General features: G+C 70.8%; 51 protein-coding genes and 6 pseudogenes. 38 read left to right on the forward strand and 19 right to left on the reverse strand.

Translation table 11 applies throughout. The annotated features are described in order from the left end of the window. The 9 genes and pseudogenes from ACIBVL_RS41665 to ACIBVL_RS41705 form a co-directional block, all read left to right on the forward strand. On the forward strand, positions 1–288 hold a 288-nt coding region (locus ACIBVL_RS41665), incomplete at its 5' end, for an aldehyde dehydrogenase family protein (protein ID WP_399106222.1). A gap of 87 nt (positions 289–375) precedes the next feature. After that, positions 376–474: pseudogene (locus ACIBVL_RS41670) on the forward strand (IS5/IS1182 family transposase); the annotation flags it as partial. A 68-nt stretch (positions 475–542) separates the two neighbouring features. Continuing rightward, a pseudogene (locus tag ACIBVL_RS41675) lies at positions 543–709 on the forward strand (transposase); the annotation flags it as partial. A gap of 113 nt (positions 710–822) precedes the next feature. Beyond that, positions 823–1,776 (forward strand): annotated as a pseudogene (locus tag ACIBVL_RS41680) (IS3 family transposase); the annotation flags it as partial. Positions 1,777–2,089: 313 nt separating this feature from the next. Then, positions 2,090–2,650: an RNA polymerase sigma factor gene (locus tag ACIBVL_RS41685; RefSeq protein WP_399106224.1), complete on the forward strand. Its 561-nt coding sequence runs from the start codon at positions 2,090–2,092 to the stop codon at positions 2,648–2,650. Then, complete coding sequence (locus tag ACIBVL_RS41690; protein ID WP_399106226.1) at positions 2,647–3,480, forward strand: zf-HC2 domain-containing protein; 834 nt, start codon at positions 2,647–2,649, stop codon at positions 3,478–3,480. The genes ACIBVL_RS41685 and ACIBVL_RS41690 overlap by 4 nt, the downstream gene beginning before the upstream one ends. A 181-nt stretch (positions 3,481–3,661) precedes the next feature. Then, a complete protein-coding gene (locus ACIBVL_RS41695) occupies positions 3,662–4,468 on the forward strand; it encodes an ABC transporter ATP-binding protein (protein WP_399106227.1) in 807 nt (268 codons plus the stop codon). Continuing rightward, positions 4,465–5,862 carry a hypothetical protein gene (locus ACIBVL_RS41700; RefSeq protein WP_399106229.1) on the forward strand — a complete coding sequence of 466 codons (1,398 nt, stop codon included), beginning with the start codon at positions 4,465–4,467 and terminating at the stop codon, positions 5,860–5,862. The genes ACIBVL_RS41695 and ACIBVL_RS41700 overlap by 4 nt, the downstream gene beginning before the upstream one ends. Then, entirely contained in the window at positions 5,859–6,446 is a 588-nt protein-coding gene (locus tag ACIBVL_RS41705; RefSeq protein ID WP_399106231.1) for a hypothetical protein, read from the forward strand. Before ACIBVL_RS41700 ends, ACIBVL_RS41705 begins: the two co-directional genes overlap by 4 nt. 113 nt (positions 6,447–6,559) lie before the next feature. Here ACIBVL_RS41705 and ACIBVL_RS41710 read toward each other — a convergent pair. Both ACIBVL_RS41710 and ACIBVL_RS41715 read right to left on the reverse strand, forming a co-directional pair. After that, a pseudogene (locus ACIBVL_RS41710) lies at positions 6,560–7,089 on the reverse strand (hypothetical protein). Positions 7,090–7,555: 466 nt separating this feature from the next. Beyond that, positions 7,556–8,179, reverse strand: coding sequence for a TetR family transcriptional regulator (locus ACIBVL_RS41715; RefSeq protein WP_399106233.1), 624 nt, complete (start codon positions 8,177–8,179; stop codon positions 7,556–7,558). Positions 8,180–8,401: 222 nt separating this feature from the next. Here ACIBVL_RS41715 and ACIBVL_RS41720 point away from each other — a divergent pair, with 222 nt between their 5' ends. From ACIBVL_RS41720 to ACIBVL_RS41760, 9 genes and pseudogenes are all read left to right on the forward strand, one after another. Continuing rightward, positions 8,402–9,490 carry an alkene reductase gene (locus ACIBVL_RS41720; protein ID WP_399106235.1) on the forward strand — a complete coding sequence of 363 codons (1,089 nt, stop codon included), beginning with the start codon at positions 8,402–8,404 and terminating at the stop codon, positions 9,488–9,490. 156 nt (positions 9,491–9,646) lie between these two features. After that, complete coding sequence (locus ACIBVL_RS41725) at positions 9,647–10,126, forward strand: 2Fe-2S iron-sulfur cluster-binding protein (protein WP_399106315.1); 480 nt, start codon at positions 9,647–9,649, stop codon at positions 10,124–10,126. Beyond that, positions 10,123–10,581, forward strand: coding sequence for an FAD binding domain-containing protein (locus tag ACIBVL_RS41730; protein ID WP_399106237.1), 459 nt, complete (start codon positions 10,123–10,125; stop codon positions 10,579–10,581). Before ACIBVL_RS41725 ends, ACIBVL_RS41730 begins: the two co-directional genes overlap by 4 nt. Continuing rightward, positions 10,578–10,841, forward strand: a complete 264-nt coding sequence (locus ACIBVL_RS41735) for a hypothetical protein (RefSeq protein ID WP_399106238.1) — start codon at positions 10,578–10,580, stop codon at positions 10,839–10,841. Before ACIBVL_RS41730 ends, ACIBVL_RS41735 begins: the two co-directional genes overlap by 4 nt. Before the next feature lie 160 nt (positions 10,842–11,001). After that, positions 11,002–11,233, forward strand: a pseudogene (locus ACIBVL_RS41740) (aldehyde dehydrogenase family protein); the annotation flags it as partial. Further along, the gene (locus ACIBVL_RS41745; RefSeq protein WP_399106240.1) at positions 11,126–11,692 is read left to right on the forward strand and encodes an aldehyde dehydrogenase family protein; all 567 of its coding nucleotides are present in this window, start codon (positions 11,126–11,128) and stop codon (positions 11,690–11,692) included. The pseudogene ACIBVL_RS41740 and the gene ACIBVL_RS41745, both read left to right, overlap by 108 nt. 43 nt (positions 11,693–11,735) lie before the next feature. Further along, positions 11,736–12,332, forward strand: a complete 597-nt coding sequence (locus ACIBVL_RS41750; RefSeq protein ID WP_399106242.1) for a nuclear transport factor 2 family protein — start codon at positions 11,736–11,738, stop codon at positions 12,330–12,332. Then, complete coding sequence (locus ACIBVL_RS41755; protein ID WP_399106244.1) at positions 12,332–13,387, forward strand: maleylacetate reductase; 1,056 nt, start codon at positions 12,332–12,334, stop codon at positions 13,385–13,387. The genes ACIBVL_RS41750 and ACIBVL_RS41755 overlap by 1 nt, the downstream gene beginning before the upstream one ends. Before the next feature lie 11 nt (positions 13,388–13,398). Further along, positions 13,399–14,337: a dioxygenase gene (locus ACIBVL_RS41760; RefSeq protein WP_399106246.1), complete on the forward strand. Its 939-nt coding sequence runs from the start codon at positions 13,399–13,401 to the stop codon at positions 14,335–14,337. Between the two features lie 450 nt (positions 14,338–14,787). On the opposite strand, the gene ACIBVL_RS41765 is transcribed toward ACIBVL_RS41760, so the two are convergent. Continuing rightward, complete coding sequence (locus ACIBVL_RS41765; protein ID WP_399106248.1) at positions 14,788–15,987, reverse strand: FAD-dependent monooxygenase; 1,200 nt, start codon at positions 15,985–15,987, stop codon at positions 14,788–14,790. Between the two features lie 147 nt (positions 15,988–16,134). Between ACIBVL_RS41765 and ACIBVL_RS41770 the strand changes: the two genes are divergently transcribed. Beyond that, positions 16,135–16,914 carry an IclR family transcriptional regulator gene (locus ACIBVL_RS41770; RefSeq protein ID WP_399106250.1) on the forward strand — a complete coding sequence of 260 codons (780 nt, stop codon included), beginning with the start codon at positions 16,135–16,137 and terminating at the stop codon, positions 16,912–16,914. 176 nt (positions 16,915–17,090) lie between these two features. Here ACIBVL_RS41770 and ACIBVL_RS41775 read toward each other — a convergent pair whose 3' ends face one another. Further along, complete coding sequence (locus ACIBVL_RS41775) at positions 17,091–18,311, reverse strand: MerR family transcriptional regulator (RefSeq protein ID WP_399106252.1); 1,221 nt, start codon at positions 18,309–18,311, stop codon at positions 17,091–17,093. A 161-nt stretch (positions 18,312–18,472) separates the two neighbouring features. Here ACIBVL_RS41775 and ACIBVL_RS41780 point away from each other — a divergent pair, with 161 nt between their 5' ends. The 4 genes from ACIBVL_RS41780 (at position 18,473) to ACIBVL_RS41795 (ending at position 21,099) form a co-directional block, all read left to right on the forward strand. After that, positions 18,473–19,078, forward strand: coding sequence for an RNA polymerase sigma factor (locus ACIBVL_RS41780; protein WP_399106254.1), 606 nt, complete (start codon positions 18,473–18,475; stop codon positions 19,076–19,078). A 107-nt stretch (positions 19,079–19,185) separates the two neighbouring features. Next, the gene (locus ACIBVL_RS41785; protein ID WP_399106256.1) at positions 19,186–20,013 is read left to right on the forward strand and encodes a DUF4397 domain-containing protein; all 828 of its coding nucleotides are present in this window, start codon (positions 19,186–19,188) and stop codon (positions 20,011–20,013) included. Positions 20,014–20,239: 226 nt separating this feature from the next. Next, positions 20,240–20,674 carry a class F sortase gene (locus ACIBVL_RS41790; RefSeq protein WP_399106257.1) on the forward strand — a complete coding sequence of 145 codons (435 nt, stop codon included), beginning with the start codon at positions 20,240–20,242 and terminating at the stop codon, positions 20,672–20,674. Next, the gene (locus ACIBVL_RS41795) at positions 20,674–21,099 is read left to right on the forward strand and encodes a hypothetical protein (protein ID WP_399106259.1); all 426 of its coding nucleotides are present in this window, start codon (positions 20,674–20,676) and stop codon (positions 21,097–21,099) included. The genes ACIBVL_RS41790 and ACIBVL_RS41795 overlap by 1 nt, the downstream gene beginning before the upstream one ends. Before the next feature lie 673 nt (positions 21,100–21,772). Here ACIBVL_RS41795 and ACIBVL_RS41800 read toward each other — a convergent pair. From ACIBVL_RS41800 to ACIBVL_RS41810, 3 genes are read right to left on the reverse strand one after another with little or no spacing between them, the layout of a single operon-like run. After that, the gene (locus ACIBVL_RS41800; protein WP_399106261.1) at positions 21,773–24,826 is read right to left on the reverse strand and encodes a hypothetical protein; all 3,054 of its coding nucleotides are present in this window, start codon (positions 24,824–24,826) and stop codon (positions 21,773–21,775) included. Next, on the reverse strand, positions 24,726–26,177 hold the full coding sequence (locus tag ACIBVL_RS41805; protein ID WP_399106263.1) for a trypsin-like serine protease: 1,452 nt from the start codon (positions 26,175–26,177) through the stop codon (positions 24,726–24,728). The genes ACIBVL_RS41800 and ACIBVL_RS41805 overlap by 101 nt, the downstream gene beginning before the upstream one ends. A 1-nt stretch (position 26,178) precedes the next feature. Next, positions 26,179–26,595: a trypco2 family protein gene (locus tag ACIBVL_RS41810; protein WP_399106265.1), complete on the reverse strand. Its 417-nt coding sequence runs from the start codon at positions 26,593–26,595 to the stop codon at positions 26,179–26,181. 972 nt (positions 26,596–27,567) lie between these two features. Between ACIBVL_RS41810 and ACIBVL_RS41815 the strand changes: the two genes are divergently transcribed. Together ACIBVL_RS41815 and ACIBVL_RS41820 are read left to right on the forward strand one after the other, a co-directional pair. Next, positions 27,568–28,308: an SDR family NAD(P)-dependent oxidoreductase gene (locus ACIBVL_RS41815; RefSeq protein ID WP_399106267.1), complete on the forward strand. Its 741-nt coding sequence runs from the start codon at positions 27,568–27,570 to the stop codon at positions 28,306–28,308. A 95-nt stretch (positions 28,309–28,403) separates the two neighbouring features. Next, a complete protein-coding gene (locus tag ACIBVL_RS41820; RefSeq protein ID WP_399106269.1) occupies positions 28,404–28,859 on the forward strand; it encodes a creatininase family protein in 456 nt (151 codons plus the stop codon). A 16-nt stretch (positions 28,860–28,875) separates the two neighbouring features. Here ACIBVL_RS41820 and ACIBVL_RS41825 read toward each other — a convergent pair whose 3' ends face one another. The 4 genes and pseudogenes from ACIBVL_RS41825 to ACIBVL_RS41840 form a co-directional block, all read right to left on the reverse strand. After that, positions 28,876–29,304: a VOC family protein gene (locus tag ACIBVL_RS41825; RefSeq protein WP_399106271.1), complete on the reverse strand. Its 429-nt coding sequence runs from the start codon at positions 29,302–29,304 to the stop codon at positions 28,876–28,878. Positions 29,305–29,493: 189 nt separating this feature from the next. After that, positions 29,494–30,063, reverse strand: a complete 570-nt coding sequence (locus ACIBVL_RS41830) for a hypothetical protein (RefSeq protein WP_399106273.1) — start codon at positions 30,061–30,063, stop codon at positions 29,494–29,496. A gap of 95 nt (positions 30,064–30,158) precedes the next feature. Beyond that, positions 30,159–30,350 (reverse strand): annotated as a pseudogene (locus ACIBVL_RS41835) (XRE family transcriptional regulator); the annotation flags it as partial. A 78-nt stretch (positions 30,351–30,428) separates the two neighbouring features. Next, complete coding sequence (locus ACIBVL_RS41840; protein ID WP_399106275.1) at positions 30,429–30,557, reverse strand: hypothetical protein; 129 nt, start codon at positions 30,555–30,557, stop codon at positions 30,429–30,431. 98 nt (positions 30,558–30,655) lie between these two features. Here ACIBVL_RS41840 and ACIBVL_RS41845 point away from each other — a divergent pair, with 98 nt between their 5' ends. After that, complete coding sequence (locus ACIBVL_RS41845) at positions 30,656–30,970, forward strand: putative quinol monooxygenase (RefSeq protein ID WP_399106276.1); 315 nt, start codon at positions 30,656–30,658, stop codon at positions 30,968–30,970. 106 nt (positions 30,971–31,076) lie between these two features. Here ACIBVL_RS41845 and ACIBVL_RS41850 read toward each other — a convergent pair whose 3' ends face one another. From ACIBVL_RS41850 to ACIBVL_RS41860, 3 genes are all read right to left on the reverse strand, one after another. After that, positions 31,077–31,940: a 3-hydroxybutyryl-CoA dehydrogenase gene (locus tag ACIBVL_RS41850; protein ID WP_399106278.1), complete on the reverse strand. Its 864-nt coding sequence runs from the start codon at positions 31,938–31,940 to the stop codon at positions 31,077–31,079. A 61-nt stretch (positions 31,941–32,001) separates the two neighbouring features. Then, positions 32,002–35,247 (reverse strand): fused isobutyryl-CoA mutase/GTPase IcmF, encoded by a 3,246-nt coding sequence (gene icmF, locus ACIBVL_RS41855; protein ID WP_399106280.1) that lies wholly within the window; start codon positions 35,245–35,247, stop codon positions 32,002–32,004. 198 nt (positions 35,248–35,445) lie between these two features. Next, a complete protein-coding gene (locus ACIBVL_RS41860) occupies positions 35,446–36,666 on the reverse strand; it encodes an acyl-CoA dehydrogenase family protein (protein WP_399106317.1) in 1,221 nt (406 codons plus the stop codon). A 240-nt stretch (positions 36,667–36,906) separates the two neighbouring features. Here ACIBVL_RS41860 and ACIBVL_RS41865 point away from each other — a divergent pair, with 240 nt between their 5' ends. From ACIBVL_RS41865 to ACIBVL_RS41895, 7 genes are all read left to right on the forward strand, one after another. Then, positions 36,907–37,731, forward strand: a complete 825-nt coding sequence (locus ACIBVL_RS41865; protein WP_399106282.1) for an enoyl-CoA hydratase/isomerase family protein — start codon at positions 36,907–36,909, stop codon at positions 37,729–37,731. 149 nt (positions 37,732–37,880) lie between these two features. Beyond that, complete coding sequence (locus ACIBVL_RS41870; protein WP_399106284.1) at positions 37,881–38,513, forward strand: hypothetical protein; 633 nt, start codon at positions 37,881–37,883, stop codon at positions 38,511–38,513. Then, the gene (locus ACIBVL_RS41875; protein ID WP_399106286.1) at positions 38,510–41,092 is read left to right on the forward strand and encodes a putative PEP-binding protein; all 2,583 of its coding nucleotides are present in this window, start codon (positions 38,510–38,512) and stop codon (positions 41,090–41,092) included. The genes ACIBVL_RS41870 and ACIBVL_RS41875 overlap by 4 nt, the downstream gene beginning before the upstream one ends. After that, positions 41,089–42,234: an acyl-CoA dehydrogenase family protein gene (locus ACIBVL_RS41880; protein ID WP_399106288.1), complete on the forward strand. Its 1,146-nt coding sequence runs from the start codon at positions 41,089–41,091 to the stop codon at positions 42,232–42,234. Before ACIBVL_RS41875 ends, ACIBVL_RS41880 begins: the two co-directional genes overlap by 4 nt. 54 nt (positions 42,235–42,288) lie before the next feature. Next, positions 42,289–42,708: a Zn-ribbon domain-containing OB-fold protein gene (locus tag ACIBVL_RS41885; RefSeq protein ID WP_399106290.1), complete on the forward strand. Its 420-nt coding sequence runs from the start codon at positions 42,289–42,291 to the stop codon at positions 42,706–42,708. Further along, the gene (locus ACIBVL_RS41890; RefSeq protein ID WP_399106292.1) at positions 42,705–43,859 is read left to right on the forward strand and encodes a thiolase family protein; all 1,155 of its coding nucleotides are present in this window, start codon (positions 42,705–42,707) and stop codon (positions 43,857–43,859) included. The genes ACIBVL_RS41885 and ACIBVL_RS41890 overlap by 4 nt, the downstream gene beginning before the upstream one ends. A gap of 11 nt (positions 43,860–43,870) precedes the next feature. Further along, on the forward strand, positions 43,871–44,575 hold the full coding sequence (locus tag ACIBVL_RS41895) for an SDR family NAD(P)-dependent oxidoreductase (RefSeq protein ID WP_399106294.1): 705 nt from the start codon (positions 43,871–43,873) through the stop codon (positions 44,573–44,575). A gap of 95 nt (positions 44,576–44,670) precedes the next feature. Here ACIBVL_RS41895 and ACIBVL_RS41900 read toward each other — a convergent pair whose 3' ends face one another. After that, positions 44,671–45,321 carry a TetR/AcrR family transcriptional regulator gene (locus ACIBVL_RS41900; protein WP_399106296.1) on the reverse strand — a complete coding sequence of 217 codons (651 nt, stop codon included), beginning with the start codon at positions 45,319–45,321 and terminating at the stop codon, positions 44,671–44,673. 142 nt (positions 45,322–45,463) lie between these two features. Between ACIBVL_RS41900 and ACIBVL_RS41905 the strand changes: the two genes are divergently transcribed. Next, a complete protein-coding gene (locus ACIBVL_RS41905) occupies positions 45,464–46,072 on the forward strand; it encodes a TetR/AcrR family transcriptional regulator (RefSeq protein WP_399106298.1) in 609 nt (202 codons plus the stop codon). A 33-nt stretch (positions 46,073–46,105) separates the two neighbouring features. Here ACIBVL_RS41905 and ACIBVL_RS41910 read toward each other — a convergent pair whose 3' ends face one another. The 4 genes from ACIBVL_RS41910 to ACIBVL_RS41925 all read right to left on the reverse strand — a co-directional run bounded on the left by ACIBVL_RS41910 (position 46,106) and on the right by ACIBVL_RS41925 (position 50,189). Next, positions 46,106–47,578, reverse strand: coding sequence for a dihydrolipoamide acetyltransferase family protein (locus tag ACIBVL_RS41910; RefSeq protein WP_399106300.1), 1,473 nt, complete (start codon positions 47,576–47,578; stop codon positions 46,106–46,108). Between the two features lie 4 nt (positions 47,579–47,582). Beyond that, a complete protein-coding gene (locus ACIBVL_RS41915; protein WP_399106302.1) occupies positions 47,583–48,608 on the reverse strand; it encodes an alpha-ketoacid dehydrogenase subunit beta in 1,026 nt (341 codons plus the stop codon). 5 nt (positions 48,609–48,613) lie between these two features. Beyond that, complete coding sequence (locus ACIBVL_RS41920; RefSeq protein ID WP_399106304.1) at positions 48,614–49,624, reverse strand: thiamine pyrophosphate-dependent dehydrogenase E1 component subunit alpha; 1,011 nt, start codon at positions 49,622–49,624, stop codon at positions 48,614–48,616. Positions 49,625–49,742: 118 nt separating this feature from the next. Continuing rightward, positions 49,743–50,189 carry a VOC family protein gene (locus ACIBVL_RS41925; protein ID WP_399106306.1) on the reverse strand — a complete coding sequence of 149 codons (447 nt, stop codon included), beginning with the start codon at positions 50,187–50,189 and terminating at the stop codon, positions 49,743–49,745. Between the two features lie 304 nt (positions 50,190–50,493). Between ACIBVL_RS41925 and ACIBVL_RS41930 the strand changes: the two genes are divergently transcribed. The 4 genes from ACIBVL_RS41930 to ACIBVL_RS41945 all read left to right on the forward strand — a co-directional run bounded on the left by ACIBVL_RS41930 (position 50,494) and on the right by ACIBVL_RS41945 (position 54,741). Next, positions 50,494–51,762, forward strand: a complete 1,269-nt coding sequence (locus tag ACIBVL_RS41930; RefSeq protein WP_399106308.1) for an aromatic ring-hydroxylating dioxygenase subunit alpha — start codon at positions 50,494–50,496, stop codon at positions 51,760–51,762. Continuing rightward, on the forward strand, positions 51,759–52,583 hold the full coding sequence (locus tag ACIBVL_RS41935) for an SDR family NAD(P)-dependent oxidoreductase (RefSeq protein ID WP_399106310.1): 825 nt from the start codon (positions 51,759–51,761) through the stop codon (positions 52,581–52,583). Before ACIBVL_RS41930 ends, ACIBVL_RS41935 begins: the two co-directional genes overlap by 4 nt. 32 nt (positions 52,584–52,615) lie before the next feature. Then, complete coding sequence (locus ACIBVL_RS41940) at positions 52,616–54,352, forward strand: PEP-utilizing enzyme (protein WP_399106311.1); 1,737 nt, start codon at positions 52,616–52,618, stop codon at positions 54,350–54,352. A gap of 74 nt (positions 54,353–54,426) precedes the next feature. Further along, positions 54,427–54,741 (forward strand): putative quinol monooxygenase, encoded by a 315-nt coding sequence (locus ACIBVL_RS41945; protein ID WP_399106313.1) that lies wholly within the window; start codon positions 54,427–54,429, stop codon positions 54,739–54,741. Positions 54,742–54,846 lie beyond the last annotated feature (105 nt).

The raw sequence follows: 54,846 nt of genomic DNA on the forward strand, positions 1-54,846 counted from the left end.
CTCGCCGTCGTCGAAGTCGAAGACCTCGATGCCGCCATCGCCTTCATCAACGAACGCGACAAGCCCCTCGCGCTCTACGCCTTCACCGAGTCCGAAGCCGTCAAGTCGCGCCTGGTGAACGAGACGTCCTCCGGCGGCGTCGCCTGGGGCCAGCCGGCGATGCAACTGCTCATGCCCGGCCTGCCTTTCGGCGGCGTCGGCGAAAGCGGCATGGGCCGCTACCACGGCCGGTACTCCCTCGAGACGTTCAGCCACCTCAAGGCTGTCGCGGACGTCCCGCTCAGCTAGGCCGTTCCGTTCGAATCATCTGATGGTTGGTCCGGGTGTGCCGTTGACTGATGCCGGGGCTCCCGGCCGACCTTCGCTTCCCATTAGGCCTACTCCTCGCGTGCCAACCGCCAGCACCTGCGCAGGCGCGGAATCCGTGCGGTCATCCCCGTCCCGGCCGACCAGCAGGCGCACCGCCTTCGACGGGACCTGTCCCTGAGTGGTGGACACCTCTGAGCCTGGCCCCGGCAGGGGCCGAGTAGGAGGGATCTCTTATGGTGATGAAGGTCTACTCGCCCGAGTTCAAGGCGGACGCTGTCGCGCTGTACCTGTCGGACCCGAGCTACACCTTCGAGGGCATCGGCAAAGATCTGGGAATCAGCCGGGAGACGCTGCGTAACTGGGTCCGGGCCGAGCGGGCCCGCCACGGCGGGGGGCACGACGAGCACGAGCACGGAGACGAACACGGTGGATTCCCCTCCGACGGCCGAGGAGCTTCAGGCCGAGAACGAGGCCCTGCGCCGGGAGCTGGCAGCGGTGCGCAAAGAGATGCAGAAACTGGCCACCGAGCGCGACATCCTGCGCAAGGCGACGAAGTTTTTCGCACAAGAGATGACCTGGTGAACCGCTTCCAGTTCATTGAGGACCACCACCGCGCCCTGGGGCGTGAAGCGGTTGTGTGCCGTGTTGGAGGTGGCCCGCTCCAGCTTCTACAAGTGGCGGGCCGGCAGTGAGGCCCGCGCCGCGCGCGAGCGGGCCGATGCCGCGCTTGCCGAGCGGATCCGAGCCGTGCATGCGGAGTGGGACGGCACCTACGGCCGCCCTCGGATCACCGCCGAGCTGCGCGAGGAGGGCGAGCGCGTGAACCACAAGCGCGTCGGGCGGGTGATGCGGAAGTTCGATATCGCCGGGCTGCGGCTGCGCAAGCGTCAGGTCACCACCGTGCCCGAACCGTCCGCCATCCCGGTGCCGGACCTGTTCCGGCGCGACTTCACCGCGAGCGCGCCGAACAGCAAGTACGTCGGCGACATCACCTACCTGCCGGTGGGCGACGGCGAGTTCCTGTATCTGGCGACGGTGATCGACTGCTTCTCCCGCCGCCTGGTGGGCTGGTCGATCGCCGACCACATGCGCACCTCGCTGGTCGCCGACGCGCTCATGGCTGCCGCTGCGACCCGCGGCAACCTGGCCGGAGCCGTATTCCACAGCGATCACGGAGCCCAGTACACCTCTCGCGAATCCGCCGGAATCTGCGCCGAGTTGGGGGTGCGGCAGTCCATGGGCGCGGTCGGCACGAGCGCGGACAATGCACTCGCCGAGTCGTTCAACGCCGCCCTCAAACGCGAGACGCTGCGTGGTGCCCGCCGTTACGACGGGGTTCGTGCCTGCCGCCTGGCGGTCTTCCGCTGGACCACGCGCTACAACACCCGCCGCAGGCACTCGGCGAACGGACAGCAGGCACCGATCGCCTACGAACAGCAGTCAGCCACCCTGACCCTTGCCGCATAACGACACGAACAGGTGTCCACCTCTCGCGTCGGCCACCTCCTCGGGGCTCGCGGCTCTGGCCGCGGGCGCCAGCCGGTGTCGTAGGGCCAGCCGGGCCCGGCGCTCCGCGGCGCCGACGTACCGCTCCCCGTCACCCATACCGACCTCCGGCCTCCACCCGCACGTCTTCCTCCTCGCATCCTGCCCCACCGCACCGACAACGCCGTCCGGCCGCGAGGAGAAGGTGAACCCACGTCGCCTGACGGCCTTTGGGGGTGTGACGCGGATCACGCCCGGGGGAAAACCTGTGGCGCGGTCCGGGCGTCTAGCCGGTGTGAGATCAGTCAGGACAGGGCCGCACGGGCTGGACGAGGAGCATCTCGTCCGGCAGGTGGCGAGGGGCGACCGCGCGGCGTTCGAGGAGCTGTACCGCCGTACGTCGCCGTGGATGGCGGTGCGGCTGCGCCGCCGCTGCGCCGACGAGCAGATCGTCGCCGAGGTCATGCAGGAGACGTATCTGGCGGTGTGGCGCGCGGCGGGCGCGTTCACCGGGGCCGCGGCCGGGGGGACGGCCGTCGGCTGGTTGTGGACGATCGCCGCCCGCCGCCTGGTCGACGCGTTCCGGCGCCGGGCCCACCACGCGGAGCCGCCCCCCGAGGCCGCCCCGCGATCGGTGGCGCCCGCCGCCGAGGAGGAGGCGCTCGCGGCCACCGTCGGCGGTGACGTCGGCGACGCGCTGCGGCGCCTCGCGCCCGAGCTCAGACAGGTGCTGGAGGCCATGGTGCTCGACGGGTTGTCCGTGCGGGAGACCGCCGTCCTGCTCGGGCTGCCCGAGGGCACGGTCAAGACCCGTGCCCGCCGGGCCCGGACCGCGATGCGGGAGGCGCTGACATGAGCGGGGAACACGCGTCGATGCGGATCATCGACGGTTACGCGCGCGGCGACACGGGCCTCGCCGCCGACGAGGTGTGGGCCCTGGAGGCCCACCTGGAGACGTGCGCGGTGTGCCGCGACCGCCTGTCGGCCGCCGTCGGCACCGGGGCCCCCGCCGTGGCGGCACTGGTCGACACCGTGTGGGCCGGCCTCGAACCCCGGTTGGCGACGGCCGTCACGATGCCGCGCCGACGGCGCTGGTCGTCCGCGCTGTCGCGGCTGTTCCGATGGACGACGCCGGTGATGGTGCCGTGGCTGGCCATGATCGTCGGCGTGACGCTGGTCGCGCTGCTGCTGGACCTGGCCGGCGGCAGACCGGGCTCGGGCGAGGTGTCGCCGGTGCTGCTGCTCGCCCCGGTGCTGCCCGTGCTCGGGGTCGCGGCGTCCTGGTCGCGCGGTCTGGACCCGGCGTACGAACTGACGGCCTCCGTACCGCGGGCGGGCCTGTACCTGGTGCTGCGGCGTACCGCGTCCGTGCTCGCGGTGGTCGTCCCGGCACTGCTGCTGTGCGGATGGGTGACAGGGGTGACGGCCGCCCAGTGGCTGCTGCCCTGTCTGGCCCTCACCGTCACGACCCTGGCGCTCGGCGGTCTCGTCGGCGTGACCCGCGCCGCCCTCGCACTGGCGACCCTGTGGGTCGCCCTGGTCGTGGCGCCCAGCCTCGCCGACGGCCAGACGTCCCTCGCCCTGCGGACGGTCGCCCTGCCCGCGTGGGCGCTGATCCTCGCGCTCGGCACCGCTGTCGTGATCGCCCGCAGGGGTGCCTACGCCGTGCTGGGAGCCCATCGATGACGCCAGGGCCTCTCGTTCGGACCATGCCGGGCGCGCGGGGCCCGGTGCCGCGCCTCGCCGCGTTGTCGTCGGTCACCAGGGCTCCGCCCTGACCCCGTCCTCCGTCTCGCGGTGCACGACACCGGGCCCGATCCCTGATCCGGCCCGACCCGAACGAAAGACCCTAGGAAAGGAACACCACATGACGCCCGCGGTGAGCGTGGCCGACCTCGCACCGACGCCCTACGCCTGGGAGATCCGGGCCACCGGGCTGAAAGTCAGGGTCGGCAGGAACCGGATGGCCGTCGACGGTCTCGACCTCTCGTTGGGCACCGGCGTACACGGCCTGCTCGGCCCCAACGGGGCGGGCAAGACCACCCTCATCCGGGCCCTGGCCACCGTGCTGCGCCCCACCGAGGGCACCCTGGAACTGCTTGGCGAGTCCGCCGGCGGCCTGGGCGAACACCGTGCGCTGCGGCGCCGGATCGGCTATCTGCCGCAGGAGTTCGGCTACTACAAGCGCTTCACGGTGCGCGAGTTCGTCGAGTACATGGCCTGGCTCAAGGAGGTGCCCAAGGCGGACATCCCCGCGGCGGTGCAGCGCGCCGTCGAGCGGGTGGGCCTGGCCGACCGCGCCGACAAGCGGATGAAGACCCTCTCCGGCGGCATGGTGCGGCGGGTGGGCATCGCCCAGGCCATCGTCAACGACCCCTCGGTCCTGCTGCTGGACGAGCCGACGGTCGGCCTGGACCCGGCGCAGCGGCTGCGGTTCCGCGAGCTGCTGCAGGAACTGGGCACGGACACCTGCGTGGTGGTGTCGACCCACCTCGTGGAGGACGTGGCCGCCGCCTGCACCGACGTGGTGCTCTTTGCCGAGGGCCGGCTGGTATTCCAGGGCACCCCGGACGAACTGGCGGCCGCGGGCGGCCCCGATGACGTGGGCGACAGCCCGCTGGAGCGCGGCTACTCGGCTCTGCTGAGCCCCGAGCAGGGAAGGGGCGCCTGGTGAACACACGTGTCCTGCGCATCGAGCTGAGGCGCTCCGTCGCTCCCTGGGCCGGCGCCCTGGTCCTCGCCGGCGCGCTGACGGTCATGGAGCTGCTGGACGGCGGATGGGGGACGGGGACCACGGCGTGGACGGCCCAGTGGACGCCCCTCGCCCTGTGGACCCGCGGCCTGCTGTTCTACCTGTGGCCCCTCGCCGTGGGGCTGGGCGCGCTGCAGGGCCTGCGCGACCACCGCTCGAAGATGTCCGAGCTGCTGGCGACCACCTCACGTCCCGCCTGGCACCGCGCCGCCACCCTGGCCGGCACCGTGTCGGTCACCCTGGCCTCGGCCTTCGCGATCCTCGTCCTCGTGGGCGGGGTCCAGGTGCTCGCCCACACCGAGTACACGCATCTCGGCTGGCTGCCGATCTCGCTGGTGGGGGCGTTCTCGCTCGTCGCGGGAGCGGTGCTGGGCATGGGGGTCGGGCGCACCCTGCCGTCCCCGCTCACCCCGCCGCTGCTGACCATGGTCGCCTTCGCGTTCACGGCGCTCATGCACGGGCCCCTCGGCCAGACCCAGACGACCACGGCGGACGGTTTCCCGGTCGCCGAGCCGACGCAGATCTCGCTGCTGTCACCCGTGGTGGCCGACGTGAGCGACGCGCTCGTCACGCTCTCCGCCTCCGTGCACGTCGGGCAGACGGCCTGGCTGCTCGGCCTGGCCGTGACCGGCTTCGCGCTGCTGGTCGCCGCGACCCCGCGTATCCGGCTGCTCGCCCTGACGCCCGTCCTGGCCGGTGCGGCGATCGCCCTGCTCGTCCTGCCCTCCGACCCGCGCCGGATGTTCGTCCTCGACGAGGCCGCCGCGAAGCCGGTGTGCGACGGCCCGGTGTGCGTGACCACGACGCACCAGGACCGACTCGCCGGCCTGGCGGCTCCCGGCAAGGAGGCGCTGCGCCTGCTGCACGGTGCCCTGGGCGGCGAGGCGCCGGTCTCGGTCCGGGAGAACACCGCCGTCCAGCCGAAGGGCAGCACGCCGCGGTGGTCCCGCGACACCGTGCTCTTCGACTTCGACGACGACATCATCGCCGCCGCGCGGGGCGAGGACCTGACCAAGGCCCTCGTCGCCAAGGGCTTGGTGCCGGGGTGCACCCCCGTCGGCTGGTTCAGCTACGGGGAGGAGGACGTCGCGCAGATCGTCGCGGCGGGCTGGGTCCTCGGGGACCTCGGGTCACTGCCCAGCGGCCAGTCGGCGGGTCTGCGCCACGAGATCGACGCCCAGGCACGCGCGGTGTGGAAGGGCTTCAGGGCGCTGCCGCGGGCCGAGCAGCTCAAGCGGATCCACGCGATGCGCGCCGCCGCGCTCTCCTGCGAGGGCAGCACCCTCGACGCGCTGAAGGGCGGTGCGTCGCGGTGAGATGGCTGACGCTGTACGCGCGCTCGCGTCAGGTTCCCGCGTCGCTCGCCGCGGTGCTGATCAGCGCGATGGCGATGGGGGAACTCACCCGGGACGGGAGCGGAGGATCCGGTGACGCGCGGATGCCGGTACTCGTGCTCGCCACGGGGGTGATGGCGGCCTCGGTCGGGCTCGGCGGGCAGGACCTGGGGCTGGACCGGACGGCGGCGGTCCGCTGGGTGCCGCGCAGAGCTGCGCACGTGCTGCTGGCCGGCGCGGTCGTCGCCGCGGCCGTGCTGACCGCGCGGGCCGTGAACGGAGGGATGGGCGAGGGGATCGCAACCACCGCGTTCGTCGTCCGGGACAGCGCGGGTCTGATGGGATTGGCCGCCCTCGGCGCGGCGCTCGCGGGCGGCCAGTACGCGTGGACGCTGCCGTTCGCCTGGCTCTCGTTCGCGCTCTTCGCGCCGCCCCCGACGAGTGCGCCGATGCGGGTGGCGACCTGGATGATGCTGCCCTCCGGCACGGCGGCGGGAACCTGGACGGCCCTCGTCCTCACGGCCGCCGGCACGGCGGCGTACGCCGCCGCGGGACCGAGACGCTGACATTCGCTGGGCGCCGGTTCGGCCGGGGCCTGACGGGCGTCGCGCCGGGCGGGACCACTTCCCGCTTCACGGGCCCGCCGCGTGAAGCGGGGATCCGACGTCCGGGGCCGCGTTCAGGACGTCAGGCCGGGTGCGTCCCACAGGGGGAACCAGCGGGCCTTGTCCGGTTCCAGGCGGAGGTCGTCGGAGAGAGCGGCGGCCACCTGGAGTTCCAGGGCGTTGTCGCGGCGCTGGATCCCGTCGGGAAGTGGGGCGAACGGGTAGAACGTGCCGCGTTTGTAGAGGTACACGAGGGCGAGCGGCCGGCCGCCGGGGTCGGTGAAGTCGGCCAGGGAGCACAGCAGCTGGGGCCGAAGCCGTTGACCTCCATCGCGCTGTTCACCGCGTGCAGATCGTTGACGAGGGCCGACAGCCCCTCGGGCGCGCGGTCCGAGAGCAGCCACGAGTAACCGAAGGTGTTCCGCAACAGCCGTACCGGCGGCCCCGTGCGCTCGGTGTCCGCGTCGAGCAGGGCCTGGACCTCGCGATGCGTCTGCTCGAAGGCCGCGCCCTCGACGGTCGCGAAACAGACCGCGCCCTGACCGGTCGGGGTGAAACCGGCCGCCGCCTCCAGCGTCACCGCCGCCGACGGCAGCGCGAACAGCTGATCGAGATCGGGGACGGAGCATCAACCGCCTGAGGCAGTGGCGCGGCATCGCAACCCGCGACGAGAAGACTGCGGCCATCTACCTGGCCGGACTTCACATCGCCGGCATCATCCTCTGGTCCGCCCGGTGATCCCGACGCGTTGCTCAGCTCACCATTGCGGCATCGAAGCGGATGTGCGCCGCCGGCGTGACCGTGATTGAACGACCGGCGTACTGGATGGTCGAGAAGGTCGTGTTGTGGTGGACGACGACCTGAGCGGCCGACGGCGCAGCACCAGGCGGGCGTTCAGGCGTGGTGTGTCCGTCTGCAACCAGCTGATCGGGGTCTTGTCCGGGTGCAGTTGCCCGGCGCCCCTCCCCCACGGCCCCGCCCACAGGCGCCGTGCCACTCGGCTCGGAACAGGGCGTGGCTCGCCTTCCCGGTCGGCGAGCAAGTGCCGGTCGCAGGCCTCGGGCGGGCGGTTACTCCGTCAGCGCGCCCATTGCCCGATCGAGCAGGACAGCGAGGGGAACAGCACCCTCGCAGGCCACCCACCCTCTCGCGGCCGCGTCCAGGCAGGCGAGGGCGGCTGCGACCAGCGCGGTCGGCCTGGGATCCTCCGGCCGGCCAGGACTGACTTCCAGTCGCCTGGCGATCTCCGGCACCATCTGTTCCCGCCACTTCAACTGCTTCTCGAAGTGCCGGGCGCGCAGTGACGGCGTCTCCTGCAGCATGCGCAGAAAGCTGAGCGTCTGCTCGGGTGCTTCCTCGTTCACCTGCACCAGCACGTCGAAGGCCCGGCGCAGCGCCGCCCAGGGCCGCTCCTCGTCGGGACGGGCGGCGAGCGCTTCCGCGACGTGCTGGCCATTGCCCTCCAGGCCGCCCAGCACGATGTCCTCCTTTGTCCCGAAGTACCGGAACAGGCTGGCGCGCGACAGTCCCGCTTCGGCCGCGATCTGGTCGACCGTCGTCCGGTCGAAGCCCTGAACGGTGAAGAGCCGGAGCGCTACTTCGGTCACTTCCGCGCGAACCGTTGCCCGCATGCGTTCACGCAGACCGGGCGGCTTCGGCGGGGTGTGGTTGGCGGTGCTGACGGAGTCGGTCATACGAGAAATATACAGCGACGACTCAACTTGAGACCCAGTCTCAAGAGCTGCGCCCCGCTTGCAACTGCCGCAACCGGATGCAGGCTCATCTTGAGACTTAGTCTCAGAAGGATATAGAGTCTCTCAACGGAGGCCTCAGTTCGAACGGAGTGTTGCGAGCCGATACCCCGCCGGGCTGCCACCTGTCTCGTTGCCCCGACCCGTTCCTCGAAGGAAGCTGCTATGACTACCGCGTTCGACCCGATCGACCTGAGCGGCAAGACACTCGCCAACCGCATCGCCATGGCACCGATGACCCGCAGCCGCGCCGACGCTCCCGCAGCCACGGCGACGGAGCTGATGGCCACCTACTACGCCCAGCGCGCGAGCGCCGGCCTGATCATCACCGAGGGCATCCAGCCGTCGGCCGGCGGCCAGGGCTACACCAACACCCCCGGCCTGCACTCCGCCCAGCAGGTCGACGCCTGGCGGAAGGTGACCGACGCCGTCCACGCCCAGGGCGGCACGATCTTCGCGCAGCTCATGCACACCGGCCGGATCAGCCACCCAAGCCTGCTGCCCGACCAACTCACCCCCGTCGCCCCCTCTCCCGTCGCGGCGGCGGGCCAGGTGTTCACCTACCAAGGCCCCCAGGACTACGTCACGCCGAAGGAACTGGACCCCGACGGCATCACCCGGACGATCGCCGACTACGCCGACGCCGCGCGCAACGCGATCGCCGCCGGTTTCGACGGCGTGGAGATCCACGGGGCGAACGGCTACCTGATCCACCAGTTCCTCGCCCCCAACACCAATCTGCGCACCGACAGTTGGGGAGGCGGCGCCGCGAACCGGGCCCGCTTCGGTATCGAGGTCGCCACGGCCGTCGCGGAGGCGATCGGCAGCCACCGGACCGGCTTCCGCATCTCCCCCGGCAACCCCTACAACGACATCGCCGAGACCGACCCGGCGGACGTGCTGGAGACCTACACCACCCTGATCGCCGGTCTCGGCCGGCTGGACCTCGCCTACCTGCACCTGATCGAGAACCCGGACCGCGACCTGACCGCCCGGCTGCGCAAGGACTGGCCGACGGCGTTCATCCTCAACCCCTTCACCCACCCCGAGACCACCGGCCCCGGCGCTCTCGCCCACATCGAGGACGGCACCGCGGACCTCATCGCCTTCGGCGCGCTCTTCTTGGCCAACCCGGACCTGCCCGCCCGCCTCGCAGCCGGAGGCCCCTACAACACCCCCGATCCGGCCACCTTCTACGGCGGCGACCACACCGGCTACACCGACTACCCGACGCTGCCCGCCGACAGCGCGTGACCTGAAAAGACGTCACCGCCCGCGAGTGCGGCAAGGCAAGACGCGGCGTTTCGGGCCGCAGGCCACCGGAATCCCTCTGATCCTGACCCATGTGCCTGATGGCGCCCCCTCAAGAGAACGAGTCCACGGGCGAACCGGAGGAATGACACGGCGGAGATCGGGCTGCGGATCAACGGATCCACCCAACGGCGGGACGTCTCACCACAGGTGAGCCTGCTCGAAGCGCTGCACGAGCACCTGGGCCTGACCGGCACCAAGAAGGGCTGCGACCAGGGCGCGTGCGGCGCCTGCACGGTGCTCGCCGACGGCCGGCGGATCAACGCCTGCCTCACACTGGCGGTGCAGTACCAGGGCCGTGAGATCACGACCATCGAGGGGGTCGACCATCCGTTGCAGGCGGCGTTCGTCCGCACGGACGGATTCCAGTGTGGCTACTGCACGCCGGGCCAGATCTGCTCGGCGATCGGCATGCTCGCCGAGTACAGGGAAGGCGCGCCCAGCGCGGCGACCGAGCACCTCGCCGCCACCGGCCTGGAGTTGGACGAGGCGGAGATCCGGGAGCGGATGAGCGGCAACCTGTGCCGCTGCGGCGCCTACAACGGCATCGTCTCGGCGATCAAGGAGGTCGCGAAGTGAAGTCGTTCTCCTATCTCAGCGCACCGGACGTGGGCACGGCGCTGCGCACGATCGCGGACAGCGATGACGTGAAGTTCCTCGCGGGCGGGACGAACCTCGTCGACCTCATGCGGGAGGGCATCGAACACCCGGCGACGGTCGTGGACATCACCCGCCTGCCGCTGACCGGGATCGAGGAACTGCCGGAGGGCGGGATCCGTGTCGGGGCGCTGCTGAGCAACAACCGGCTCGCGGCGGACCCCCTCATCCGCACTCGCTACCCCGTGCTGGCGCAGGCGATCCTGCACGGGGCGTCCGCCCAGCTGCGGAACATGGCGACCGTGGGAGGCAACCTGCTGCAGCGCACCCGCTGCATGTTCTCAGTAGCCGTGATCGAACGCAGCTCGATCTCGCAGAAAGGCAGGATCACGAGAAGGTCGATGCCGGTAGCCATTCGCCGGGGTGCGTCCGCGTGACGATGGAGAACGACGTCGTCCTGGTCACCGACGCGGGCTCGGGTATCGGGCGGGGGGGGGAGGCCCAAGCCTTCCACGAGGGCATCACGGTGCACGGCACAACCGCGATCACCACATGGCCCCAGGAGATGCACATCGTCTTCGACGAGGACCTCCCGCCGTTCCCGGTCCAGGAGGCGGTGACGCGGGTGTGGGAGGAGACCGCGGAAGGCCGGCGCCTGGCGCACCTGCACGAGGCCGAGCGCATGCCGCCGGCCTGAGACACGAGAAGCCCGAGGCCCAGGAGGGCCGACCGCCCTGAACCCTCATGCGGCTGTTCGATGAACGGACATGAGGGTTCAGGGCATGCCGCCGTGGGCGGAGAGTTCGACCCGCAGGGTTCGTGCGGCGATCGCCGCTGCTGTGGAGATGAGGCAACACATGTCAGCCACTGAGACCGAGGCTCCCCCGTCCGGCGCGGTCCTGACCAGCGACCTCCTCATCGCGGGCGAGCACGTCGCGGCCAGGGACGGCCGCCACTTCCATACGACCGAGGCCCTCACCGGTGAGCCGATCGCGCGGGTCGCGGCGGCCTCCGTCGAGGACGTCGACCTCGCGGTGGACGCGGCGGCCGCCTTTCCGGAGTGGTCGAGCCTCCCGCCGGCCGCGCGCCGGTCGGTTCTGGGCCAAACTCGTCGTCGGACCCCCGAGCGACCCCGCCTCACAGGTCGGTCCACTCCACGGCGCCGCCCGCGACCACGTGGTCGAGTTGATCGAGGACGCCCGCGCCAAGGGCGCGCAGGTCATGGCGGGCGGCACGGCCGAAGGCCTGTTCGTACACCCCACCGTGCTGCGCGGGGTCACGCCTGGCATGCGCATCTACACCGACCGAGCTGCGCTGGATCACCATCCAGTCGGGAGCCCGCCCCTACCCCATCTGACGATGCGGCGAGGCCGTACGGCGCACGTGACACGGCGTGCGCCGCGCCCCTGGCCCGTGCTCCCATGGCTGTGGGGCCTTGCTGCGGCCTTCAGCCCGGCGGTGGGAGCGGCATGGCTGGCGGACGCCCGAGAAACAGAGGCCTCTCAGCGGCTCGACCGAGAGCTGGAGGAGTTCTTCCGGTCCGTCTGACGAGCCGCTGTACCAGCATCTCCACCCCTCCGAGGAGTCAACAATGTCGCAGGCCGACAACGACCGCCACGAGATACGGCGGCTCATCGAGAACTGGGCGCTGTGGCGCGACGCCGGGGACTGGGGCCGCTTCGCCACGGTCTGGCATCCGCGTGACGGCTGGATGAGCGCCACCTGGTTCCAGGGCAGCGCCACCGACTTCATCAAGGCCAGCCGCGAGGGCTTCGAGAACGGCGTCAGCATCCTGCACTTCCTGGGCGGCCACACTGCGGACGTCGTCGGCGACCGAGCCGTCGCCCAGACGAAGATGACGATCAATCAGCGCGCGAGCGTCGACGGTGTCGAGGTCGATGTCGTGTGCACCGGCCGCTTCTACGACTTCCTCTCCCGCCACGAGGGTCACTGGACCCTGGTGCGCAGGCAGCCGATCTACGAGAAGGACCGGCTCGACGTCGTGGACCCCGCCGCCTCGCTCACGTTGGACCCGGAACTCCTGGACCGGTTCCCGACCGGCTACCGGCACTTGGCCTACCTGCAGACCAAGGCGGGTTTCACGGTGAAGGACGGGCTTCCCGGCCTCACCGGCCCAGCCGTCGAGCAGCTCTACGGCGAAGGCAAGCGATGGCTGGTGGAGGCCTGATGAAGTTCACCCACGTGACCCTTCCCCAGCGGGTGGTCTTCGCGGCCGGGGAGTCACCCGCCGCGGTGGCGGCGGAGGTCGAGGCACTCGGTGGGTCCAAGGTCATGCTGATCGCGTCGGACCGCGAGAAGGGGCTGGCCGAGCCGATCGCCAAGGAGATCCCGGTCGTCCTGCGTCACGGGGAGATCGTGATGCACGTACCGGTCGAGGTCGCGCGAAGGGCCCGTCGGGCGGCGGCCGACACGGGCGCGGACATCCTCGTCAGCGTCGGCGGCGGCTCGACCACGGGTCTGGCCAAGGCGGTGGCGTTGACCACCGGCCTGCCGATCGTCGCGGTGCCCACCACCTACGCGGGCTCCGAGGCGACCAACGTATGGGGCCTGACCGAAGGCGAGACCAAGACCACCGGCGTGGACGACAAGGTGCTGCCCGCCTCGGTCGTCTACGACGCCGGTCTGCTCACCTCCCTGCCTGGCGAGATGACCGTCGCCAGCGGCCTGAACGCGATGGCGCACTGCGTGGACTCGATGTGGGGACCGCGTGCCGACCCGATCGACCGGGCGCTGGCGCAGGAGGGCATCCGCGCACTGGCGACCGGCCTGCCGGCGGTGGCCGACGCCTCCACCGGCGTCGAGGGCATCGAGCAGACGCTGTACGGCGCCTACCTCGCCGCCGTCGCGTTCGCCTCGGCCGGCTCCGGGATGCATCACAAGATCTGCCATGTCCTCGGCGGCATGTTCAACCTCCCGCACGCGCAGACCCACGCGGTCGTGCTGCCCTACGTGCTGGCCTTCAACGCCCCGCACGCTCCCGAGGCGGAGTCCCGTATCGCCCAGGCGTTCGGCTCCCAGAAGGCCGGCGCCGGCCTGGCCGCCCTGCGCAGTGCCCTCGACGCGCCGAGGGCACTGCGCGACTGCGGAATGCCCGGGGACGGCATCGCCAAGGCGCTGGGACCGATCATGAAGGCGATCCCCGACAACAACCCGGCCCCCGTCACCGACGAGAACCTGACCGCGCTGCTGAAGGCGGCGTGGGCCGGCGACCAGATCAACTGAAGGAGGCCGTCATGGCTACCCACGTCAACCCCGGCTCGGCCCAGGCCGGTGCCCACGGCACCGTCTACCCCGCGGTGTCGCCGGAGCAGCAGGCGGTCGAGCAGCAACTCGTCGACACCGTCGTGGCCTCCTTCGACGCCTGCCCGGACCCGCGGCTGCAGGAACTGATGACCTCCCTGGTCAAGCACCTGCACTCCTTCATCCGCGAGGTCCGGCTGACCGAGGAGGAGTGGGGGGCGGCGATCGACTTCCTCACCAAGGCCGGCCACATCACCGACGAGGTCCGGCAGGAGTTCATCCTGCTGTCCGACACCCTCGGCGCGAGCATGCAGACCATCAACGTCAACAACCAGGCCTACCAGGGCGCGACCGAGGCCACCGTCTTCGGGCCGTTCTTCGTCGAGGACTCCCCCGCCATCGAGCTCGGCGGTGACCTGGCCTTCGGTGCCCCCGGCGAGCCCTGCTGGGTCGAGGGCACCGTCACCGACACCGACGGCACCCCGCTCGCCGGAGCGCGGATCGAGGTCTGGGAGGCCGACGAGGACGGGCTGTACGACGTGCAGTACGAGGCCGGCAAGCGCGCCGGCCGGGCGCACCTGTTCTCCGCGGCCGACGGCAGCTACCGCTTCTGGGGCCTCACCCCGACGCCGTACCCCATCCCCGACGACGGACCCGTCGGCAAGATGCTCGAAGCGGTCGGCCGCTCACCGCTGCGCGCCGGCCACCTGCACTTCATGGTGTCCCACGAAGGGACACGCACGCTGGTGACCCACATCTTCCCCGAGGGCGACCCGATCGGCCGCAAGGACACCGTCTTCGGCGTGAAGGACTCACTGGTCAAGCGGTTCGAGCAGCAGCCCGCCGGTACGCCGACGCCCGACGGCCGCGTCCTCGACGGCACCTGGAGCCGGGTGCGCTTCGACATCGTCCTTGCCCCCAAGGGCGTGTGACCCGCCCGCCGTTCCCACCGTGGAGGCGGTTCCCGTCACTGGGGCGGCGCGCCGCCGTCGCGACGGACGCGGAGACGCCGATGGGCGGGCGGCCCGGACGGCACGATGGCCCGCCCGTCCTGCGCACAGCGGCCAGGAACTGACGGTCCCCGGGCCCGGTTACGAAGGCAGCGCCGCCGTCACCGGAACCCATGACGACCGCCCGGTCACCGGCGCCACCTGCATCGAGATCACCAACGGCCGGTAGCGGTCGACGGGGCGAGCGGCGAGCGCTGTGGACGGCCGACCGTCCACAGCGCTCGTCCGGCCCTCCTGCCGGAAGGCGGGCCGCGTCCCGCGCGACTCCCGTCAAGCCGGCAGCAACTCCGCGAAGTCGCGCAGCGGACGCGTGCCGTCCCAGTCGACCGATGCCCGCCACCCCCGGGAGGCACATGTGCCTCCCGAGACCGCTCACAGGGAGGCCGAGACGGCGACCTCGGGGTCGTACTCGTAGATCCAGCCGTTCGCCCCGAGTGGGTCGGCCTGCGAGTACGCCAGGTCGCGGGCGTGCTGCTCAGGGCCGTCCGGAAGGTGGTTGATGTGGGACCTTCCGTGCGACACCTCCTGCAAGCGCGCTGTGCGGCGTCGGCGAACCTCTTCGTAGCGTCCCAGCGCCGCCAACGGGCTGGCCGGGTCCTCCGCGAGACAGAGGGCCAGGACGGCGCCGTCCTCGATCGCCTGGGCAGCGCCCTGTGCGAAGAACGGGAACATCGGGTGGGCCGCGTCACCCAGCAGGGTCGCGTTGCCGCGGTTCCAGTCGTCGAGAGGCTCGCGGTCGAGCAACGCCCAGCGTCCCGGTGTCTCGGCCGACCTGATCAGCTCCACCAGACGGGGATCCCAGCCGTCGAACTCGTCGAGCAGTTCCTCGAGCGTCGCGGTGGCCGTCCACGACTCGACACTGCTCGCGCCGGCCGGTGCGAAGGCGACGAGGTTGACGTAGTCCCCGCCGGAGACCGGGTAGTGCACGAGGTGGTGGTCGGGGCCGATCCAGAGGGTCTGGGCGCGCCGCCTGGCGAATTCGGGTGCCTTGTGTGCCGGCACGAGGGCCCGGTAGGCGCAGATGCCCGACTCCGTGGTCTGAGTCGGCCCGACGATCGCGCTTCGCACGCGTGAGTGGACTCCGTCGGCACCGACGAGGATGTCCGGGCGAACTGTGTCGCCGTCCTCGAACCGCAGCACCGCCTGGTCGCCTTCGAACTCGACCGAGACGCAGCGCCTGCCGAGGTGGAGCGAGTCCAAGGGGACGGCCGACGTCAAGGCATTGAGCAGATCGGCACGGTGGGCGGTGTAGGTGTGCTCGCCGTACAGGCGTTCGCACCCGTCCTGGAGGTTCTCCGCGGAGAGGACGGTGCCGTCCTCCCAGCGCCGGAACTCCCAGCCGATCTCCATCTGCACCGCGCGCTCGATGAACCGGTCCAGCACGCCGAGACGCCGGAGCAGGCGGGCGGCGTTGGGGGCGATCACCAGACCGGCACCGACCTCGGTGAGGGCTGCGGCCTGCTCGTAGACGTCACTGTGGAAGCCCTTGTCGCGGAGGAAGGCCGCAGCGGCGAGGCCCCCGATGCCGCCACCGAGGATCGCGATCCTGGGGCCTGCTTCCGTAGTCATCATGCTCTTTCACTCCCGTTGACCTCTGGCGAGGTGGTGACTGGCTGCCTGCAAGAGTCCGGCAACGTGCGCACTGAAAGAACACCTTCATTCATCCAACGAACACAGGGCGTACAGTCACCTGCGCCGCACCGGATGAAGGAGAGGCCCATGCCTCGCGCGAACGAGCCAGGACGCACTGTCAGCTCCCGACTCTGGGATCTGCTGTTCGCCTTCGACCCCGACAACACCGAGCTGACCCTCGCCGACCTGGTCCGGCGCACCGGCATGCCGCACGCCACCGCCAGACGTCTGACGCTGGAACTCGTGGAGGCGGGCGCGCTGGAGCGCACCAGCGACAACCGCTTCGCGATCGGCCTGCCGCTGTGGCGCCTCGGGACCCTCGCACCACGCGCCGAGACGCTGCGCAGCGCCGCGCAGCCGTTCGTGGAGGACCTGTACACGGCTCTTCGCCAGCATGTGCAGCTGGCCGTGCTCCAGGGCGACCAGGCCGTGATCATCGAGCGCTTGTCGGCCGTCAACGCCGTCGGTCTGACCTCACAGGTCGGCGGCCAGCTGCCCCTGCACTGCTCGGGCGTCGGCAAGGTACTGCTGAGCCACAGCAGTCCGGCGTTCATCGATGAGGTGTTGGCCGGAAGACTGCGACGCTTCACTCCCAGAACGATCGTGGACCCGGCCCAACTCCGTGGCCAGCTGGCGTCCTGTCGCTCGACGGGAACGGTGGTCGTCAAGGAAGAGCTGAGCGAAGGGGCCGAGTCGGTCGCGACGCGCATCGTCGACGGCCGCGGCAAGGTCGTCGCGGCCCTCTCCGTCGTGGTGGCCTCGGGCTCGATCAAACTGCAGGCGGCCGTTCCCTCGCTGGTCGCGAGCGGACTGGGGTTGTCCAGGAGGCTCGGCTGGAGGCCGGGCATCCCCATTCGCACCTCGTGACCTCTCACGGGGCGAGGAAACCTGGCACGCCATGGGCGTCATGACGGGGTTGCCGCCGGGAGAGCCGCATGTGGCCGAGGCGCCATCCCTCATCGGTCGAGAACCACACCCGGGTGGCCACGGCCTGAACCAGGAACGGCGGCAGGTCGGGCAGGCGCCGGACGCGGGCCGGTGGACTACCGCGACACGACCGACTCCAGAATCGCCACCGCCTCGGCCAGCCCCGTCGGACGCGGCAGGCCGGGCACCGCCCGGCCGCCGGCCCAGCCGGGCCCGATCGTCAGGACGGCCGGCTTGCGGCGGGCACCGCGTACCCCCCATTCCATCGCGGCCACGTGCTGTGCCAGCGGACGACTGGCCGTGCCGAGGGACTGCGCCCACAGCGCCACCGCGGCCGGCCCCGTTCTTCGTACGGCCGTGACGAGCGACTCGACGGGCAGGGCACCACCGAACATCCGTACCGGCAGGCCCCGTTCGGCGAGCGCGGCGGCCAGGACCTCCAGCGGCAGCGTGTGGTTCTCCCCCGGGACGCACGCGAGCACCGTGACGGCCCCCGGGCGGTCGGCGACCGGGACGGGAGTGCTGCGCCGCAGCGCGCCGGAGACGTGCCAGGACAGGAAGTGCTCGACCTCGACGTACTTCTCGCCGGAGCTCTCCCACTTGCGGCCGACCGCCTGGAGCGTCGGCATGATCACCTCCATCCAGGCGGTGACCAGCCCGTGCTCGTCGATCGCGGCCTGGAGCAGTTCATCCAGCGCGGCAGCGTCGAGGCGCAGGGCGGCGCGGGCGATGCCCTTGCACTCCTGGCGCACGTCGCCCAGGCGCAGCCCGCTGCCGGCCCGGCTGCGCGCACGGGCCCGGGCGGAGGAGCGCGGGGCCGCGGCGGCGGTCCCGGCAGGGTCCGCTTGCGCCGAGGCTTCCCAGGGGCGTGCGGCCGGGACCGCTCCCGCGGAGGCCTCAGCAAGGTGCCTGGCCCGGTCGGCCTCCGGTGAGGCCACGGCAGCGGGCGCAGCGGGCCGGGCCGGGCCCGCTCCCGGCCGCCAGGGCCTGCCCTGGGCGGGGGAGCACAGCCTCGCACTTGCAGTCCCGGCAGCACGCGCGTCCGCGCCCGCTGCCGGGGGTGCTTCGTCCCGCACCATGCGCGCCGCCTCGGCGGGCGGTATCCCGGTCGCCGTCAGGGCGCACATCCGCTCCAGACGTGCCACGTCCTCGGCGGTCCACCGCCGGTGCCGGCCACCGGTGTGCGCGTCGGGACCGAGGCCGTAGCGGCGGTCCCAGGTGCGGACCGTGGTGGGCGCCACCCCCAGTCGCCTGGCCACCTCGCCGGTGGTCAGACCGCCGCCGGCCTGCGGGGCGCTGGTCGGCCCACTCTGTCCGTCGCGTTCGTGTGCAGCCATGTCTCCCACTGTACGACGCATAAACGACGCAGGTTGCCCTGCGTCGTTTGTGCGCCGAACACTGGCTTCGAGCGCAGAGTCGCCGCTTCACACAGCGCGACCGGTGCTGTTCGGCAGACGGTCTCCCGTCCCGCACGGCATCCGGCAGGAGGAACCAGGCCATGATCACCAACACGCGCACCACGAACCTCGCTCCCGTGGAGGAGACGCGGTACGAGGAGGAGCTGGCTCGTGGCCTCCTCGCTGCCGACGAGGAGGCGTTCGCCGCGATCTACCGGCGCTGGGGCTCACTCGTCCACACCATGGCCACCCGGCTGCTGGGCGACACCCACGAGGCGGAGGACGTCACCCAGCAGGTCTTCCTCGGCGCCTGGCTCGGCCGGGTCGGCTTCCGCCCGGAACGGGGGCCGCTCGGCGCCTGGCTGGTCGGCATCACCCGCCGCAAGATCGTCGACGCGCTGGCGGCCCGGACGAGACGCCTCACGCTCATCGACTCGGCCGCCCGCGGGGCCGGCCCCGACCCGGTGCACGGGGACACGGCACCGGACCGCGTCCTGGACCGGGTGCTGCTCGTCGACGCTCTGTCGCGGCTGCCGCGCCCGCAGCGGGAGGTGCTCTGCATGGCCTTCTACGAGGACCTGACGCAGGCGCAGATCGCGGAACGGACCGGCCTGCCCCTGGGCACGGTCAAGAGTCACGCCCGTCGCGGTCTGCACCGTCTGCGCCTGGTGATCGAACAGTCCGTGGCCCCCGGCCAGGGCGCGTGACCACCTCGCACGAGCACGCCCGGCCGCGCATCCAAGGCGGCCACCACCCGCGAAACGAGACCGAGACTCCGCACCGTACGGAGGCTTCTTTCGAAGGGATGATCCCCATGAACTCCCGATTCCCCGTCGCCCTCGCGGCGTCCGCCGGCGCCTGCGCCCTGGCCCTCGGCGTGGCCGCCCCGGCCCTGGCCGACCAACAGGACAAGGCCATGGTGTCCGTCTTCCACGGCATCCCGGGACTGACCGTGGACGTGTACGCCAACGGCGACGAGCTGCTCAGCGACTTCAAGCCCGGCACCGTGACGAACCCGCAGTCCCTCGACGCCGGAACCTACGACATCAAGATCTTCGAAGCGGGCAAGGGACCGCAGGGCACTCCGGCCCTGGAGAAGGAGGTCGAGGTGCCCGAGGGCGGGAACGCCACGGTCGCCGCGCACCTCTCCGCCGACGGCAAGCCCCAGCTGACGGCCTTCACCAACGACGTCTCCGAGGTCGACGCCGGCAAGGCGCGTCTGACGGTCCGCCATGTCGCGGCCGCTCCCGCGGTGGACGTCCGGGCCGGCGGTCAGCCCGTCTTCACCGAGCTGACCAACCCGAAGCAGGACACCGCCGAGGTCGACGCGGGCACGGTCAACGCCGATGTGGTGCTCGCCGGGACGGACACCGTGGCCATCGGCCCGGCCGACCTGCCCCTGAAGGAGGGCACCAGCAACGTCGTCTACGCCTGGGGCAGCGCCGGCGACAAGAACCTGTCCCTGGCGACCCAGTCGTTCAGCGGCATGGCATCGGCCCCCCGGGGCGTCGACGCGGGCGGCAACGGCGCCGCCGTCACCCCGAACTCCTCCGACACGTGGCCGGCGTGGGCCGCCGCGGCCGGGGTGGTCACGGTGACGGGTGTCCTGACGGCCCGCCGCTTCGCCGGCCGGCGTGGGTGACGGCAGGCGACGGCGTCCGGGCCCGATCATGGCGGCTGCCGCACTGGCAGCCGCCATCGGCCTCCCGGGCACGCCGCCGGAACGGTCCGCGCTCCCACGGGACTTCGCGGCGGCCCCGTCGGACCGTCCCGCCTCCACGGCCGCCGCACCGCAACGGCCCGCGGACCCACTCCGGAAGCCGCCGCTACCCGCCGCGCCGCAGCATGGCCCACCCCGACGGATCCTGGTGGACGACGTGGACCTCGACGCGCGCGTCATCCCGGTGGGCGTGACGAAGCGGGGCGACACAACCGTCCCCGACGACCCGGCCACAGCCGGCTGGTACCGCTACGGCCCGGCGCCGGGCAGTGCCGAGGGCTCGGCCGTGCTGGTCGGCCACGTCGACACGGACTCCGGCGACCTGGGCGAATTCGCCACGCTGTACGAGGTGCGGCGAGGTCAGCGGGTGGAGGTACGCCGCACGGGCGCGCCCCCGGCGCACTACCGGATCGTCTCCCGCGTCACGGTCCCGAAGGACGAATTGTTCTCGTCGGCGTTCCGCCGCACGGGCGCCCCCGTCCTCACTCTCATCACCTGCGCGCCCCCGTACGTCCCCGAGCGGGGCGGCTACCTCTCCAACCTCGTCGTCACGGCGGAGCCCATCGAGTCCGGGGGACCGTAGTGAGCCATGTGGACCCGGCATACCTGGTCGAACTGGCCCTGGGCAACGCCACCCCGACCACCGCCGACGACGCGGCCCTGCACCACGTCGCCGAGTGCACCCGCTGCCGCGACGACCTCCACATGATGACCCGCGTGGTCGAGGCGGTCCGCACAGCGGAACTGATCGACCTGCCGTCGCCACCACCGGAACGGGTCTGGCGCGGGATCGCCCGGAACCTGTCACGCGAGCCGGAGACACCCGGACCGCCCCCACGCCCCCCGCACGCCCAGGACCACCGCAAGCGAGCGCTGCTCACCCTCCTCGCGCTCGCCGCGGCCGCCGCCATTGCCGCTGCAGGCGTGATTGCCCGTGCTCGCGTCGGTGACCCCCGGCGTCTGCGGCTTCGACGGCGAGTCCTTCCTGCCACGGCTGCGCCACGCTGACGTCCGCCTCCTGCTCGACGCACATCAACACCGCAGTGTCCGCGGACCCGAGTCCACCTGGGCGAACATGGTCACCATCACCGACGCGGCCGTCGGCCGACCGCTGCTGGAGCTGACAGATGCCCCCCCCCAGCGCTCCACCTACGCGCTGCGCGGGGCTCTGTCCCCTGACTTGCATCTCGGCTTCTGCAACTTGCGCGCTGCGTCGTCTGCCTGCGCCAAGTGTCCAATCGTTTGCCGCATGAGCAGGGTGTCCCGGCATTGACGCTCTGAGGGTGGCCCCACTCTTTCCGGTGTCCGAACTGGTCCCGGATCGAGGGATGGAGTGGAGTTCCGGCTTGGTCTGGGTTCTGGTTCAGCTTCCGTGGTGGGACCACAGTGAGTGACGGGATGGTCTCCGGGGCACTGCGGGGTCCTTGAGTCAGAACGGTGGGTCTTCGGAGTAGCGTCCCGTCCAGGATTTGCCCAGACCAGTGTGTGGTTCACCACCGGCCTATGGGTCGGCGCCGCCACCCAACGGGTCGCCCCGTTCGATCGAACGCGCCCACACCAGGCCCGGCGACGATCACGGTCCCAACCTCATCGCCGTCGCTCCGGTGCAACCCCGGCACTCCGCACGCCTACGCCCACCGCGGTACTCCAACAAGGGCTGGATCATGGTTCCGTGGTACCACTACGACGGCGGGGCCGGTGCGGCCTGCCGCTCCCGGTACCGGCACAGCGCTTCCTCAACTGCCAGCCGGCCCCAACTCTCGCCGCCGACTGCCGCCAACCACGCTTCGGCGTGGGCCGCCACGGTCTCGCCGTCCTTGGGAGCGAGGTCGAGCCGGTCGAGCAGAACGGCCAGGACGTTGGAGGCATCGGGATGGGTGCCGTACGAGCCCAGCCATTCCAGCGTTCGGCCGGTGGCGGCGGCCCGGTACGAGGCGTCCACCCTCGAGTTGCCGAGCACCGATCCCAGGAGCCGGCCCAGGTTGCTGCCATTGGTTTTGTTGATCCAGTGCGCGGCCAACTCCAGAGCGCCGGCGAGCTGGTCGGCCCGGAGGTCGTCGCGCTTCAGCAGGACCTCCAGGACGCCGACCTTCGTGGTCTGAGCGGCAGGACTCTCCAGCCAACGGAAGGCCAAGCGCACGGCCCGGCGCTGGTGTTCCGGGCTGAGAGCCAGGCGCAGTAGGCCGATCAGCAGCCCACGGTCGGGCGGTATCTTCTCGTCCTCCAGGACGCCGAGCGCGTACTCGGCGAGGCGAGCGGCCCGGCCCGGATCCAGGTCCCGCCGGAATCGGACGCCCTTGAGTAGCGCGGCAGCGGGCCCGGGCCCGGCATCAAGCAGTGCCAAGAGCCCGTCGATGCACCGAACGTACTGGTCGAGGCCGATGTCACGGCTCGCTGTCAGCGCCGACACCACGTGGGGGACACCCTCGGCGGTGGGGTTGTTCCGGAGCCAGCTCAGGGCCCGGTCGACGGCATCCGTGGGTCGGTCGGCATCCCACCGCTGCAACAAGGGGGCAATGACGAAGGAGGCGTACGGGTGGTCTCCGTGGAGCCTCAGCCATGTGAAGGCGAGCGTCTCGACGGGCTCAGGCCAGTCGCGGGCGTGCTGACGTTGCTGAAGCAGCTGGGAGAGGACGAAACGGGCGTTCTCGGAGGGCAGATGGTCGGCGAGCCATTCCTGCGCCACCCCCTCGATCACCTCGGTCTCCTCGTCCGTGAGATCGGTCAGTCCGAGAAGCGGGTCCAGCACGAAGGAGGCTTCTGGCCGTGCTCCGTGGCGGTCCAGCCATGTGAGCGCGAGGTCGACGGCCCGCGAGGTCTGACCGTCGAGGAATCTGCGGCGTTCCAGCAGAGGCCCCAACACGTACGTCGCCTCGAACTCCGGCTCGATTTCCTCCAGCAGGTCCAGAGCCCGACCGACGGCATCGCGGAGCGCATCGGGACCGACGCCGTGACACCGCAGCACATGCGCCAGCGTGCTCCGCACCAACGCGGGGTTGTCATTGTCGTTCAGTAAGGTCAACACGGTGCGGGCCGCTCTGTCGACGTAACCGCCGGCGGCGTCGGGACGGAGAAGTGCGGCCACGACATATAGGCCGCCGCTGCCCAGCCCGTGACGGGTGAGCCAGGTCACCGCATCCCCGGCCAGCTTCTGTGCGGCCTCCCGGTCGATGTCGGAGCGGATCAGCAGGGCACTGAGCAGGAACTTCGCGTCACCGACCAGACCATGCGCACGCAGCCATGTCTGGGCGGCATCGACCGCTGTTGCCGCCCGCCGGGTGCCTAGGTCCTCGCGAAGCAGCAGTTCGGCCAGCACGTAGGTCGCCCGACCGGCCGGCGCATGAAGGCGCAGCCATCCGAATGTGTGGTCGAGTACGGCTCGTGGGTTCGCGACCCCCCGTCGACACCGTGCCAGTAACGGTTCCAGGACGAACGAGGCGTCGATGTGAAACCCGTACTTCTTCAGCCACGCGAGGGCGCGCCGAGTCACGCGCTCTTCCTTGTCGGCCTGGAGGTTCTCGCTGCGCAACGCGGCGTCCAGCACCAGCGCGGTCGCCGTGGGCTGTGTCTGAGCTCCGAGCCATGCCAGGGCCCTCTCGACTGCGTCGGTTTGACGCGTCTCGTCGAGATCCTTGCGGAGCAGCAGCGGCCGCAGCACCAGGCCGGCGTCGGGATTCCGCTTGCTCCGCCGCATCCACGCGAGGGAGAAGTCGATCACCGCGACGGCACGGTCGGCCTCGAGGTCTTTCCGCCGGAGCAGGGTGGCGAGCAACCGAGCGCCCGTCTTGGTCATGGTTCGTTGCTGTTCGAGCCACCTGAGCGCGTGTTCCGCGGCCTTGTCGCAGTCCCGGGCGGAGACTCCGTCGGCCTCGAGCAGATCACGGAGCAGCTGGCTCACGTCACGGGTCGTCCACTGTCGGTTCACCCAAGCGAGGCAGGCGTCCGCGAGATGCTTCGACACGCCACCGACGGAGTTGTGTACGGCGCTGGCCAGGACGGTCGCCGCCTCTCCGGGATCGCGCTGCTCGGTCTCGTCCAGCCAGGGCCTGACCAGCCGGTCCCAGCTGTCGTTCACCCCCTTGCGCCAGGGCGGGCCCGACAGCATGGTGAGCATGATGGACCGGCTGGCCCCCGGTTCGTCGGCGACCAGTGCGGCCAGCTGATCGGTACTGCCCACGAGCCAGTTCGCGCAGGCGCGCTCCACCGCCCTGCGGTGCGTGGCTTCGAGATCGGCCGTCCACCGCCGCAGGTGGCGGGAGGCCACGCTGAAGGTCCGGCCACCGGCCAGGAACGCGGACAGCAGTGTCTTCAGCACGTCACCGCGGACCGTGTCGCCGCCCGGCAAGACGGCCCTCCGCAGGAGCTCGTCCGTGACGATGTCGTGGACGGCGTCGATCCCCTGACCGGACTCCACCAGCCAGCCCAGGTGAAGTAGCCGCCCGACCACACCCTCGGGTCCGTCCCGGAAGGTCAGATCCGACCAGCTGGCGAGGAACCGCTCCACGGCCGTCTCGACGGCGTCCTGGTCCTGCTCGCACGAGGCCGCCGCGACCGCCGAGGCCAGCAGCAGAGTCTCCCTGGCCGGCTCGCCGAAGTCCTCCTTGGTGCGCTGCTGCAGCCAGAAGAGCAGGTCCTCAGGCCGGGGTGGGACGAGATCCAGCTCGCCGGAACCCGGCCTTGAGCCGGGACTCGAGTTCCCGTGCGATGAGCAAGGCGATGATCGGCCGCTGCCCACACACCTCCGAGAGCCGTTCCGCGCCCCAGGCTTTGGTTTTCAGCATTCCGGGCGCGACGTCCACGAAGATCTGACTGATCACCTCCGCCGTGTGTTCCCGATCGCTTCGGAGGGGCACCTCGTCGAGCAGAAGTCCGACGCCGTTCTCCCTGAGCTTGCCGAGCATGCCCGGCCGGACCGACGCGACGCAGGCGACGCGGCCCTCCGGGTCGTCCGTCCGCAGTGCCTCCCCGAAGGCTTCGAGGTTCAGGGCGTCATAGCTGTCGAGGTAGTCGAAGATCAGCAGTACGCGCTGCCGTCCGGCCTGTTCTCGGACAACCGCCATGACGTCGTCGGTCGACACCTCTGGGGAACGGGCGACGTGCAGCACCTGCCAGGGCGGGCGCTGCTCGAGCGCGGCCTTCGCGACCTCGAAACACGTCCGGGTCTTGCCCGCCCCTGCCGGGCCGATCAGCAGGACGCCCCGCTTGGACTCCTGCCCCGACGCCGAAACGGTCAGCCCGGCCAGCCTCCTGAACAGCCGTTTCGGGTCCGAGTCGTCACGCGGGCTGACAAACCGGAGCATGTCCCGAGTCAGGTACGAGCCCTTGTCCCGAAGCCGCGCCAACTCGTCGGTGTGGGTGCGGATGTGCGGCGAGAGCCGGGCCCGGCTCCCGACCCCGTCGGCGGTGACGTCCTCGAGCGTTGTCGTGGTTCCGGGGTGCCCGCACCTGGTGACGAGGCCAGCGAAGCCGGGCAGGCTCAGGGCCTCGTGGACCGGGACGGCGTGCAGGCGTCGATAGCCCATGGTCCGGTTGTCCTCGGCCACCACTCCGACCAGACGACCGTGGCAAAAAATCGCTGCCCCCGATGCGCCCTCCCACGGGCGTTCTTTGCCGCGGCCGGGAGCCGGCCAGACGGGGCAGTTCAGCACCCAGCCCGACGACGAGGTCGAGACGACCGGCAACTCGCCGCGCAGGTACTCGAAGTGTGCCGGGCTTCCGGCGTCGGCCGCGAAGGCGGGGAAGCCCGCCCCCTCGAACGGCACCGGCACGATCCCGCCCGGGCGGCCCCAGCGCACCGGCGGTTCGCCGGTGTCCACCGGCTCGTCCAGCCACAGCAGCGCCAGGTCCAGGGCGTCGGCGGGTGGGGCATCCCTTTGCGGGTCCGGCCAGCACACCTGTGCACGCCGGTCGACCGGGCCAGCCCCGTAGCGGGGATGCCCAACTCGCACTTCAGCCCTTCCTGCCCACCCTCCCTCGGGGCGCACGACATGAAGGGCGGTCAAAACGAGTTGCGGGCCGATGAGATAGCCCGAACCACAACCACCCGGATCGCCGGTGCGAACCAAGGCGAGGCGATCCGGATCCATCTCATGACTCCCACGGCCGCAGCGGAGCCCCCTTGGAGGCATCAGGTGTCCCATCCGACGATTCAGCATCGGTGCTCCGCACCTGGGGGGCGTCCGCGTCCGCGAGGCCCCCGCCCGCGCGGCTGATCTTGGCCCGTGCACCTCCCAGCGCCTCGTCGTGAACCTGAAGTGTGAGCGTCAGCGTCTGACGGCGGGTACTTCCCAGACCACCTCCGACCTCCCCGTTGGTCTTGGCACCGGGAAGCCCTACCTCGACCTTCACACCACCCTTGCCGTCGCGGCGGAATTCCACATCCAGCGTGAGCTGCGCCTGCTCCACCTCGAACCGCAACTGCTGGCCGGCACCCACGTCTTGCGCCGCATACAGCTCCCGCCTCAGCTCCTGCAACGCCTCGCTCAGTGAAATTCCCGCGTCCACAGCTTCCCCTCGAACTCCGGCGCCCGGCTCCGACGCCCCGGATGGCAGTCTGTCCCATCCAGCCGGGCCCTCGCGGAGTTTCACCACTCCAAACCCACGGAGCGTCTCCACCTACAGCTCGATCTGGAGTACTCGATGCCGGGCGAGGGGCAGCCGACGGCACGGCTCGCGCCGTCTGTTGCAGAGCGTTCCTCACCAGAAGGCCGCTTCCAGACGGCGCCGGGGCCGTCCGCTGGCACCCCCGCCAACAACAAGTAACGAAGGTAACCCAGGAGTTGGAGCCACCGGCGAACGGATTCGACCGGGGGCTTCGATCCAGACATCTGATCGTCGCACCCCGATTCGCCTCACCGGCACGGCTGCCCACAACACGTGTTTCTCGGAAGTGTTCGCCAGTTTGCTGAAGAAGAACTGCGGGCACGGCACGCCCCCGGCAAAGAGATCAGCAGCCGGCTCGCCTTGGAGAACGGTGGGTTGCCGAGGACAGGGCGGGCCCGCCCTGGGACAGGCCCGCGAGAGGGGTCAGCGGCGGGTCTCCCACCACCGGATGATCCGGGTCACCGCGCCGCTGCCGAGCCTGTACGCCGCGCCCTGCAGGAACTCGCCCGGACGTGTCCTCCCTGCTGGCGGCGCTCTCGCAGTGGTCGGTCAGGGGGAGCGGGCATGCGAAGACGAGGGCACCGTCGACGTCCAGGTGGCCGTCGTCGGCGGGGTTTCGGGTTCCTGGGCGAGGCGGTCGACGACGTGGTCGGCGGCGTCGGACCGGTTGAGGATCCAGCGGCACACTACAGACAGCCGCTGCCCGGCCTGGGCGGCGCGGACGGGGTCCGGGTCCGGGTCCGGGTCCGGGTCCGGGTCCGGCTAATACTCCAGTGTGGTTTCGTGATCAGGATGGTGTTGCCCTTCGGGAGGCCGAACGCCAGGTCGGATTCCCGCCAGCTTCCGGCGCTGGTGCCAGCAATGCTCAACGTCATGAAGCGACTTGAAGGAAACGTAGCCTTGATCACGGGTGGCAGCCGGGGCATCGGTGCCGCTGTGGCGTTACGACTGGCCGAAGAAGGCGCCGACGTCGTCCTGACCTATGAGAACAGCGCGGAACGCGCCACCCAGGTAGTGGAGCAGATCAAGGCCAGAGGGCGCCGGGCACTGGCCATCCAGGCCGACAGCGCCGTCCCTGAGGCACTCACCTGGGCGGTGGACGAGGCCGCCGCGATGTTCGGCAGACTCGACATCCTGGTCAACAACGCCGGAGTCTTCCTCGTTGGCCCACTCGAAGACCTGGGGTCGGCAGAGATCGATCGCACCCTGGCGGTGAACGTGCGGGCGCCGTTCGAAGCGTCCCGGGCGGCAGTGCGTCACATGGGCCAGGGCGGCCGCATCATCAGCATCGGCAGCAATGTCGCCGAACGTGCGGTCTTCCCCGGACTGGCGCTGTACTCGATGAGCAAGACGGCTCTGGTCGGGATGACGAAGGGCCTGGCCCGAGAACTCGGTCCGCGTGGAGTCACCGTCAATCTGGTGCATCCCGGCCCAACCGACACCGATACCAACCCCGCTGACGGGCCGAACGCCGAGGTGATCGCCGGCTTCACGGCTGTGGGCCGCTATGCGGAAGCGGCCGAGATCGCGGCCACCGTCGCCCACCTGGCAAGCGCGGACGGCTCGTACATCACCGGAGCCTCGATCCATGTCGACGGCGGCTTCACCGCCTGACACGCGGCAGGCGCCGCTTGGCGCGCCGCTGAGACGCCCATGGCCGGCCTCGTCGGCGGAAACGCCGGACCCCCCGGCGCGCCGCTGCCGTTCCTGTGGCCACTGAACTGGCACGCAGCACCTGGCCGGCGGTGCCCACCGGAGACGTCCTCGTCCTCGTTCCGGTCGGCTCCACCGAACAGCACGGCCCGCACCTGCCGCTGGCCACCGACAGAGCGCATGTCTGGACACGGTCCGGTAGTTCGGAGAAGGCCCGCTCTGCGGCGCAGCACCACCCGCGAAGGCACGGGCATCCCGTACTTGGTTTTGTTCACGAGTTTGGACAGGCACGGGAGCTGCGGCCGGGAGCCGTACGCACGCGAGCCGGCGCACGCGCCCGGTGTTCACGGGTTCGGGCCGGAGTGCAGGAGCTGGCACACCGGCCGGTGGACGAAGGACGTCACGGCGTGCGAGGTGGCCGCGCTCGTGCGGGCCTTCGTCGACGCGTCCCTCGCCGCGCGGGAGGGCTTGCCTCCGCCCGCAGTTCGGGACCCATCGCCCTCACGGGATGACTCCCGCCCCGTACGCTCAGTCGATACAGAACTCGTTGCCCTCGATATCCAGCATCGGGATGCACGAATCATTGCCGTCATAGAGCGTTTGCACGTGTACCGCGCCGAGCGGGACCAGCCGTGCGCATTCGGCCTCAAGTGCCGCGAGGCGCTCTTTTCCGACAAGTCCGGTGCCGACCCGCACATCAAGATGCACCCGGTTCTTGGCAGCCTTCCCTTCGGGGACGCGTTGAAAGTACAGCCGCGGGCCCACTCCTGAGGGATCAATGCAGGCGAACCAAGAATCCCGCTGCTCAGGCGGCTGCGAACGCTTGTAATCGTCCCAAGTGGCAAACCCCTCTGGTGGCGGCGGTACGACGTACCCCAACACCTCGCACCAGAAACGAGCGAGACGCTCAGGTTCTGCGCAGTCAAAAGTGACTTGGAACTTCTTGATCGCTGACATCAGCGCACCGTACCAAGGGGACTTGGGATTCTACCGTTCACTTCCTCGGAGGGTCTGGCTGCAACCCCATCAGGGGCCGGGCCATCTCGGACATCAAGTGATCAAACCGGAGGGCCGCGAGGACGACGCGACCCTGGCGGCGAGGCCCACAGGGGCCCAAGGATTCAGCCCTGCCCAACTACCCGCATGTCAAAGATCAGCTACGGGGCAACCCTTAGCCAGGGCCTTTTTGAGCGTCAGGTGGAAGAGCGCGGTCGGGTCTTCCACGAGTTTCCTGACCCGCTCGAAGTCGTGGCCGTGGAACCACTCGAAGATCCGGCCGCCGTCGATGTGGCCGTTCAAGACGTGGTGCAGGTTCGTGAGGATCATGGATTCCAGCCGGTATGCCTCACTCCGGGTCCCGACAGGGGCGGAGACCCATCCGTCGACCAGGGCGTACCCGAGGTTGCGCGCCTGAGTCTCGTACTTGTCGAACTGCCGCTCAGGGGCCCCGGTGGACCCGACCTTCACTACTGCGCGCAAGCCCTGGAAGCCCAGTGCGTACAGCCGGCCGCCCTCGTTCTCCGGCTCCGGCAGCCCTTCCCGCAGTCGTTTGCGCACCAGGTAGGAGGTCAGCCTGATCTCTGTTTGCTGCCACGGCGGCACAGCCCCGGCGCGGAGGGCAGATATCGCTTTCGCGCGGGCCGCCTCGGGGCCGATCTCTTCGGCCCACTTCTCCATGATGACTTCGCGGATGATCTGTTGTGGGATACGTGGCATCGCGTCAGCTTCTCAGGCAGCACTGACAAAAGGACACGCGAGCGAGCCCTGGACCACATCGGTCCGGGGCTCGCGGGCTGTTCGGGGCACGGCCGCTACAGGTCGAAGTCGAGGTGCTGGACGTCCGTGAAGCGGACCTCCTCCAGGCTTCCGGCGCGGCGGCCGCCGTCCTGGAAGTACACCTCCTCCAGTGCCTCAGCCGCGATCTCCCGCAGACGCTGGTCGGTGGCGCCCTGCTCCTGGGCGTCGAGGAGGCGGGCCGCGTACTGCGGCGGCGGGGCGACGGTCGGTTCGTTCTTGCCGGCCAGGTGCCAGTAGACCGCCCCGGGGCCGGTGGCCAGGCGTTCGCTCAGCACCCCGGAAGGTCAGCCCCTTTCCTCGCCCGCTGCGTCCGGCACGCCGATCGCGGCCTCGACGATCAGCTCGCGGGGAGTGCGCTGGTGTGCCGCTCGGCCTTCTTGCGCGTCCGTGGTGTCACGCTTCCAGTTTGACATGTCTGGAACCTTGTTCCAATCTCTCTTTGGAACAAGGTTCCAGAAGGGGGTGGCCGGCTCCAGCCGGACGGCCCCGCCGCTGAACAGAAGGAGTGGACATGGCACTGCAGGACCAGCCCGCGTACCTCATCAGGATGCGCGCCAAGCCCGGACTCGGCGAGAAGCTGTTCGCGCTGGCCACTGAGGGGATGGAGAAGTCGGGAGCCTCCGACCGGTTCGTCATCGCCCGCGAGGACGCCGACCCCGACGTGCTGTGGAACATGGAAGTGTTCCGCAGCCGCGAGGCGAAGGACGCCTACGAGAACAGCCCCCTCGCCGATGAGCTGCGTGACGAGATCATCGGCCTGCTCGCCGAACCGCCCATGCGGATCGAGGTCCACCCCTACTCCGCCCTGCCCGCCGACCCGGCCTGAGCCGGGGCGGGGTGCCCGCCGTCCGGCACTCCAGGCGGCGGGTGCCCGGCCCGGTATCAGTCAGGCGGTGGGCCGGCCTCGAGCCGTCCCCTCCGCATGCTCACCGTCAGGCGGTGTGCTCGTAGAACCCGTGGCCGCTCTTGCGGCCCAGACGGCCGGCGGCGACCATGCGGCGCAGCAGGGCGGGAGGCGCGTACAAGGGTTCCTTGAACTCCTCGTACATCGACTCCGCCACCGCCTGTGCGGTGTCGAGACCTATGAGGTCGAGCAGCCGCAGCGGGCCCATGGGGTGGGCGCAGCCCAGTTCCATGCCGCGGTCGATGTCCTGCGCGGTCGCGGATCCGGCCTCCACCATGCGCACCGCCGCGAGCAGGTAGGGCACGAGGAGTGCGTTGACCACGAAGCCGGAGCGGTCGGTCGCCTCGACGACCTCCTTGCCCAGGGCTTCGGAGGCGAAGACCCTGGCCCGAACGAGGGTGTCGGGACTGGTGGTGAGGGCGGGGATGATCTCGACCAGGGCCTGCACCGGCACCGGGTTGAAGAAGTGCATGCCCAGGACGTGGGCGGGCCGCTGGGTCGCCACCGCCAGGTCGACGATGGGGATCGACGAGGTGTTGGTGGCCAGAATCGCCTCGGGGTCGGTGAGGACCTGGTCGAGGGTCTTCAGGACACCGGTCTTCAGGTCACGGTTCTCGGCGACGGCCTCGATCACGAACTGACGGTCGGCCATGTCCTTGAGGTCGGCGGAGTAGCTCAGCCGGGAGCGCGCGCCGTCCCGCGCCTCCTCGGTGATCTTGCCGCGGCGCAGACCGCGGTCGAGGGAGGCCTCGACACGTCGGCGGCCTGCCTCGGCGGCTTCGGAGGACGACTCGGCGACGAGGACGTCGACGCCGCTGAGTGCGGCGACTTCGGCGATGCCGGAGCCCATGAGGCCGCAGCCGACGACACCGAGACGCGAGACGGTTTCCATGCGGGTGACCCTTTGTGTGGGACGAACGGGGACAGGCGGGTGTGCGGGGCGTGTTCGAGGCTCAGACGTTGCGGCGGTACTCGCCGCCGACCTCGAAGAACGCCTCGGTGATCTGCTGGAGCGAGCAGACCCGGGCGGCGTCCATCAGGACGGCGAAGACGTTCTCGCCGCTCGTGGCGGCACGCTTGAGTTCGGTGAGGGCGGCCTCGCCCTCGGCGCGGTGCTCGCTGCGGAAGCCCTCGACGCGGGCGAGCTGGGACTGCTTCTCCCCTTCGGTGGCGCGGGCCAGCTCCACCACCGAGTGTTCGCCTTCACCGCCGGGCTTGCGGAAGGTGTTGACGCCGATGATGGGCAACGTTCCGTCGTGCTTGCGCTGCTCGTAGAGCATCGACTCGTCCTGGATGCGGCCGCGCTGGTAGCCCGTCTCCATGGCCCCGAGGACTCCGCCGCGCTCGCTGATCCGCTCGAACTCGGTCAGCACGGCCTCTTCGACGAGGTCGGTGAGCTGGTCGATGATGTACGAGCCCTGCAGCGGGTTCTCGTTCATCGCCAGACCCCACTCGCGGTTGATGATGAGCTGGATGGCGAGGGCCCGGCGGACCGAGTCCTCGGTGGGAGTGGTGACGGCCTCGTCGTAGGCGTTGGTGTGCAGGCTGTTGCAGTTGTCGTAGACGGCGATGAGCGCCTGCAGGGTGGTACGGATGTCGTTGAAGTCCATCTCCTGGGCGTGCAGGGAACGGCCCGAGGTCTGGACGTGGTACTTGAGCTTCTGGCTGCGCTCCCCCGCCCCGTACCGGTCGCGCATGGCCACCGCCCAGATACGGCGGGCGACCCGGCCCAGGACGGTGTACTCGGGGTCCATGCCGTTGGAGAAGAAGAAGGACAGGTTGGGTGCGAAGTCGTCGACGGCCATGCCGCGGGCGAGATACGCCTCGACGTAGGTGAAGCCGTTGGCGAGGGTGAAGGCGAGCTGGCTGATCGGGTTCGCCCCGGCCTCGGCGATGTGGTAGCCGGAGATGGACACGGAGTAGAAGTTGCGCACACCCTGCTCGATGAACCACTCCTGGATGTCGGCCATCATCCGCAGGCTGAACTCGGTGGAGAACAGGCAGGTGTTCTGGCCCTGGTCCTCCTTCAGGATGTCGGCCTGGACGGTGCCCCGCACGTTCTGCAGGACGTAGGTCCGGATCTCGCGGGCCTCCTCGGCGGTCGGTTCGCGGCCGTGTTCGGCGGTGAAGGCGTCGAGCCGCTGGTCGACGGCGGTGTTGAGGAAGAAGGCCAGGACGGTGGGTGCCGGGCCGTTGATGGTCATGGAGACCGAGGTGGTGGGGGACGTGAGGTCGAAGCCCGCGTAGAGCGCCTTCATGTCGTCGAGGGTGGCCACGGAGACGCCCGACGTTCCGATCTTGCCGTAGACGTCGGGACGTACGGCCGGGTCGTGGCCGTAGAGAGTGACGGAGTCGAAGGCGGTGGACAGCCGGGTCGCCTCGCTGTGCCGGGAGAGGTAGTGGAAGCGGCGGTTGGTGCGCTGGGGGTCGCCCTCGCCGGCGAACATCCGTGCCGGGTCCTCGCCCTCGCGCTTGAACGGGAACACGCCGGCCGTGAACGGGAAGCGGCCGGGCAGGTTCTCCGCGCGCAGGAAGCGCAGCAGTTCGCCGTGGTCCTCGTAGCGGGGCAGGGCGACGCGGGGTACGAGATTTCCGGACAGGGACTCGCGGACCAGGGCGGTGCGCAGCTCGCGGCCGCGGACGGCGGTCACCAGTTCCTCGCCGGAGTACTCCCGCACGGTCTTCGGCCAGTCCTCCAGCAGGTGACGGGTGGACGGGTCCAGGCGTTCGTCGGCGCCGGCGAGCAGCTTCTCGACGTCGGCGGTGGGCGCGTTGGCCGCGGTCAGCTCGTCCCGCACGGCGGTCAGCCGCTGGGTACGCCGGGCGACCCCGGCCTGGGCGGCGGTGTCGGCGTGGTAGCGGCGTACGGTCTCGGCGATCTCGGCGAGGTAACGGACCCGGGCGGTGGGCACGATCTGCGCGGCGCCGGTGGAGTGCCGCACCGTGGTCGCCGGGAGGGTGCCCGGGCCGGCCGGGAGGCCGTGTTCGGTGAGCAGGCCCAGCAGGTGCTGGTAGAGGGCGGTGACGCCGTCGTCGTTGAAGGTGGCGGCGCTGGTGCCGAAGACGGGCATGTCCTCGGGCCGGGAGCCGAACGCCTCTCGGTTGCGCACCAGTTGGCGCCCGACGTCACGCATCGCGTCCGCCGCGCCGCGCCGCTCGAACTTGTTGATGGCGACGACGTCGGCGAAGTCCAGCATGTCGATCTTCTCGAGCTGGGAGGCCGCACCGAACTCGGGTGTCATGACGTAGAGGGAGACGTCGGAATACGGGGCGATGGCAGCGTCGCCCTGGCCGATGCCGGGGGTCTCCACGATCACCAGGTCGTATCCGGCGGCCTTGCAGGCGGCGATGGCGTCGGCGAGGCCTTCGGGGAGTTCGTGATGGCCACGGGTGGCCAGGGACCGGAAGAAGACCCGGTCGCCGTCCAGGCTGTTCATCCGGATCCGGTCGCCGAGCAGCGCTCCGCCGCCGCGGCGCCGGGTGGGGTCGACGGCGAGCACGGCCACGCGCAGCTTGTCCTGCTGGTCGACGCGCAGCCGCCGTACGAGTTCGTCGGTCAGGGAGGACTTGCCCGCGCCGCCGGTGCCGGTGATGCCGAGGACGGGTGCGGAGCGCGCGGCCGCGGCCCGGCGCAGCGCTCGAAGGTCCTCGTCCGGCACGGTGGCGGACTGCAGGGCGCTGAGCAGCCGGGCGAGTGCGCGGCGTTCGCCCGCGAGTACGCCCGCGAGCTGGGCGGGGGTGTCCACCCAGGGAGCGGTGTCGCAGTCCCTGACGATGGTGTTGATCATGCCGGCGAGGCCGAGGCGCTGCCCGTCCTCGGGGGAGAAGATCCGCACCCCGGCGTCGGCGAGCCGCTGGATCTCCTCGGGGACGATCACCCCTCCGCCGCCGCCGAAGACCTTCACATGGCCGGCGCCGCGTTCGCGGAGCAGTTGGGCGAGGTATTCGAAGTACTCGACGTGGCCGCCCTGGTAGGAGCTGACGGCCACGCCCTGCACGTCCTCCTCCACTGCGGCGTCGACGATCTCGCCCACTGAGCGGTTGTGGCCGAGGTGGATGACCTCGGCCCCCTGCGCCTGAAGGATGCGCCGCATGATGTTGATCGAGGCGTCGTGGCCGTCGAAGAGGCTGGATGCGGTGACGAGACGCACGGGGTGCTGCGCTTGGTGGAGCTGCGGTGCGCTGGTGCCATCGGTCACGGTGTACTCCGGACGGCCTGCCCGTGGCGACGGCGACGGGCAGGGAGGTCGATTACTAGGACGTCCTAGTAATGGGGGGAGGGAAAGCCGTACGCTCCGGAAAGAACCCCGCGCCGTACGGCTTTGAGAAGCTTCCCTCATCGATTGACTGTAGTCAATGACAAGAAAGTAGCGGGCAGGCGGACGACCGACAGCCCGTCACGAGCCGGCGGATCCGGCCTGACGCGGTCGGCGGTACGGCTTCACCGCGCGGCGGGCGATGGCGAACCGATGGGTCTCGGACGGACCGTCGTAGATGCGGAACGGCCGTACCTCGCGGATCAGACGCGCCAGCGGGGCGTCCTCGGCCGAGATGCCCAGCGCGCCGCAGATCTGCACCGCCCGGTCGACGACCCGGCCCACCGCCTCCGCCACGAAGACCTTGGACACCGACGAGAACTGCGCGGCACTCGCGAAACCGTTGTCCAGTTCCCAGGCGGTGCGCAAGATCAGCGCGCGGCTCGCCTCGATGTCGATCTCGGAATCGGCCAGCATCTGCTGCACCATGCCGAGGTCTCCGAGGAGCGAACCGAAGGCCTCGCGGGTCCCCGCGCGCTCCAGCGCGACATCCTGGGCACGCCGCGCGGCCCCCAGCCAGCGCATGCAGTGCGTCAGCCGGGCGGGACCGAGACGGACCTGGGCGTTCTCGAAGCCCCGGTGCACCTGGCCGAGCACCTGCTCCTCACCCACCAGGCACTCCTCGAACACGAGTTCGCTGTGTCCCGCGAAGAGGCTCTCGTCCAGCGTGTCGATGTTCCTGACGAGGCGCATGCCCGGGTTCCCGGCGTCGACGAGGAACATGGTGGCGCCACCCGGGCCGCCCGGACTGCCGTCGGTGCGGGCCATGACGATGGTGAAGGCGGCACCGTCGGCGCCGGTGATGAACCACTTGCGCCCGTCGATGCGCCAGCCGCCGGGGACCCGTACCGCCGTGGTCCGCAGCGAGCGGGGGTCGGCGCCGGCGCCGGGCGCCGGTTCGGTCATCGCGAAACACGAGCGGTACTCACCCGTTGCCAGTGGGCGCAGATAGCGCTCCTGCTGCTCGTCGGTGGCCACCTTCTCGAGCAGGTGCATGTTGCCCTCGTCCGGAGCCGCGCAGTTCAGCGCCAGCGGGCCGAGCACGGAGTACCCGGCGGCCTCGAACACCACCGCCTGCCCACGCAGGTCGAGCCCGTGCCCGCCCCACCGCTCGGGGACGTGCGGCGCGAAGACACCCGCCTCACGGGCCCCCTTCTGCAGGGTCTCCCGCAGAGCCTGTGGGGCGTGATGGACGGACCCGCCGCACTCGCGCTCGGCCGGGATCACCACCTCGCGCACGAACTCGGCCGTGGCCTCGGCAAGCCGGGCGACTGACGGATCGACATCGAACTGGATCGGCACGGTTCCTCCCGCCGACGGGCGTACGGGCGCCAGTGCCCGCCGCATCGGTGAAACTGTACAACGACTTAAGTATCTCTCCCCCGGTCGCGACAAAATATGTGACTGCGCAGCAGTGATCCAGAGGGAGAAGGGCCAACCGTTGCCGAAACTGTAGGACGGGTCCAGTATGTGAGCGCCGTTTCGACGAGCCGTTCCCGCACAGGGGATACGACCGTCGTCCACGATGGGAGAAGACCTCCGATGAGCACCGAGCCGGTCCGGGTCATACGCCACCCCGACGGGGTCGTCGAGCTGCTGCTGGACGACCCCGGACGTGGAAACGCCCTGGATCTCCCGACCGCCGAGGCCCTGCGCGACGCGGCCGCCCGCGTCATCGCCGATCCGGGCGGCGCCGTCCTGCTGCGGGCGGCGGGCGGGAACTTCTGCGTGGGCGGCGACCTGCGCGCCTTCGCCGGACGGGGCGCGGACACCGCCCCCTACGTGCTCGCGGTCGCCGGGGCGGCGCACGAGGCCGTCCGAGCCCTGCACGAGTTGCCCGTGCCCGTGGTGACCGCCGTGCGCGGCGCGGCGGCGGGCGGCGGGATCGGGCTGGCCCTGGCGGGCGACATCGTGGTGGCGGCCCGTTCCGCGCGCTTCCGGCTGGCCTACACGGCGATCGGGCTCACCCCGGACTGCGGCGCCTCGTGGATCCTGCAGCGCCTGCTGGGCCCTCGGCGAGCGGCGGACCTGATCCTCACCAACCGGGTCCTGACCGGTGAGGACGCCGAGCGTTGGGGCCTGGTGTCCCGGGTCGTGGAGGACGCCGAGCTGGATGACATCGCCTACCGGACCGCCGCCGAGCTGGCCGCCGGCTCCGGTGCCGCGCTGCGGGCCGCGAAGGAGCTGCTGCGAGCGGGCGCCGAGGCGCCTTTGGACAAGCACCTCGCCGAGGAGGCGCGCTCGATCGCCACCCTGGCGGGCGGCCCGGAGGCTCAGGCCGCGATGGAGTCGTTCCTCGCCGCACGGTCTCGCGGCAGGGCACCCGCCGGGCGTCCGGCAGACGAGAAGCCGCAAAGTGTTTCTTGAGTACCTCTTCACTAACGGGGTTGCTGGAGCGTAACCTCCGGGCAACACAGATCGCAGTCCTCTGCGTCGCATCACAGCTCGCAGTTCCTGCGACCCGGCAACCGTCGCCGCGCGGCCTCAGCCCGCGCCCCCACAGAGAAGGTGTGGAGATGCATTCTGCTGCCGCGGAGCAGACAGACACTCTCGACAATTCCCTCACCGAAGCCGTCATCGACCTGGTCCTGCGCGGCATGTGGCGCGGTGTACCGGAGCCCCAGTACCGGCAACTGGTCGACGCCGGGCTCGCCATGGTGAAGGGCCCGGTGGTGCTGCCCACCGAGGACGCCAAGAACGCCGCGGCGAAGATGCTGCGCATTCCGGCGGGTTCGGAGCAGCAGGACCAGATCAACGCGGTCTACGAGGCGTTCCTGCCGGTCAACCGAAAGGTGCGCGAGGTCTGCACGGCCTGGCAGTGCCGCCCGGACGGAAGCGTCAACGACCACAGCGACAGCGTCTACGACGCCGAGGTGCGCGAGATGCTGGAAGACGTGCACGAGGCCATCCAGCCCGTACTGCGCAGGCTGGAGCGGCTGCTCGCGGGCAGCGGCCGGTATCTCACCGGCCTCGACGAAGCCCTCGACCGGTTCGACGACGGCGGCACGCAGTGGTTGGCCTCCCCGCTCTGCGACTCCTACCACACCGTGTGGATGCGGCTGCACCAGGAACTGCTGCTGGTCCTTGGCATCAGCCGGGCCGAGGACGAGGTCCTTGAGGAGGAGCTGGTCCGAAGGAGCCGAGGTTGAGCGTCACCGAACGACCCACGGGCACCGTCGCCCAGCCCCAGGCGCAGGCTCCCGGCCTTGCCCTGGTGCCGTACGGCCAGGGGCGCACCCGGGGCCTGGACGCCGATGAGCTGGGTGCGCACGGCATCGCGATGGACCGGCTGGTGGCCCTCGGGCTGCCGGTCGTCCCGGGGCTGACCGTGCCCGCGGGCTTTGCACAGTCGCTGGGCGAACCCGGCACCGCCGGTGCGGCCGTCGAACTCGTCGAGCAACTGTCCGGACGCCGGGTCGGCGACCCGGCCCGGCCGCTGCTGCTGCGTCTGTCGGCGAGCGCGCCGAGCGAGGTCGCGGGGCTGCCGCCCGATCTCGCCTGTCTCGGAGTCACCCCGGGCAACGCCCCGGACCTGTGCGCCGTCATCGGCCGCTCGGAGGCACTGTACGAGGTGTGGGCCGCCACGGTCCGGATGATCGCGGAGTACGCCCTCGACATTCCGGCCGCCGTGCTGGACGACGCCCTCCTCGACGCCCCGGAGCCCCGCTCCCGCATCGAGGCACTGCTGTCCCTGGTCGCGCGGCACGCCGAGCGGCCCTTCCCCGACGACCCGGCCGAGCAGCTCGCACTGGCCGCCCGGGCGGTCCTCGCCCGCTGGGACTCGCCGCGCGCCAGAAGATCACGCCGGGCCCAGAAGCTTCCCGCCGACCTGGGCATAGCGCTGCACGTTCAGGCGCTGCGGATCGGACCCTCGGAGCACTCCGGCTACGGGACAGCGGTCAGCCGCCACCCCGAGACCGGACGCTTCGGCGCGCAGGGCGCGTTCTTCCGGGGCGTACGCCGCAGCCTGCCGCCCCCCAGCACCGGCGAACCGCTCGAGAAGCTGGCCTCGGGCACGACGCTCCTCGAGCATTCGCTGCTCACGCTCGAGCGCCATCTGCACGCACCCGTCTGCGTCGACTTCGAGGTGCGCGACGGCGAGATCTCGCTGCTCGCCGCCTCGGTGCAGAGCCGCCCGCCGCTGCGCGCCTCGGTGTGCCTGGCCGCCGACCTGGCCCGCAACGGGGCGATCGACAAGGAGGACGCGGTACGCCGGATCACCCCCGCGCAGGTGCAGGAGCTGCTGCACCCGCAGCTGAGACTGACCGGGAACGAGGAACTCCTGGTACGCGGGCTGCCCGCGTCCCCGGGAGCCGCGGCCGGCGTCATCGCGCTCTCCAGCGAACGCGCCCTGGAGCTGGCCGCCGAGGACAGGCGCGCCGTGCTGGTGATGCACGAGACCTCACCGGCCGACGTCCCCGGCATGCTGGCCGCCGCCGCGGTACTGACCGGCAGCGGAGGCATCGCCTCGCACGCGGCGGTGGTGGCGCGCGGCGCCGGCAAGCCGGCGGTGTGCGGTGCCGAGGGGCTGCGGGTGGACCACGCGTCCGGCACGGTACGGATCGGAGACCGGGTGCTGCGCGAGGGCGACCCGGTGTCGCTCGACGGCCGCACCGGCGCCGTCTACGCCGGAACGCTGCGGATCAGCGTCGCCGGGCCGCCGCCCGAGCTGTCCACCCTGCTGGAGTGGGCCGACGGCGCGCGGCGGCTCGGTGTGCGGGTCAACGCCGACACCGCGGTTGAGGTGAACACCGCCGTCGCCCTCGGCGCGGAGGGTGTGGGCCTGTGCCGTACGGAGCACCAGTTCCTCGGCGAGCGGCTGCCGCTGATCCGCAGCGTCATCCTGGCCGCCGACCCGGCGGCCCGCGACGAGGCACTGATCGCCCTGGAACACGCCCAGCACGAGGACTTCAAGGCGCTGCTGGCCGCGGTGGGCGACCGCCCGGTCACCGTAAGACTGCTGGACGCGCCGCTGCACGAGTTCCTGCCCGCACCCGGTGAGGCCGGGGACGCGGCGGCCGAGCAGCAGGCGGCGTCGCTGCGGGAGGCCAACCCCATGCTCGGGCTGCGCGGCGTACGACTGGCGCTGCTGCACGAGAGGCTGTATCCGGCGCAGGCCGAGGCGCTCTTCTCGGCCTGGGCGGATGTCGCCGCCACCGGTGTCACACCCCAGCTGGAGGTGATGATCCCGCTGGTCAGCCTGCCCGAGGAGCTTCGGACCGCCGCCGCCTTCGTGCGCACCGCCGCCGAGACGGTGGCCGCCCGAACCGGCGTGCAGGTGCCGTACCGGCTGGGCACCATGATCGAGACGCCGCGGGCCGCCCTGCTGGCCGCCGAACTCGCCGAGCACGCCGAGTTCTTCTCCTTCGGCACGAACGACCTCACCCAGCTCACCTACGGGTTCTCCCGGGACGACGTGGAGCGCCAGGTGCTCACCTCGTACCAGGAACGCGGGTTCCTCACCGCCAGCCCGTTCGCCCGGCTCGACCCGCACGGCGTCGGCGCGCTGATCGCGCTGGCCGTGGAGAGGGCCAGGAGCGTACGACCGGACATCAAGCTCGGCGTGTGCGGTGAGCACGGCGGGGATCCCGAGTCGATCGCGTTCTGCGACGACCTGGGACTGGACTACGTCTCCTGCTCCGCGCACCGCGTGCCGGTCGCCCGGATGGCGGCGGCACACAGCGTGCTGCGCGGACGTGGGAGCGACCTGAACAGGACAGCGACATGACGACCGTGACCGACCGCGCCGGCGGAGCGACCGAGACGTCCGTGGCCACCGAGCCCTCCGAGGCCGAGCTGGCGGATCTGCGCGAGACCGTACGGTCGGTGTGCGCCGACGCGGGCGGCATCGCGGCGGTGCGCGGGCTCGACGAGTACTCCCCCGGCATCGACACCGACCTGTGGGAGATCCTCGGCCGCCAGGTGGGTCTCGCCGCTCTCGGCCTGCCGGAGGACGTGGGAGGTGTCGGCGGCCTCGCCGAGATCGCCGTGGTCTGCGAGGAACTCGGCAGGACGCTGGCCCCGGTGCCGCTGCTGTCCTCCACCGTGCTGGCCGGGCAGGTGCTGGCCGGCTGCGGCACCGCCGCGAAGCCGCTGGCGGAGCTGGCCGAGGGCCGGGTGCACGCGCTGGCGGTGGTCGCGCCCGACGGTGTGTGGCGACCGGACGCCGTGCCGGTGGGAGTCACGTGGCGAGGTGGCGGCGCGGTCCTCGACGGCACCGCGCCGTTCGTCCTGGACGGGGCCGACGCCGAGGTTCTGGTGGTCGCGGCCGCCGGTCCCGACGGTGTGGACCTCTTCCTCGCCGACCCACGCGAGCCGGGCGTGACCGTGCGCCGGCTGCCCACACTGGACCTGAGCCGGGGGCAGGCGGTGGTCAGTTTCTCCGGCGCCCGGGCACGTGCGCTGACCGCAGGAGGCGAGGGGACGGAGGTCGTCGCCCAGGCCCTGGACACGGCGCTGGTGGCACTGGCCGCCGAGCAGCTCGGCGGTGCCCAGGCCGCCTTGGACATGACGGTGGCGCATGTGCGGGAGCGTACGCAGTTCGGCAGGGCGATCGGCAGCTTCCAGGCCGTCAAACACACCTGCGCGGACATGCTGCTCCAGGTCGAGTCCGCGCGGTCCGCGGTGACGCGCGCGGTCCGTGCCGCCGGGTCCCCCGAAGGACTCGCCGAGGCCGCGGCGGTGGCTCAGTCCTGGTGTGGCGAGGCGTTCACGCTCGTCGCGGCCGAGTGCGTTCAGCTTCACGGCGGCATGGGCTTCACCTGGGAGCACGACGCGCACCTGTACTTCCGGCGCGCGCAGTCCGACGCGGTGCTGCTGGGCGGTACCGCGCACCACCGGGAGCGGCTCGCCGGGCTGCTGGGCTGGTAGCCCGCACCCCGTGCCCGCAATCGGTGCCAGCCGGCGAGAAGGACAGGACGACGCATGACCACCAGACTCATCGACGACAGTCTGTTCGAAGGTGCGGATCCCCCGCGCCTCGTGGGGGCGCGCTGCACGGGATGCGGCACCGTCGTCTTCCCCCGGCAGGAAGCGTGTCCCAGGTGCTCGGACGGGACCATGGCCACGCACCCGCTGCCGGTGAGCGGGCGGGTGTGGTCGTGGACGGTGCAGGCGTTCCCGCCCAAGCCTCCGTACCGGCCGCCGGCCGGGGGTCACCAGCCGTATCTCGTGGGCTATGTGGATCTCGGCGAGGTGCTGGTCGAGGCACGCCTGACGGCCTCCCGTCCGGACATCCGGATCGGGCTTCCGGTCCGGCTCGCCACGGTGCCCGCGTTCCAGGACGAGGACGGGACCGAAGTGCTGACCTTCGCGTTCGGTCCGGACGCGGAGGGGCGGCGATGAACCGGGCCGACGAGATCTACGTGGTCGGATGCGGGATGCACCCCTTCGGCCGCGACGAGTCCGTCACCGGGATGGACATGGCCGTACGCGCGGTACGAGAGGCGCTGACCGACGCCGGTGTGGCCTGGGAGGACATCGGCTACGCGGCGGGCGGCTCCGACGTGTCCGGCAAACCCGACACGCTGGTGGGCCGGCTGGGGCTGACCGGTGTGCCGTTCGTCAATGTGCAGAACGGCTGCGCGACGGGAGCCTCGACGGTCCTCGCGGTGGCCAACGCGCTGCGGGCCGGCGAGGCGTCGCTCGGGCTGGCCGTGGGGTTCGACAAACACGAACGGGGCGCGTTCCACGTCTCCGCGGCCCGTTACGGTCTCGGTGACTGGTACGCGGAGACCGGGATGATGCTGACGACCCAGTTCTTCGCCCTGAAGACACAGCGCTATCTTCACGAGTACGGAATTCCGGAGCGGGCGCTGGCGATGGTGGCCGCGCGCGCATTCCGCAACGGCTCCCGCCACCCCCTGGCGTGGCGGCGCAAGGAACTGACCGAGGAGGAGATCCTCCACTCCGCGGAGGTGAGCCCGCCGCTCACCCAGTACATGTTCTGCTCCCCCGGCCAGGGTGCGGCCGCGCTGGTGCTGGCCCGCGGCGACCGTGCGTTCGACCTGTGCGAACGCCCGGTCAAGCTGGCCTCCTTGGCCTTCCGGACCAGACGGTTCGGCTCGTTCGAGGTGTTCTCGCCCTGGCTGCCGCCGGGACCGCACCGCAGCCCGAGCGTCGACGCGGCTCAGGCCGTCTTCCGCGGGGCCGGTCTGCGGCCCGCGGATGTGCAGGTCGCCCAGTTGCAGGACACCGACAGCGGCTCGGAGTTGATCCACCTGGCGGAGACGGGACTGTGCGGGCACGGCGAGCAGGAGGAACTGCTGGCTGCCAAAGACACCGACCCCACGGGCCGGATTCCGGTCAACACCGACGGCGGGTGCCTGGCCGGCGGCGAGCCGGTCGGCGCCTCGGGGCTGCGTCAGTTCCATGAGGTCGTAAGGCAGTTGCAGGGCCGCGCGCCGGGAGTGCAGGTGCCGGGCGGTCCACGGGTGGGCTTCACCCATGTGTACGGGGCGCCCGGGATCAGCGCGTGCGCGGTACTGACCAGTTGAGGAGAAGTGTCATGAACGAGGTCAGAACCGCCCTGGTCACCGGCGGAGCGCGTGGGATCGGCGTGGAGATCTGCCGCCAGCTCGCGGACCGGGGGCTGCGGGTACTGGTCGCTGCGCGCAAGCGGGAGGCGGCCGAGGAGGTGTGCCGCACCATCGGCCCGGCGGCGCTGCCGCTCGCCCTGGACGTGGGCTGCGCCAAGAGCGTCAGCGAGGCGGTGCGGAAGGCCGGGGAACTGGTCGGCGGCGGGATCGACGTCCTGGTGAACAACGCGGGGATCTCGCTGGACGGTGATCTGCGGCCGCCGTACCTCGACGAGGAGGTCCTGCGTGCCACCCTGGACATCAATCTCGTGGGTGCCTGGCGGATGGCCGAGGCCGTCGTCCCCGCAATGGTGCGGGCGGGCTACGGGCGGGTGGTCAACCTCACCAGTTCCTACGGCTCATTGGCGCTGATGGACTCCGGCCGGCATCCCGCCTACCGCGTCTCCAAGACCGCGCTGAACGCCCTGACCCGGATGCTGGCGGGTGAGCTGGCCGGAACGGGCGTCCTGGTCAACGCGGCCGACCCCGGCTGGACCCGTAGCGGTATGGGCGGCGCGTCCGCTCCGCGCGGTCCTGAGGAGGGTGCGGACACCCCGGTCTGGCTGGCGACCCTTCCCGAGGGCGACGGGACGACGGGCGGGCTCTTCGCCGAGCGCAAGCCACTGCCCTGGTGACCGGGCTCCCGATGGAGTCCCCGTGCCGGAAGGACTCCGGCCGGTCCCGCGCAGAACCTGACAGCTCCGTGGGACCGGCCGGGTTCAGGCCGAGGTCACGCCGAAGCCGCCGGGGCCTCCTGCCGGGCGGCGACGATGCGCAGCGACACCGACCTGACGGCCTCCTGCAGGGACTCTGACGGCAGCTCGGACAGCGGCCCGCCCTCCGCCCGCAGCGCGGTCACCAGGATGGTCGTGGTGATCAGCGTGCGGACCGCGAGCGCCTGCGAGGCGTGCCGTGACTTGGCCGCCCGAGGGCTGCGGGTGGTGTTCTCGGGCAGATAGTCGTACGCCCGTTGGATGTGCCGCTCCTCGAACTCGTCGCGCAGCAGCTTGATGTTGCCGTTGGCGGAGGCCATCTGGACCTGGTAGAGCCGGGCCTCGTCCGGGTTCTTCTCGACCCAGTCCCACACTGCGTCGATGACGCGCAGCAGGCCCGCGGCGTCGCCGGGCTCGGTGTCGGGGCGGGCCGTCTCCACCACCGCGTTCAGCTGGTCGAAGACCAGCCGCATGGCCAGTTCGAGCAGCTCCTCCTTGCCTGCGAAGTGGTAGTAGACCGCCGTGGGCACCACCTGTGCCTCGTCCGCGATGTCCTGCACACTGGTCTCGGCGAAGCCGTTGCGGCCGAACACCCGCACAGCGGCGCTGATGATGTGCTGGCGTCGCGAAGGACGGTGGGCGGGCTGCTTGCCGTTCGTGGTGGCCATCATGCTCCCTGGCGGTTGCCGCGACCGGTGTCTGTGCGCTCCGGCGTACTGACCATGTTATCCAGTTACTCTTCCTGTTCGAGCCCGTAAATCCTGGTACCCGGTGGCTCTGGAGCCCGAAGATCGCGGCATACTTGACACCATGACTACATCCGGGACCCGTGCAGCTCACCGCCCCTCGCGCAAGCAGTGGGTGATCGAAGCAGCCACGGAGCTCTTCGCCACCCAGCCTCCCGACGAGGTGACGGTGGCCGACATCGCGGCGCGGGCGGAGATGACGTCTGCGGCGGTGTACTACCACTTCTCCTCCAAGGACCAGGTTCTGGTGGCAGGAATGCGGGTGTTCGCCGCAGCGCTGCGCGAGCAGTTGGAGACGCTCACCCAAGCGCACGAGCCCGGCTCGGACATCAGCCCGGCCGTGACGGCGCTGGTGGTCTGGCTGGGCGAGCACCGGTCCGCCGCCACCGTGTTCTTCGTGTCCTCGGCCGGCATGAGCCAGGAGGCGGAGGCACTGCGCCACGAGATCCGTACGCAGTTGCTGGACGAACTGGTGCGGCTGGTCCGCAAGGGCCGTGCACCGGTCACGGACGCGGAGGCGGCGGTGACCGGCCTCGGCATGCTGGCGCTGGTGGAGACGGCGGCGATCTCGCAGCTCCGGGGGGACGACGTGTATCGCTCCCTGGGCCACCGCTCCTTCGTCGACGAGGTCGCCCGGCTGTCCGAGCGCATCGTCGACCCGGCGGCCAAGTAGCGGGCGCCGGGTCGACGAAAGCCTCCGTGGTCCTCAGACCAGCAGACGCAGGGGCTTGCGCAGCAACCCGGCCACCGTGCGCAGGTACTCGGCCGCCGGCGCCCCGTCCACGGCGCGATGGTCGAAGGTGAGGCTCAGGGTGAGCACCTGAGTCCGCCGTGGCTGGTCGTCCACCCACTCGACGCCGTCCCGCAGCCTGCCCACTCCGAGGATGGCGACGTTGCCCGGGTTGACCACCGGGGTGAAGAAGTCGACTCCGTATCCGCCCAGCGAGGTGACGGTGAACGTGGCACCGTCCAGCTGTGCCGGTGATATCCGGCCGGCTCGGGCGCTCTCAGCCAGCTCCCTGGCCTGTGAGGCCAGTTCGGGCAGCGGAAGCGCGGCTGCGTCCTCGATCACCGGGACGAGCAGACCGTTCGGCACGGCGACCGCGAATCCGACGTGGATGTCCTCGAAGAGGTGGATGCCGTCTTCGAGCACCCCCGCGTTGAGCAACGGGTGTTCGCGCAGGGCCAGGGCGGCGGCCTTCATCAGGAAGTCGTTGAGGCTGGGCACCGGCAGGTCGCTGTCGGCCCACTCCTGTTTGAGCTGGGTCCTCAGGGCCACGACGGCGTCCATCCGCACCTCGTAGCCGTGCGTCAGCTGCGCCATCTCCTGGAGGCTGGCGTGCATCCGGCGGGCGATGACGCCGCGCATCCCCGTGAGGGGGACGACGTCCCCGGGCCGGGGTGCCGCGGTGGCCCGGCGGGCTGCCGCCGGCGCCGGTGCCGGCGTGGGTGCCGATACGGGAGCCGGCGTGGCCGCTTCGAGGTCGGCCCGGCGGATCCGGCCACCCGCGCCCGTGCCTCGGACGTCGGCGAGGTCGATGCCCCGCTCTTTCGCCAGTCGGCGGACCAGTGGTGAGACGGGGCTGACCTGACCGTCCGGTACGACGGGCGGCGGGGCAGCGGGTGCCATGGCCGCCGGCGAGGATGCCGCGGCGAGCAGGTACTCCTCCACGTCCTCGGAGACGATGCGCCGGCCGGGCCCGGTGCCGCGTACGGCGGTGAGGTCGACGCGGGCCTCGGCTGCCACCCGACGGGCGTTGGGCGAGGCCAGAAGGCGGGCACCGCCACCGTTGAGACCCGCCGAGCCGTTCACACCGGCGATGTCAGCGGCGCCGTTGACCGACGGCGACACGGGGTTTACAGCTGCGTCGGCCGTCGCGGCGGCTTTGGACGACCCGGGCCCGGCGGGCATCGGCGTACCCCCCGGGCCCGGTGGCTGCTCGCCTTCGGCCAGCAGCCAGCCGATGAGCGTCCCGGCCGGGACGGTCGTCCCGGCGGCGACCAGGGGGTGGAACACTCCCCCGGCCTCCGCCTCGACATCCACGTCGACCTTGTCGGTGTTCAGACGCATCAGTGCGTCACCCTCGGAGACCGTGGCGCCGGTCGGCACGAGCCACTCGTCGATCGTGCCTTCCTGCATGGTCAGGCCGATCTTCGGCAGCAGAACTTCGACCGCCACTTCGTCACGACCTTTCGAGGAGACGACGGCAGCCCTGCGCGATGCGGGCGCGGTCGGGCACGTAGGCCTTCTCCAGCACCGGGGAGAACGGCACCGGGGAGAAGGGGGCGCCGATGCGCAGAACCGGCGCGTCCAGGTGATCGAAGGCCTCGTCCTGGATCTGTGCGGCGATCTCCGCGCCCAGTCCGCCGAAGGTGACGGCCTCGTGCACGACGAGGACCCGGTTGGTGCGGCGCGCGGAGGCGATCATGGTCGCGGTGTCCAGGGGCTGCACGGTGCGGGGGTCGATCACCTCGACCTCCACCCCTTCGGCCGCCAGCTCGTCGGCCGCGGAAAGCGCCTCGCCCACCATGCGGCCCAGGGCGATGACGGTGACGTCGGAGCCCTGCCGCGCGGTGTGGGCCTGGCCCAGCGGGATGTCGTAGATCTCCTCGGGCACCTCGCTGGTACTGCCCAGCAGCACCTTGTTGAGCATCACGACGACGGGGTTGTTGTCGCGGATCGCCGAGACGGTCAGCCCTTTGGCGGTGTACGCGTCGCTGGGCATCACGACCTTGAGGCCGGGCACATGGGCGAGCCAGGCCTCCAGGCTCTGGCTGTGCTGGGCGGCGGCGCCCAGGCCCGCGCCGGAGGCGGTGGTGATGGTCAGCGGAACGGAGACGGAGCCGCCGAACATGTACTTCATCTTCGCCGCCTGGTTGACGATCTGGTCCAGGCAGACGCCGATGAAGTCCATGAACATCAGGTCGACGACGGGGCGCAGGCCCCGGGCGGCCGCCCCCACGCCCAGGCCGACGAGGGCGGCCTCGGAGATCGGGGTGTCGATCATGCGGCGGGGGCCGAACTCGTCGAGCAGGTTGTCGAACATGCGGAAGACACCGCCGTAGCCGGCCACGTCCTCGCCGGCGACGAAGACGTTCTCGTCCTCACGCATGGCCTGCGCGAGACCTTCGTTGAAGGCTTTGACGTAGCTGAGCTTGCGGGCCGTGCCGCCGGGGGCGAGGGCCGGTGCTTCGGTGATGGTGGTCATGGCGGTCATCCCGAGTAGACGTTGAGCAGCAGGTCGGAGGTGTCGGGCAGCGGGCTGGCCTCGGCGTATGCGACGGCGTCGGCGATGTCGTCGCGGGTGCGCTGCCAGGTGTCGTCCAGCTCGGCGCGGGTGGCGATGCCTTCGGCTATGGCACGGCTCTCCAGCAGGTCGATCGCGTCGCGGGCCTTCCACTGCGCGACCTCGTCGTCCGAGCGGTACGGGTGACGCAGACCCTTGACGCCCTGGTGGTCGTAGTAGCGGTAGGTCTTGGCCTCGATGAACATGGGGCCCTCACCGGACCGGGCGCGGGCGACGGCCTCGACGGTGGCGCGGTGGACGGCGACCGCGTCCATGCCGTCGACGATCACGCTGGGCATGCCGTAGGCAGCGGCCCGGTCGGCGACGTCGGTGAGCAGCATGTGCTTGGACTGCGGGGTGAACTCGGCATAGCCGTTGTTCTCACAGAAGAACAGCACCGGCAGTCGCAGTACGGCGGCCATGTTGGCGGCCTCGTGGAAGCTGCCGATGTTGGTGGCGCCGTCGCCGAAGAAGCTGACGGCGATGTTGTCCTCACCCTTGTACTGGGCGGCGAAGGCCGCGCCGACGGCGATCGGGATGCCGGCGCCGACGATGCCGTTGGCACCGAGCATGCCGAGGGTGACGTCGTTGATGTGCATGCTGCCGCCGCGGCCGAGGCAGGCGCCGGTGACGCGGCCGTACAGCTCCGCGTACATGTGCCGGAAGCTGACTCCCTTGGCCACCGCGTGACCGTGTCCGCGGTGGGTGGAGGTGATCTGGTCGTCGTCGCGCAGCGCCGCCATCACCCCGGCGGCCACGGCTTCCTGGCCGACGTAGAGATGCAGAAAGCCCGGCAGCTTGCCGGCCTCCATGAGCTTTCCCGCCTCGGTCTCGAACAGCCGGATACGCACCATGCGCTCGTGCAGATCCCTGATGACCTGCACTGATGCCTGGTCTGCGACCGGATCGGCCGACTTCTTCGATGCCCTCTGAGCCATCGTCCGCCCCTTCGCCCCGAGCGAGGTTTTGTCAAGCAATCGGACTTTATTGTGCCGGCCTACAGTAACCAGCAGGGGCACCTTACTGAAGAGGTTCTCTAATTACTACGGGCAGGGCTCAACCGGCTTCGAGGTCGTCACCACGCCGGTCCACGAGCTCCACGCGATTGCCCTCCGGATCGGCCCAGAAGCTGATCCGCCGACCGCGGGCCGACACCACGACCGGCGACGACAGCGGCCTGCCACCGGCGGAGGGCAGCGCGGCGACGAAGGGCGCGACATCGTCCACGTGGAAGGTGAGATACGCCAGACCGCAGCGTCCGGCCAGCGGCACGGCCGCCGGGATGGACGCCGCACCCGCCCGAGGGTGGATCAGTTTGATCCGCCCCCCGGACGGCACCTCGAGCCAGACGACGAGGAGCCGCCCGCCCAGTCCGGCCGGGCCGGCGATCGCCTGCGGGATGTGCGAGCGATGCACGGGGACGCAGCCGAGCGCCTCGGCATAGAAACGCTCCATCACCTCCAGGTCCCGCACCACGACCCCGGCCTCGAAGGGCTGGGTCATCCATGCCCTCCCGGACCCCTCGGCCGGACCGGTCGTCTCATCGGTCACCGGACCACCCCTCCGTCGGCCAGCCAGCCGCCAGCCACCCATCTCACCCCAATAGCTGGATCCGTTCAATAGAAAGATCCAGTCGAGCCGGGCGTGCCCCTGTCACAGAAGGCAGGTTGACCTGTGCAATTCCACCCGACGAAGTTCAGCACTTTCTATTGACACGCAACACTAACTCCTGTTCTTGTGGCGGTCGCAGCACAGCTGTCGCACCAGGACTTTCACCAGCTCGCGGCTGGGGAGGATTGAGGACATCGTGGTCCAGATCAATTCACCGGAGACCCAGGCGGCGGAGGACGAACGTCCCCTGCCGCCCCCCGCTCCGGAATACACCTCATGGATCGGCCAGGACCGCTCCACGGACGCCGCGGGCGTGGCCACGCGGCAGGAGGCGGCCGAACTCGCTGAGCGTGTCATCGAGCACTACATCAACAACACCACGCACGAGGCCGAGGAGCAGTGGACGGAACCCGTCGACAACTACCTCGACGCCGACCGCTGGCTGCGGGAGATGGACGCGGTCCACCGGAGCGTTCCGCTCCCCCTGGCCATGTCGGCCGAGCTCCCCGGACCGGGCACCTACAAGGCGCTGGACGTACTCGGCGTACCCATCCTGATCACCCGGGACCGCCAGGGTGTCGTCCACGCGATGATCAACGCCTGCCGGCACCGCGGGGCCGAGCTCGTCGAGCCGGGCTGCGGCGTGGCGAAACGGATCACCTGCCCTTACCACGCCTGGTCCTACGACCTGGCGGGCGAGCTGCGCGGCGTGTACGCCGAGAAGACCTTCGGTGAGGTACCCCGCGAAAAGCGCAGCCTGATCCGGCTTCCCGTGGGTGAGCGCGCCGGCATCGTCTTCGTATCGCTCGATCCGGCCGCCGAGCACGACCTGGACGCGTGGCTGGGGGACCTGCAGCCGCTGCTGGAGGGGCTCCGCTTCGCGGACTGCCACCACTACGCGACCCGTGAGCTGACCAGTCCGAACTGGAAGGTCACCCTCGACGGCTACCTGGAGACCTACCACTTCGCGTCACTGCACACGAAGACGGTCTTCGAGACGAACTTCTCCAACATGATGGCCCACGACACCTGGGGACCTCATCAGCGCCTCGGTGCGGCCCTGCGGCCCGTCGCCGACCTGGCGGAACTGCCCGCGGACCAGCGCGATCCGGGGGACGTCGTAGGGGCCATCTACTGGCTCTTCCCCGGTCTGGCCATCGCCGGCACCTGGCGCAACAAGATCGCCGTCTCCATCGTGATCCCCCGTACGGCCACCGAATCGGTGACCCAGCAGATCATCCTGCTGCGCGAGCCCGCCGTCACCGAGGAGGAGCGCCACGCCGCCGACCAGTTCGGCGAGTGGTTCTACGAGGTGGTCCGCGACGAGGACTACGCGACCACCTACGGAGTGCAGCGAGGGCTGAAGGCCCTCGCCGGGACCGACTTCGTCTTCGGACGCAACGAACCCGGGCTCCAGCACTTCCACCGCACCATCTACCGCCTCCTGGACGAAGCGTCCAGATGACCAACCAACCACACTCGCAGGAGACCAGCATGGTGGCTACGGGCAGCCTCGACGGACGTGTCGCAGTGATCACGGGCAGCACGCGCAGTATCGGCCGCGCCATCGCCGAGGCCTTCCTGGCCGACGGGGCCACGGTCGTGCTCAGCGGCCGCTCCGAGATCAAGGGCAAGCAGGCACTGGAGGAACTCCAGGCCGGTGACAAGGCCACCTTCCACGCCTGCGACTCCAGCAGCCAGGCGGACATCGAGGCACTCGTCGACTGGACGGTCGAGCGCTTCGGCCGACTGGACATCATGGTCAACAACGTCGGCGGCACGGAGGGCTTCGCGCCCGTCCACGAGCTGAGCGACGAGGCCTGGCACAAGGCGCTCGACCTGAACCTCAACGCCTACTTCTACGGCACGCGCCGCGCGCTGAAGCCCATGCTGGAAGGCGGCTGGGGCCGGGTCATCAACATCTCCTCGGTCGAGGGCAAGCAGGCCAACAAGCCCGCCATCAGCCACTACATCACCAACAAGCACGCCATCCACGGTCTGACCAAGGCGACCGCCTTCGAGTACGGCACCCTCGGCATCACCTGCAACGCGATCTGTCCCGGCGCCGTCGACACCGACCTGATGCGGGCCGCGGGACCCGCCGCGGCCGAGGCCGAGGGCATCAGTTACGAGGAGTGGCTGGGCCGGTTCGCCGAGCACGCCGCCACCAAGAAGATCACGACCGTGGAGCAGATCGCAGGAGTCGCCAGGCTGCTCGCGAGCGACGCGGGCGCTGGCATCACCGGCACGCTGATCAGCGTCGACGGCGGCACGGCGCAGTGGTGAGCGGCGCGACGGACGGCGGGAGCCCCATCACCATGAAGCACTGGATCACCGACTGGCAGCGCAGCGAGCGACTGCCCCACTACACCCGGGCCAACGCGGGCGAGACCCTGCCCGAGCCGGCCAGCCCGCTGGGCTGGAGCCTGGTCTGGGGGCGCGGCCTGCAGGGCTGGCGCCGCGGCTTCATCGACTTCAGCATCTACCGCGAGGAGGAGATCGCCGGCACCCGGCCTCCGTTCGTCGGGATCTTCGGCGGCTACTTCTACCTCAACCTGTCGCACCTGCGGCTGTTCGGCATCCGCATGGGCCAGACTGCGGCCGATATCGACGCGGCCTTCGTCGGCCAGCGCTCCGACACCCCGGTGTACGTGGCGCACCCCGACGACGAGGACACGGAGCTGACGGCCAAGGCCGGCGGGATCCTGGGGCAGATGCTCGGCCAGACCGGCTACCCGGAGGGCGACGCCGACCATGAGCGGCTGCGCCGGATCCGCCGGGAGCGGCCCGCCCTGACGCAACTGTCCGACGCCGAACTGGTGGCGCGTGCCCGCGGCCTGCTGGACGAGGTGGAGACCACCTTCCAGAGGCATGTCGAGTCGTCGCTGCCGGCATCGGTCGGACCGGCGATCCTCGGCCCGCTGTGCGCGAGCATCGACCGTCCCGGCGCGATGCTCGACCTCATCAGCGGTCTGGGGGACGTGGACTCGGCGGGTCCCTCGGCGGGCCTGTGGACGCTGTCCCGGCAGGTGGTGGCCTCCGCCGAACTGACGGCGCTGTTCGACCAGGGGCCGGCCGCGGTGGAGCAGGCGCTCGAGGGGGCGACCGGCGACGTGAAGACGTTCCGGGACTCGTTCGACGAGTTCCTCGCCGAGTCCGGCGACCGCGGCCCCAACGAGTGGGACATCCACGCGCTGTCCTGGGAGGCCTCCCCGATCCAGGCACTGTCCCTGGTGGACCGGATCCGGCACAGCTCCGACGGTGATTCTCCGGCCGCCCGGCACGAGCGGCTCACAGCACACCGTCAGGCGACGGCCGCGGAGGTGCGTGGCGCCCTCCCCGAGGACGCGCAGCCGATGTTCGACGCCGGAATGCACGCGTCCAACGTGTGGATCCCGGCGCGCGAGCGGACCAAGGCCAACTGCGTCACCGTCATCAACGAGATCCGGATGGCGATCCGCGAGCTCGGCCGCCGCGGTGTCGAGGCAGGACGCTTCGCGCAGCCCGAAGACGTGATGATGCTGCTGGACACCGAGCTCGACGACTACGTCGCCGATCCGGACCGCTTCGGCTCCGTCATCGCCCAGCGGCTTCAGGAGTACGGCGAACTCCGCCAACTGGAACCGCCGTTCTTCATCGCGGACGACTCCCGGACCGAGATCGACAGCTGGCCGCGGCGCAGCGACGAGCACACCGAGGCCGCTGTCGGAGGCGACGTCCTCAAGGGCGTCGGTGGCAGCCACGGCACGTACACCGGAAGGGTCCGGGTCGTCACCGACCCCGCCTCGTGCGAGGCGCTGGAACCCGGCGAGGTGCTGGTGGCACCGATCACCGACGCCGCCTGGACCCCGCTGTTCCTCGTCGCCGGAGCGGCCGTCGTGGACGTCGGCGCGCTCAACAGCCACGCCGTCGTGGTCTGCCGCGAGCTGGGCATCCCCGCCGTCATCTCCGTCGAGGACGGTACGCAGCGGCTGCGGGACGGGATGGTGATCACGGTCGACGGCACCAAGGGCACGGTCACCGTGGACAGCGTCCCGGCGGCACTCGCCATCTGAAGGGCCCGTGGGCCCGTCGCTCCTTCCTGACCGAGGGCGGCGGGCCCACGGGCATGACCGTGGAAAGGACCACCGTGGCAGAGGAAATCATCGTCGCCGGCTGGATGGACTACGACCCCGCACAGCGCGACACGATGCTGGGGCATCTCGTCGAGGTCGGCAAGCGCACCCGTGCCGAGGAGCCCGGCTGCCTGGACTACGCCATGACCGCGGACCCCACGGACGAACGCCGGATCCGGGTGTACGAGCGGTGGGTGTCCCAGGAGGCCCTCGACGACCACTTCACCACCGCGCACATCAAGGAATTCCGGAATGCCGTGGCCGGACTGACCCGGTCGGGGGTCTCCATGGAGATCTTCAGCATCGGGGCATCGCGAACGATGCGGTAGCAGCACACGTGAAGGGGGCGCCCGGCCCCCCCCCCCCCCCCCCCCCCCCCCCCCCCGCCGCCCGGGGGGGCGCCCCCCCCCCGGGCCGCGACCCCCCCCCCCCCC

Origin of the sequence: Streptomyces sp. NPDC049687 (assembly GCF_044465285.1) — a bacterium.
Classification (GTDB): Bacteria; Actinomycetota; Actinomycetes; order Streptomycetales; family Streptomycetaceae; genus Streptomyces.

Bases quoted from the DNA above. Each gene is read 5' to 3' on its own strand.
- ACIBVL_RS41905 (WP_399106298.1), top strand. From the start codon at position 45,464: ATGACTACATCCGGGACCCGTGCAGCTCACCGCCCCTCGCGCAAGCAG.
- ACIBVL_RS41830 (WP_399106273.1), bottom strand. From the start codon at position 30,063: ATGCCACGTATCCCACAACAGATCATCCGCGAAGTCATCATGGAGAAG.
- ACIBVL_RS41720 (WP_399106235.1), top strand. From the start codon at position 8,402: ATGACTACCGCGTTCGACCCGATCGACCTGAGCGGCAAGACACTCGCC.
- ACIBVL_RS41785 (WP_399106256.1), top strand. From the start codon at position 19,186: ATGAACTCCCGATTCCCCGTCGCCCTCGCGGCGTCCGCCGGCGCCTGC.
- ACIBVL_RS41895 (WP_399106294.1), top strand. From the start codon at position 43,871: ATGAACGAGGTCAGAACCGCCCTGGTCACCGGCGGAGCGCGTGGGATC.
- ACIBVL_RS41870 (WP_399106284.1), top strand. From the start codon at position 37,881: ATGCATTCTGCTGCCGCGGAGCAGACAGACACTCTCGACAATTCCCTC.
- ACIBVL_RS41815 (WP_399106267.1), top strand. From the start codon at position 27,568: ATGAAGCGACTTGAAGGAAACGTAGCCTTGATCACGGGTGGCAGCCGG.
- ACIBVL_RS41845 (WP_399106276.1), top strand. From the start codon at position 30,656: ATGGCACTGCAGGACCAGCCCGCGTACCTCATCAGGATGCGCGCCAAG.
- ACIBVL_RS41780 (WP_399106254.1), top strand. From the start codon at position 18,473: ATGATCACCAACACGCGCACCACGAACCTCGCTCCCGTGGAGGAGACG.
- ACIBVL_RS41900 (WP_399106296.1), bottom strand. From the start codon at position 45,321: ATGGCCACCACGAACGGCAAGCAGCCCGCCCACCGTCCTTCGCGACGC.
- ACIBVL_RS41925 (WP_399106306.1), bottom strand. From the start codon at position 50,189: ATGACCCAGCCCTTCGAGGCCGGGGTCGTGGTGCGGGACCTGGAGGTG.
- ACIBVL_RS41755 (WP_399106244.1), top strand. From the start codon at position 12,332: ATGAAGTTCACCCACGTGACCCTTCCCCAGCGGGTGGTCTTCGCGGCC.
- ACIBVL_RS41915 (WP_399106302.1), bottom strand. From the start codon at position 48,608: ATGACCACCATCACCGAAGCACCGGCCCTCGCCCCCGGCGGCACGGCC.
- ACIBVL_RS41935 (WP_399106310.1), top strand. From the start codon at position 51,759: ATGACCAACCAACCACACTCGCAGGAGACCAGCATGGTGGCTACGGGC.
- ACIBVL_RS41840 (WP_399106275.1), bottom strand. From the start codon at position 30,557: ATGTCAAACTGGAAGCGTGACACCACGGACGCGCAAGAAGGCCGAGCG.
- ACIBVL_RS41765 (WP_399106248.1), bottom strand. From the start codon at position 15,987: ATGATGACTACGGAAGCAGGCCCCAGGATCGCGATCCTCGGTGGCGGC.
- ACIBVL_RS41715 (WP_399106233.1), bottom strand. From the start codon at position 8,179: ATGACCGACTCCGTCAGCACCGCCAACCACACCCCGCCGAAGCCGCCC.
- ACIBVL_RS41880 (WP_399106288.1), top strand. From the start codon at position 41,089: ATGACGACCGTGACCGACCGCGCCGGCGGAGCGACCGAGACGTCCGTG.
- ACIBVL_RS41805 (WP_399106263.1), bottom strand. From the start codon at position 26,177: ATGGATCCGGATCGCCTCGCCTTGGTTCGCACCGGCGATCCGGGTGGT.
- ACIBVL_RS41890 (WP_399106292.1), top strand. From the start codon at position 42,705: ATGAACCGGGCCGACGAGATCTACGTGGTCGGATGCGGGATGCACCCC.
- ACIBVL_RS41750 (WP_399106242.1), top strand. From the start codon at position 11,736: ATGTCGCAGGCCGACAACGACCGCCACGAGATACGGCGGCTCATCGAG.
- ACIBVL_RS41760 (WP_399106246.1), top strand. From the start codon at position 13,399: ATGGCTACCCACGTCAACCCCGGCTCGGCCCAGGCCGGTGCCCACGGC.
- ACIBVL_RS41850 (WP_399106278.1), bottom strand. From the start codon at position 31,940: ATGGAAACCGTCTCGCGTCTCGGTGTCGTCGGCTGCGGCCTCATGGGC.
- ACIBVL_RS41920 (WP_399106304.1), bottom strand. From the start codon at position 49,624: ATGGCTCAGAGGGCATCGAAGAAGTCGGCCGATCCGGTCGCAGACCAG.
- ACIBVL_RS41940 (WP_399106311.1), top strand. From the start codon at position 52,616: ATGAAGCACTGGATCACCGACTGGCAGCGCAGCGAGCGACTGCCCCAC.
- ACIBVL_RS41825 (WP_399106271.1), bottom strand. From the start codon at position 29,304: ATGTCAGCGATCAAGAAGTTCCAAGTCACTTTTGACTGCGCAGAACCT.
- ACIBVL_RS41885 (WP_399106290.1), top strand. From the start codon at position 42,289: ATGACCACCAGACTCATCGACGACAGTCTGTTCGAAGGTGCGGATCCC.
- ACIBVL_RS41695 (WP_399106227.1), top strand. From the start codon at position 3,662: ATGACGCCCGCGGTGAGCGTGGCCGACCTCGCACCGACGCCCTACGCC.
- ACIBVL_RS41775 (WP_399106252.1), bottom strand. From the start codon at position 18,311: ATGGCTGCACACGAACGCGACGGACAGAGTGGGCCGACCAGCGCCCCG.
- ACIBVL_RS41865 (WP_399106282.1), top strand. From the start codon at position 36,907: ATGAGCACCGAGCCGGTCCGGGTCATACGCCACCCCGACGGGGTCGTC.
- ACIBVL_RS41770 (WP_399106250.1), top strand. From the start codon at position 16,135: ATGCCTCGCGCGAACGAGCCAGGACGCACTGTCAGCTCCCGACTCTGG.
- ACIBVL_RS41690 (WP_399106226.1), top strand. From the start codon at position 2,647: ATGAGCGGGGAACACGCGTCGATGCGGATCATCGACGGTTACGCGCGC.